Origin of the sequence: Kitasatospora sp. NBC_01539 (assembly GCF_045040525.1) — a bacterium.
Taxonomy (GTDB): Bacteria; Actinomycetota; Actinomycetes; order Streptomycetales; family Streptomycetaceae; genus Kitasatospora.
This window is the reverse complement of sequence record NZ_CP109390.1, coordinates 7,893,280-7,950,950: the sequence shown is the minus strand read 5'-3', so window position 1 is coordinate 7,950,950 and position 57,671 is coordinate 7,893,280. Positions and strand designations below refer to the sequence as shown.

The following is a 57,671-nucleotide window of genomic DNA, read 5'->3' as shown; positions in this document are numbered from 1 at the left end:
GCCGTACGTCGGCCGGGGCTCCTCTCCTCCGTGGACTTCGTCGTGGGCACGGATCGGGACCACACCGGGTTCGGCGAGCGTGGCGTTCCCGCGCAGGTGAACCGGTGCCGGCGACGGCGGGATGTCCCGCACCCCGCCCGACCGTCCCCGGACTCACGGCTTCGTCGGCGAGCGGGTGGGCCGCCCGCGCGGGGGTAGGCGACGCGAAGCCATCCTCCTCCGGCCGGAGCAGCGGTGGACCGTTCGGGAGCGGAGACGTCGATGACCACCGCGCATGCACTTCCTGTCCCTGCTGGCCTGTTCGCAGATCGGTACCGCGTTCAGGGACACCTGGGCAGCGGTGGAGCGGCCGAGGTCGTGCGTGCCGTGGACGAACGACTGCAGCGGCCGGTGGCGCTCAAGGTGTTCCGGACCGGGACCGGAAGGGAGGCCGCCGAGCGGTTCGCCCTGGAAGGCCGGACGTTGGCCCGGCTGCGGCACCCCGGGCTGGTGGAGGTGTACGACTACGGCGAGTGGGACGAGCGTCCCTTCCTCGTACTGGAACTCGTCGAGGGCCCGACGTTGCAGGAGGTGCTGGCGCGCGAGCCGCTGTCCCCGGTGACAGCGGCACGGCTGGGGGCACGGCTGGCGAGGACCTTGTCCTTCGTCCACGGGCGGGGTGTCGTCCACCGGGACGTCAAGCCCTCCAACATCCTCATCGGTGACGGTGGGGCTCCGCGGCTTGCGGATTTCGGCGTCGCCCGGCTTTCCGGCGACGCCGCCGTGACCCGGACGGGGTTCGTCGTCGGCACTCCGGCCTACCTCGCACCGGAGCAGATCCGTGGTCGGCAGGCACAGCCGGCCGCTGACGTGTACGCCTTGGGTCTCGTTCTCGTCGAGTGCCTCACGGGGCGCCGCGAGTACCGCGGCGCGCCCCTCGAAGCCGCCGCCGCTCGACTGCACCGCTCTCCCGTCATCCCCGGACGCCTGCCGGCCTCCCTCTCCCGGATCCTGCGGCAGATGACTCTCAGCGACCCGCGGCAGCGGCCGTCGGCGGCCGAGTGCGCCGAGGCGCTCGCGGAGGTCACGGCGGTGGCCGCTCCGACGCCGACGCGACCTCCGAGCCTGCGGGCACTGCGGGTGCCGGCAGGCCGAAGGCGCGGCGCGCCCCTGGTGGCCGCGGCGGTCCTCGCACTGGCCGCCCTGGTGGGCAGCGCCTCCTTCCTGCAAACCCCTCCCCGGCCGGCACCCGCAGTGCCCGCCCCGGCCGGCCGACAGTCCTCGCCCGGGGCTCTCCCGGTCTCCGGTCCGAGCGGGCCCGCCGCGCGGCCCGCGGGCGGTGCTGCGGCAACCGCGCCGGTGGCCGCGACGACCTCGGACACCGCACCCGCCGCCGAGCAGTCTGCGCCCGGCCCGGCATCGCCCGCCGGTGCGGCTCCCGTCTCCCGCCGGACACCGCCGGCACCGCCCAAGGACAACGGTGGCCCGGGCGGAGCCAGGAAGGCCAAGAAGCACCGTTGAACTCCTTTCGGAGGTCCGACGACCCGCCGGTCCCCGCGGCGCCGGCCTTCACGGGACACCGCAGACCCCTGCCGTTCCGGGCGGCGGCGCCGGGCACGGATTCGTCGCAGGCGCGCGGAACCCGGTGCAGTGGGGTGACGCTTCATCGGGCGGGACCGGCCGAGGCCGGGGATGCTCCGTCCGGGTAGTCGACGGCGCGGCGTCCGACGGCCCCCGCACCCCACCGGGTTACTGTCGCCGGGTTCGTCCGTCCCCACGTCGGGAGAGCGATGCCGAAGGACCGCACGTCCCGCTCCTGGTGGCCGAGTGCCCTCGTGGGCCTCTGCGTGGTCGCGTCCGTCCTGACCGGGTGCGGGAGCAGCGGCCAGGGCGGCCCGGTGACGTTGAACTGGTACAACTTCCCGGACGACTCCGGCGCTCTCCAGCAGGCCGCCGACCGTTGCGGCCGGCAGTCGGGCGGCCGGTACACCGTCAAGTACAACAAGCTGCCGCGCGGCGCCGACGGCCAGCGCCAGCAGCTGGTGCGGCGGATGGCCGCGCACGACGAGGGCGTGGACGTCCTCGGACTGGACGTCACCTGGCCGGCCGAGTTCGCGGAGGCGGGGTGGATCCGGGAGTGGACCGGGGCGATGAAGGAGAAGGCCACCGCGGACACCCTCAAGGCCGCCGTGCAGACCGCGACCTGGCAGGGGCGCCTCTTCGCGGCACCGTACAACTCCAACACGCAGCTGCTCTGGTACCGGGACGACCTGGTGCCGGACCCGCCGAAGACCTGGGCGGACATGCTGGCCCAGGCCGACGCGCTGGCGGAGCAGGGCAAGCCGCACTACGTCGAGATCCAGGGCGCCCAGTACGAGGGTCTGACCGTCTGGTTCAACACCCTCGTCACCAGCGCGGGCGGCACCATCCTCACCCCGGACGCGCAGGCGCCCTCGCTCGGACCGCCCGCCGTCGTCGCGGCCGGGGTGATGCACGACACCGCGGTCTCGGCGGCGGCCGATCCCTCCCTGCCCAACCAGATGGAGGACCAGAACCGGCTGGCGATGGAGTCGGGGACGGCCGCCTTCGAGCTGAACTACCCGTTCGTCTACCCGTCGATGAAGGCCAACCAGCCGGAGCTGTTCAAGCACTTCCGCTGGGCGCCGTACCCCTCGGTGGTTCCGGGCCGGCCGGCTACCGTCACCATCGGCGGGATCGACCTCGCCGTGGGTGCGTACAGCCGTCACCCGGACCTCGCGTTCGAGGCCACGCTCTGCCTGCGGGACAGGGAGAACCAGCTCACCAACGCGCTGGAGGGCGGCCTGCCGCCCTCCCTGCGCAGCCTGTACCAGGCGGCGGAGCTCACCGAGAGCTACCCGTTCGCCGCGGACGTGCTGGCCGCACTCGACAACGCCAGCGTGCGGCCGCAGACCCCCGCCTACCAGAACGTGTCCATCGCCATCTCGCACACCCTCTCGCCGCCTGCCGGCATCCGGCCGGAAAGCACCGTGGCCGACCTCCGCGGGCAGATCGAGGACGCGCTCGGGTCCAAGGGGCTGATCCCGTGACACCGTCCACCGCACCCGGCGACACGGCGGGGCAGAAGACCGTGAAGCCGTCCGAGGGTGCCCGGCAGGAACGCCGGCTGGGCCTGCTGCTCTGCGCGCCCGCCGCGTTCGTGATGCTCGCGGTCACCGCGTACCCGATCGCGTACGCGATCTACCTGTCGTTGCAGCGCTACGACCTGCGGTTCCCGCAGCAGGCGCAGTGGGTCGGACTCTCCAACTACGGCGCCGTGCTGACCTCGCAGTTCTGGTGGCAGGCGCTGTGGGTCACCGTGCTGATCACCGTGGTGTCGGTGGTGATCGAGCTGGTCCTCGGAATGGCGCTCGCGCTGGTCATGCACCGCGCGGTGTTCGGCCGCGGCACCGTCCGTACGGCGGTCCTGGTCCCCTACGGCATCGTGACGGTGGTCGCCGCCTACTCGTGGCAGTACGCCTGGACGCCGGGCATCGGTTACCTCGCCGCACTGCTGCCGGAGGGAAGCGCGCCCCTGACGGACCAGTGGCAGGCGATCGGACTGATCATCCTGGCCGAGGTCTGGAAGACCACGCCGTTCATGGCACTGCTGCTGCTAGCGGGCCTGGCGCTGGTGCCCGAGGAGACCGTCCGGGCGGCGATGGTGGACGGCGCGACCTTCGGGCAGCGCATGCGGCTGGTGATCCTGCCGCTGATGAAGCCGGCGATCCTGGTCGCCCTGCTCTTCCGCACGCTGGACGCCTTCCGCATCTTCGACAACATCTACGTGCTGACCGGAGGCTCCAACGACACCGGTTCGGTCTCGATCCTCGGATACGACAACCTCTTCACCGCCCTCAACCTGGGCATCGGGTCGGCGATCTCGGTGCTGATCTTCATCTGTGTGGCGGTCATCGCCTTCGTCTTCATCAAGGTCTTCGGCGCTGCCGCGCCGGGTGGCGAACCGGAGCGCCGATGAGCAGCCGCACCCGCACACTGACCGGCTGGGGCTTCGCCAACCTGGTGGTCGTCCTCTACGCGCTGTTCCCGGTGTGGTGGATCGTGGCGCTCTCCTTCAAGGACCCGAGCACCCTCACCGACGGTGACTTCGTGCCGCGCGAATGGACCTGGGAGAACTACCGGGGGATCTTCCGGACCTCGGAGTTCACCCGCGCCCTCGTCAACTCGATCGGGATCTCCGTGATCTCCACGACCATCGCGGTCGTGCTCGGAACCATGGCGGCCTACGCGGTGGCCCGGCTGCGGTTCCCCGGCAAGCGGCTGCTGATCGGCGTGTCCCTGCTGATCGCGATGTTCCCGCCGATCTCGCTGGTCTCGCCGCTGTTCAACATCGAGCGGGCGCTCGGCATCTTCGACACCTGGATCGGCCTGATCATCCCCTACATGACGTTCTCGCTGCCGCTGGCGATCTACACCCTGTCGGCGTTCTTCCGGGAGATCCCCTGGGATCTGGAGAAGGCGGCGAAGGTGGACGGCGCCACACCGTGGCAGGCCTTCCGGCTGGTCATCGCCCCGCTGGCCGCGCCCGGTGTGTTCACCACCGGCATCCTCGTCTTCATCTTCTGCTGGAACGACTTCCTGTTCGCCATCTCGCTGACCTCGACCACCTCGGCCAGGACCGTCCCGGCGGCGATCGCCTTCTTCACCGGCAGCTCGCAGTTCCAGCAGCCCACCGGTTCCATCGCGGCGGCCGCCGTGGTCATCACCGTTCCGATCGTGATCTTCGTTCTGCTGTTCCAGCGCCGCATCGTCGCCGGCCTCACCGCCGGCGCAGTCAAGGGATGAGACCGCCCCACCGGGCGGACCAGGAAGGCGAACCGTGGCCGAGATCGTCCTCGACGGCATCACCAAGCGCTACCCGGACGGCGCTCTGGCCGTCCGCGACTTCAACCTCACCATCGCCGACGGCGAGTTCGTGATCCTCGTCGGCCCGTCCGGCTGCGGCAAGTCCACCACGCTCAACATGATCGCCGGGCTGGAGGACATCACCGAGGGCAGCCTGCGCATCGACGGACAGGTCGTCAACGACCGTGCCCCCAAGGACCGCGACATCGCCATGGTGTTCCAGAGCTACGCCCTCTACCCGCACATGAACGTGCGCGACAACATGGGCTTCGCGCTGCGCCTGGCCAAGGTCGACAAGGCGGCCATCGCCACCAAGGTCGAGGAGGCGGCGCGCATCCTCGACCTCACCCGGCACCTGGACCGCAAACCGGCCAACCTCTCCGGAGGCCAGCGCCAGCGGGTCGCCATGGGCCGCGCGATCGTCCGCGATCCCAAGGCCTTCCTGATGGACGAGCCGCTGTCCAACCTCGACGCCAAGCTCCGGGTGCAGATGCGCACCCAGATCGCCGCCCTCCAGCGGCGCCTGGGCACCACCACCGTCTACGTCACCCACGACCAGGTCGAGGCCATGACGCTGGGGGACCGCGTGGTCGTCATGCGCGGTGGCGTCGTCCAGCAGGTCGGCTCGCCTCAGCACCTGTACGACGCGCCCGTGAACCTGTTCGTGGCGGGCTTCATCGGCTCTCCCGGCATGAACTTCCTCGGCGCGACGCTGGAACGGAACACCCTGCGCACCTCGCTCGGCGACCTGCCGGTGGACGACCGGATGCGGCGGGCCCTGGAGGGCGCGGACGCCCCGCGCGACCTCATCGTGGGCATCCGCCCCGAGGACTTCGAGGACGCTTCCCTGGCCGAGGGCCACCGGGACGGCGTCACCTGCAACGCCACCGTCGAGGTCCGGGAGTCCGTGGGCTCCGACGTGTTCGTGCACTTCAACGAGGAAGGCGGCCCCGCACGCAGCGAGGAACTCGCCGAACTCGCCGCGGACTCCGGCCGGGCCGACACGGGCATGCAGGAGCACCGGGTGGTCGCCAGGCTGAACCCCGCCACCCGCGCCGCCGAGGGCAGCGCCCTGGAACTGTGGATCGACACCTCCCGCATCCACGTCTTCGATCCGGCGAGCGGCGCCAACCTGACCCACCCGGACCGGCCGGGCCGCTGAACCACGGGACGGCCCGCCCTCACCCGGCACGGTGGGGCCGGTGGGAGGTGACGCGGAGGGCGGCCCGTCCGGGGCCTGGACGGAGCGCGGGGCCGAATGCTGCGGGAACGCTGCAACCCCCGGGCCGGACCGTCGCCGTGGATGCTCGACAGGGCGGGTCCGGTGCTGCCGCCGGCGAGCGTCGCCGGCGCTGACGTGCCGAAAGCCCGGACCGCGGCCGGACGGGTGATTCGTCGCACGCCGTGCGTGTGGCGTCGTGTTCCGGCACGTGGAGGGCGCGAAGACTGGGAGCCGGGGCAGACCATGGACGACCGATTCCCCAGGATGACGACGGAGACCGACCGGATGCAGGGAACGGGCGTGACGGCTTCGGCCACCCGCGGCGTCGGCACTCGTACGGGCGGGTCGGACTTCACCGGAGCGCTCCGTCGTGTTCTCGCGACTGCGCTGGCGTGCGACTGCGCGGCGCACGGCACGTCGGTCCCCGAAGCGCCCTGCGCATGCCCCGGGGTCGTGCGGGACTTCATGGCGCGGGGCGGCAAACGCACCCGCGCCCAGTTGGTCCGGCACGCCTGGCGGGCGGTCGGCGGGGCGGATGCGGGCCCCGCTCACGCACGCATGGTGCGGCTGGGCGCGTCGCTGGAGCTGATCCAGGCCTGCGCGGTGGTGCACGACGACCTGATCGACGGGGCGGACCGGCGCAGGGACGCCCCCACGCTCCACCGGGCGTGCGCGACGGAGCACCGCGGGCAGCGGTGGAGCGGTGACAGCGACCGGTACGGCGTCGCCCAGGCGGTCCTCGCCGGGGATCTGGCGCTGGCGCGCGCGGACGACCTGGTGCTGGACGTCTGCTGCGAGGACCCCGCGGCCGGCCGACGGATCCGCGGCCTGTGGCGGACCATGCGCGAGGAGATGGTGACAGGTCAGCGGCTCGAACTGCGCCTCCAGGCGGAGCGTTCGGGGTCGGCGGAGGCGGCGCTGTCCGTGGCCCGGCTCAAGAGCGGCGGATACAGCGTGCAGCGGCCGCTGGAGCTGGGGGCGGCGCTGGCCGGTGCCGGGCCGGGGCAGATGTCGGCGCTGGGGGGCTTCGGTGCCCGGATCGGTCTCGCGTTCCAGCTGGTGGACGATTTCCGGGACGTCTTCTGCGACGAGGCCGGGCTGGGCAAGCGGCCCGGCAGCGACCTGGCGGAGGGCAAGCGCACGTACATGGTGCTGCGGGCCATGGAAGCGGCGGAGAGCGGGCACCCGGCCGGACACGGGATGGTCATCCGGGCGGCCTTCGGCGACCCTGACCTCGACGACGGAGGTCTGGGGCGGGTCAGGGAGGCGATGCGGGCGGTCGGCACCGAAGCAGAGATCCTGGGCCTCGTCGCACGGCTGCGCCGGGAGGGCCGCGCGCTCCTGCACGCGGCGGACCTCGACCCGTCGGCGGTGGCGGACCTTGTCGAGCTGACCGACCGGATGACCGACCCCGGATCGGGCGGCACCGCCGTCGCCGGCACGGCCCGGGCCGACAGCGGCCCGCGGACGGGCGGGGAGGCGTAGTGATGCGTACCGTGACCGGCCGGACGGACCACGTCGTCGTCGTGGGGGCAGGGCTGTCGGGTCTGTCCGCGGCGCTGCACCTCCTCGGCGCCGGACGCCGGGTCACGGTCGTCGAACGCGGTGAGGGACCCGGCGGGCGGGCGGGCCTGCTGGAGGTGGACGGCTACCGCATCGACACCGGACCCACCGTGCTGACGATGCCCGGGATCCTGGAGGAGGCGTTGTCGGCGGCGGGCGGGCCTCCCCCGGCCCGGCTCGACCTGGTGCCGCTCAGCCCCGCGTACCGTGCGGCGTTCGCGGACGGCTCCGTGCTCGACGTCCACAGCGAGCCCGAGCTGATGGAGGAACGGATCCGACGGTTCGCGGGGGAGCGGGAGGCGCTGGGCTACCGCCGTCTGCGCCGGTGGATGGAGGAGCTGTACCGGGTGCAGATGCGCAGCTTCATCGACGCCAACTTCGACTCGCCCGTAGGTCTGCTGGGTGCGGACCTGGCCCGGCTGGCCGCCCTGGGCGGCTTCGGCCGGCTGGGTCCGAAGGTCGCCTCCTTCCTGCGCGACGAGCGGCTGCAACGGGTGTTCTCCTTCCAGTCGCTGTACGCGGGTGTGGCACCGGACCGGGCGATGGCGGCGTACGCCGTCATCGCGTACATGGACACGGTGGCGGGGGTGTACTTCCCCCGCGGCGGCATGCACGCGGTGGCGCGGGCCATGGCGGACACCGCGGCCGCAGCCGGTGCTCGGCTGCGCTACCGGGCGGAGGCGGCCTCGCTGGAGCGCGGCCCGTCGGGGCGGGTGACGGCGGTCAGGACGGCGGAGGGCGAGCGGATCGCGTGCGACGCCCTGGTGCTGACCGCGGACCTGCCGGCCGCCCACCGGCTGCTGGGGCGCGGACCCCGGCGGCCGGTGCGGTTGCGGTGGGCGCCGTCGGCGTTCGTCCTGCACGCGGGGACGGACCGGCGGTGGGAGCAGCTGGCCCACCACACGTTGTCGTTCGGCCGGGCCTGGAGAACGACGTTCGCGGAGCTGACCGGGACGGGCCGGCTGATGAGCGATCCCTCGCTGCTGATCACCAATCCGACCGTGACGGATCCGTCGCTCGCGCCGCACGGGCGGCACCTGCACTACGTTCTGGCGCCCTGCCCGAACCTGGAGGTGGGCCCGATGGACTGGCGGCGGATCGCGCCCTGGTACCGGGACTCGATCGTGGCGGAGCTGGAGCGGCGCGGGCTGACGGGTTTCGGGGACGCCGTCGTCCGTGAGCAGCTCGTGACGCCGGCCGACTGGCAGCAGGCGGGGCTGGCCGCCGGAACGCCGTTCTCCGCGGCGCACACCTTCCGGCAGACCGGGCCGTTCCGGCCGCGCAACCTGGTTCCCGGCGAGGTGAACGTGGTGCTGGCGGGGTGCGGGACAACGCCGGGGGTCGGCGTGCCGACGGTGCTGCTCTCCGGCAAGCTGGCCGCCGCCCGCATCACGGGCGGTGCGCGGCACCGGGGCGCCGCGCGGGCGCTGCCCGTGCGGGCGGGGGGTGGCGGGTGAGCGCCCGGGAGCTGGACCGGGCGCGGGTGGCGGAGCCGGCGCTGCGGGCGGCCTACGAGGAGTGCCGTCGTCTGAACGCCCGGCACGGCCGGACCTACTTCCTGGCGACCAGGCTCCTGTCCCCGGCGCAGCGTCCCGCGGTGCACGCCCTCTACGGGTTCGCCCGGTGGGCCGACGAGATCGTCGACGACCTGGCGGCCCGTCCCCTCGCCGCGGAGCGTGCGGGCGCCCTCGACGAGCTGGAGCGCCGGCTGGGGAAGGCGCTGCGGGACGGCCGCGGGGGGCACCCCGTGGTCGATGCGGTGGCCGACACCGCCCGCCGGTACGGCATCGCACACCGGCACTTCACGGACTTCCTCGCTTCGATGCGGATGGACCTGGACGTCGAGGACTACCCGACGTTCGACGCCCTGATGGGGTACGTCCACGGTTCTGCGGCCGTGATCGGCCTGCAGTGCCTGCCCGTCCTGGGCACGGTGGGCCCGCAGGACGAGGCGGCGCCGCACGCCGCGGGCCTGGGGGTGGCCTTCCAGATCACCAACTTCATCCGCGACGTCGGGGAGGACCTCGACCGCGGCCGGGTCTACCTGCCCTGCGACCAGCTGGCCGCGCACGGGGTCGACCGCGAGCTGCTCGGCTGGTGCCGCCGCACCGGCCGCAGCAGTCCGCGGGTGGTCGCCGCGCTGCGCGAGCGGATCGCGCACACCCGCGGGCTGTACCGGTACGCCGCCCTGGGCGTGCCGATGCTGGCGCCACAGTCGCGTCCGTGCGTGGCGGCCGCCCTGGTGCTCTACCGGCGGATCCTGGACGAGGTCGAGCGGCACGGCACGGCGGTCGTCCTGCACCGGAGGGTCTCCGTGTCGCGTTCCCGCCGCGTGCTGGCGGCGGCCCGGGGGGCCGGTGGTGCGGTGGCGGCACGCGTGCGCACCCCGGGCGGAAGGGCGGCGGGCGAACGGCGCGGGGCCTCGCCGCCGGAGAGGGGGACCGATGCGTGAGGGGCGCGGGAGGCGGCTGCCGGTCCGCCGGATGCGCCGGGAGCGGTGGCTGGACCAGGAGCCGACGTGGCGGCAGGCCGGAGCGGCCCTCATCGGGGCGGCGGTCGCACGGGCGGGCAACCGGCCCAGCGGCAACTGGTACGTCGCCGGGGCGAGCGCCGCCGTCCGGCCGGGCCGCGCCGTGGGGCGCCGGATCGCCGGTGTGGAAGTGGTGGTGTGGCGCGGCGACGACGGCGGTCTGCACGCGGGCCCCGGGGCCTGCCCGCACCTGGGCGCCCCGCTCTGCACCGGCCCCGTGCACGGGCAGGAACTGGTCTGCCCCTGGCACGGCATGCGGCTCGGCCCCCGCGGCGGCCCGGGCTGGCGCCCGTTCCCCGCCCACGACGACGGGGTGCTCGTGTGGGTGCGGCTGGACTCGGCGGGCGGCGAGCGGCCCACCGACGGCGTCCCGCACGCCCTGCTGCCCGGCACGGCCGACGCCCTGGTGTCGGTCACGACGGCGGCGGGCGCCTGCGAGCCGCAGGACATCCTCGCGAACCGTCTGGACCCGTGGCACGGCGCGTGGTTCCACCCGTACGCGTTCGGCGGCCTGACCGTGCTGCACGGTCCGCCGACGGACCTGCCGGCCGACGCCGGTGCGGACACCGACCGGTTCGTCGTGGAGGTCTCGTTCCGCCTGGGACGGCGGTTCGCGGTACCGGTCATCGCCGTCTTCACCGCGCCCGGCCCCCGGACCGTCCTCATGCGGATCATCGAGGGCGAGGGCGAGGGCAGCGTCGTGGCGACGCACGCGACACCGATCGGCACCCCCGGCAGGGGGCGGACGGTGGTCACCGAGGCGGTGATCGCCCGCTCCCACCGGCCCGGCTTCGTACTCGCCCGCGCACTCGCCCCGCTCGTACGCCCGGTCGTGCGGCGCACCGCCGGACGGCTCTGGCGCGACGACATCGCCTACGCGGAACGCCGGCGGGCACTGCTCGACGCGAACGGCCACTGACCGGTGGGAGCCGTCGACGTCGCCGTGATCGGCGCGGGCGCGGCCGGGCTGCTGCTCGCCGACGAGCTCACCCGGGCCGGCCGCCGGACACCGCCGTCCGTGGCGCTGGTCGACCTGCCCGACGGAGACCCGCACCGGCCGCCGCCGCGCACCTGGTGCTTCTGGGAACACGACGCCGGGCGCTTCGACGGCCTGCTGGCGGCCAGTTGGGACACCGCGGGGATCGTCTCGCCGGACGGACGGCTCACCCGCCACCCGCTGGCGCCCCTGCACTACAAGATGCTCCGGTCGCCGGACCTCGACGCATGGCTGGACGCGCGGCCCGGCGGCTCCGCGCGCCTCGCACGGGTGACCGGCGCGGCGACCGGCATCACCGAGGGCCCGGCCGGCGCGGTGGTGGCCCTCGACGGCGCCGGCGGACCGGTGGAGGTCCGGGCCCGCTGGGTGTTCGACTCACGCCCCCGGCCGCCCCTCCCCGACGCACGCACCGCCCTGCGCCAGCACTTCCGCGGCTGGTTCGTCGAGACCGCCCTCCCGGCGTTCGACCCCCGGCTGCCCCTGCTGATGGACTTCCGCGTCCCCCAGCCCGCCACCGGTCTCGCCTTCGGGTACGTCCTGCCGACGAGCGCGCACCACGCCCTCGTGGAGTACACCGTCTTCGGCCGCGACCCGTGGCCCGCGCCGGCGTACGACCGTGCACTGCACGGCTACCTGGAGCGCACCCTCCGCGTCGGCGCGTACCGCGTGGAGGACGTCGAGCACGGGGTGGTGCCGATGACGGACGCGACGTTCCCCCGGCAGGAGAGCCGCCACGTGTTCCGCATCGGCACCGCGGGCGGCGCCACCAGGCCCGCCACCGGCTACACCTTCACCACCGCGCTGCGCCAGGCCCGGGCCGTGGCCCGCGCCGTCGACCTCGGAACGCGGCCGGCACCACCACGCCCCCACCGGCGCCGCCACCTCGCCATGGACGCCGTCCTCCTGCGTGCCCTCGACACGGGCCGGATCGGACCCGCGTTCTTCACCGGCCTCTTCCGCCGCAACAGCGCCGCGACGGTCCTGCGCTTCCTCGACGGCACCTCCGGCCCCCTCGACGAACTCGCCATCGGCCTGCGCTGCCCGCTCGGCCCCATGCTCCGCACCTGCCTCGACCTCCCCGCCCGCCGACCGCGCGGTTCCTCGACGAAGGGAACGCCGTGACCCTCCTGCACGGCCGCGAACTCTCCGCGGCCTTCGACCGCTCCAGCGCCGCCTACGACCGCCTCACCTCCCTCTACCCCGGCTACCACCGGCGGCTGCGCCGGGCCGCGGCCCTCGCCGCCCCCGCGGGCACGGGCACCGGCGCCCGCCTGCTCGACCTCGGCTGCGGCACGGGATCCTCCACCCGGGCCCTGCTCCGCGCCGCACCGTCCGCGACGGTGACCGCCCTCGACGCGTCGGCCGGCATGCTGGAACGTGCCCGCGCCAAAACCTGGCCGCCCACGGTCTCCTTCGCCCTCCTGCCCGCCGAGGACGTGGGCCGGGCGCCCGCGCAGGGGCCGTTCGACGCCGTGTTCGCCGCCTACCTCGTCCGCAACACCGCGGATCCCGACGCCGTCCTCCGGGCGGCCCTCCGCGTCCTGCGCCCGGGCGGGCGCCTGGTGCTGCACGACTACACCCTGCGCGGCCGACCCCGCGACCGCGCGCTGTGGACCCTGCTGTGCCGCACCGTGATCATCCCGCTCGGCAGCGCCGGTCCGGGCGGCCCGGCCCTCTACCGGCACCTGCACCGCAGCGTCCTCGACTTCGACACCGCACCGGCCCTCGCGGACCGCGTCCGGCGCGCGGGCTTCACCCGGACACGCGTACACCCCGCCCGCGGCTGGCAGCACGGCGTCCTCCACACCCTCACCGCCGAACGACCCGAGGAGGACAGATGACCCGGACGCCGAAACCGGCGCCGCCCGGCCGCGACCGCAAGGCCGTCCACTGGCCGGCCCGCCACGGTGCACCGTCGGCCGCGGCCCCCGCCCCGCGGACGGCCGTCGTCGGGGCGGGGATCGCCGGCCTGTCCGCGGCGATCGCCCTCGCCGAACGCGGAGTCCACGTCGAACTGTACGAGCGGGCGCCCGTACTCGGCGGCCGCCTCTCCGGCCGGCCCACCCGTCTCGCGGACGGGTCCACCGCCACGATGACCCGCGGCTTCCACGCCTTCTTCCGCCAGTACTACAACCTGAGGGCCCTGCTGCGGCGCATCGATCCGGACCTCGGCATGCTCACCCCGCTGCCCGACTACCCCCTGCGCCGACGCGACGGCGCCACCGACGGGTTCGCCCGCCTCCCCCGCCCCGCACCATGGAACGCCCTGGCGTTCGCCGCCCTCAGCCCCACCTTCCGCCTCGGCGACCTCGCCCGGATCCGGGCCCGCGCCGCGCTGCCCCTGCTGGACGTCCGCGTACCCCGGGTCTACGAGACGCTCGACCACACGAGCGCCTCCGACCTCCTCGCCTCGATCAACTTCCCGCCCGCGGCACGGCACCTGGCCTTCGAGGTCTTCTCCCGCAGCTTCTTCAGCCACCCGGACACCCTCTCGGCCGCCGAACTCGCCCTGATGTTCCACCTGTACTTCCTCGGCTCCAGCGAGGGACTCCTCTTCGACACCACCACCGAGCCGTTCCCCCAGGCACTCTGGGAACCGCTCGCCGCACACCTCCACTCCCTCAAGGCCCGCATCCACACCGGGACGGCCGTCCGCACGGTCACCCCCCGCCCGGACGGCCGCCACGACCTCGGGCTCGACGGCCCCGCCGAAACCTTCGACGCCGTCGTCCTGGCCCTCGACCCCGGCAGCCTCCAGACCCTGGTCCGCCACTCCCCCGCCCTCGGCGACCCGCCCTGGCGGGCAGGCGTCGCCGCGCTCCGGCAGGCACCGCCCTTCCTCGTCAGCCGGCACTGGCTCGACCGCCCCGTCCACGGCAGCCGACCGGGTTTCCTGGGCACTGCCGGATTCGGCCCGCTCGACAACGTCAGCGTGCTCGAACGCTGGGAGGGCGAGGCCGGCCGCTGGGCGCGGGCACGCGGCGGGTCCGTCGTCGAGCTCCACGCCTACGCCCTCGATCCCGCCGCCGACCACGAATCCGTCCAGCAGGAGCTGGTCGACCAACTGCACACCCTCTACCCGGAGACCGCCGGCAGCCGGACCCTCGACAGCCGACACGAATGGCACGCGGACTGCCCCCTCTTCCCCGTGGGCGGCTACGCCCACCGGCCGGCCGCCACCACCTGCCACCCGCGCCTGGTCCTGGCCGGTGACACCGTCAGATGCCCGCTGCCGACCGCCCTCATGGAACGCGCCGCCACCACCGGCTTCATCGCCGCGAACACCCTCCTGGAAAGCTGGGGCGTGCACGGCCACGACCTGTGGTCCGTGCCCGGCCGCGGCCGGAACCGCCTGCTGCGCCGACTGGCCCGCCCGTGACCGGGCCTCCCGGGGGTGTCCGCTGCGGAAAGCCGTCGGGGCGGCTCTGTTCGAAGACGGGGTGGACTCCTTCCTCAGACGGCCGCCGAGAGGCGGTCCGGGCGGCCGACCGGCACCGGACCGCCGGGCAACGTTCACATCGACCGGTGGCCCTGGCCCACGGACTCCCGCCCGTGGGCCAGGGCCACCGTTGCGAAGGGCCCGGGCAGCGCGTCCGACCCGCCGCGCACGGGGAGCGGCTCGGGGTCAGGTGATGGGGGCGGCGATGCGGGTCAGGGTGTCCTGCAGGTGACGGACGGCATCCTCGGCCTCGGTGAACTGACCGGAGGTGGGGACGACGGTGCCGAAGGCACGGCCGCGATCCGCCGGCAGGGCCCGCCAGTGCAGGACGGGGGAGAGAGCGGTGCTCGCGCCCGCGAGGAACCAGGCAAGGCTGCCATGGGTACGGGCAAGCTCGATCGCCAGAACAGCGAGGGCCTCCCGCAGGTGCGCCAGCCGCTCGACAGCCGGCAGGACCTCCTGGGTGTCCCGCGGACCGACGGCCTCCCCCAGGCCCGCCGCAGCCCTCGCCGCACCGGCCAGACTGTCGGAGGTCCGCTCCCAGACCCCCTCCCGGATCTGCTGCTCCGCCTCCTCGGCCAGGCCCACCACAGTCGTTCGCATCTCCATGGAGCCAGAGGCTACCGGCGGCCTGCGCCCTGCCACAGGAGGGCCGGAGGCCTGTGGGACCGGCCGCCCCGCTACGTCGAGGCGCGGTCCCGGCGACAGCGGCCGGCCGAAGTCCGCACGACCCCGGAGGAACCGCTGCGTCGCCCGTGAGGCACTCCTTCCGGAAGGCCCGCACCGCGGTGTCCCCCGTTCGGCGGCACGCACGCCGAACCCCTGTCCCTGCCGTGCGCCGACGCCCGACGAGGAGCTCGTTTGAGGACGAAGCACAGGGGCAGGCGCCGGATGTCCCGCCAGAGAAGCCGGATGTCCCGCCAGAGAAGGGAGAGTCATGGACGACATCCCCCAGGCGGACCGACCGGCCCCACCCCCCGAGGAGGGACGATGAAAGCTCTGACCTGGCACGGCAGACGCGACGTCCGCATCGACGTGGTGCCCGACCCCGTGATCGAGGACCCCACCGACATCGTCGTCGAGGTCACCTCGACCGGCCTGTGCGGTTCGGACCTCCACCTCTACGAAGTACTCGGCCCGTTCCTCGACGAAGGCGACATCCTCGGCCACGAGCCCATGGGCGTGGTCCGTGAGGCCGGTCCCGAGGTCACCGCGGTCCGGCCCGGCGACCGGGTCGTCGTACCGTTCAACGTCTCCTGCGGCACCTGCTTCACCTGCGGACAGGGGCTGCACTCCCAGTGCGAGACCACGCAGGTCCGCGAGTACGGCACCGGCGCGGCCCTGTTCGGCTACACCAAGCTCTACGGGCAGGTCCCCGGCGGCCAGGCCGAGCTGCTGCGGGTGCCGTTCGGCAACACGCTGCCCATCAAGGTGCCCGACGGCCCGCCGGACGACCGGTACGTCTTCCTCTCCGACGTTCTGCCGACCGCCTGGCAGGCGGTCGAGTACGCCACCGTACCCGACGGCGGCAGCCTCGTCGTCCTCGGCCTCGGTCCGATCGGCGACATGTGCACCCGCATCGCCGCACACCACGGCATCGAGCAGGTGATCGGCGTCGACCTCGTGCCCGAGCGTCTGGAGCGCGCCCGCGGACGCGGTACCACCGTGCTGGACACCGGCTCGCACGGCAGGGACCTGGCCGCCACGATCCGTGAGATGACCGACGGCCGCGGACCGCACGCCGTCATCGACGCCGTCGGCATGGAGGCCCACGGCTCGCCCGCCGCCACCCTGGCCCAGAGCGCCACCGCCCTGCTCCCCGACACGATCGCCGCCAGGCTCATGCAGCACGTCGGCATCGACCGCCTCCACGCCCTCCACCTCGCCATCGACATCGTCCGCCGCGGCGGCACCGTCTCGCTCTCCGGCGTCTACGGCGGCATGACCGACCCCCTGCCGCTGCTCACCATGTTCGACAAGCAGATCCAGCTCCGCATGGGCCAGGCCAACGTGCACCGCTGGTCCGACGCCATCCTCCCGCTGCTGACCGACGACGACCCGCTCGGTGTGGACGGCTTCGCCACCCACCACCTCCCCCTCGACGAAGCGCCCGACGCCTACCGCATGTTCCAGAAGAAGCAGGACGGAGCCGTCAAGATCCTCTTCCGGCCCTGAGACCCGAGTCCCGTCACCTCGCCCCACGCACCCCGGGAGCAGCACGATGCCTCAACACCCCGGCCGCTTCGAAGGCCGCACGGCCCTGGTCACCGGATCCTCCCGCGGCCTCGGCCTGCTGATCGCCCGGCGGCTCGCCGAACGAGGCTGCCGCGTCCTGCTCTGCGCCCGCGACTCCTCCGGACTCGCGCGCGCGGAACACCGGCTGCGCGCCACCGGCGCCGAGGTCGCGTCCCTTCCCTGCGACGTCACCGACGACGACGCGCCCCACGACCTGCTGGCCGCCGTGCACGATCACTTCGGCCCGCTGGACATCCTGGTCAACAACGCCGGCATCATCCAGGTCGGCCCGCTGGAGGCCCTCCACGAGGACGACTTCCGCCAGGCGATGGAGACCATGCTCTTCGCACCGCTGCGACTGACGCTGGCCGCCCTGCCGGACCTCCGGACCAGCACGGCGGGAACCCTCGTCACCGTCTCGTCGGTCGGCGGACGGATCGCCGCCCCCCACCTCCTCCCCTACGCCGCCGCGAAGTTCGCCTCCGCCGGTCTCTCCCAGGGCCTGCGGGCCGAACTCGCCGGCACGGGCGTCAGCGTCACCACCGTCCTGCCAGGCCTCATGCGGACCGGCTCCCACACCGCCGCGCGGTTCCACGGCCGGCCCGGCGCGGAGTACGGCTGGTTCGCCGCCGCCGCATCCCTGCCGCTGCTCTCCATGGACGCCGAACGCGCTGCGCGGGCCATCGTCCGTGCAGCCGAGAACCGCCGTCCCGAACTCGTCCTCACCCCGGCGGCCAAACTCGCCGTCCGCCTCCAAGGAGTGGCGCCGGCGACCACTACCCGCATCCTCGGACTCGTCGCACGCACGCTGCCCGGCCCGGGCGCCCGGCCGCAGCACGGCGTGTCCGGGACCGAGGCCGCCGGCCGATCCGCGCTCCCCCCGGTGGTCACCGTCCTCGGCGACCGCGCGGGCAGGCGGTTCGGCGAGCCCCACCCGGGCCACTGACCGGCCTGCCCGGAGGGCCGTGCACGCCGACGTACAGCCGGCTCAGGTGCCGTCGAGGGTGCGCGGGGCGATCCGGTCGGCGATCACCGTCGCGATCCGGGAGGCCTGCTCGTCGTCGAGGCGGGCGGTGGCGACGCGTCGGCCGTCGCAGAGCTGGACCGGAAGCCTGTCCGGGCACCCGGGTGGGCCGAGGATTCCGACCACGCTGCCGGTCAGCACCGCAGCGCCCTCCCGTGACGATCTGCGGGTCCGGGAGAGCGCCGCCCGGGACCCGGGCGGCGACAGACGGAGTGCGGCATCCCTCCACGGTGCCGGTGAGGCTCGAACAGATCAACAGGGTGGCCCCCGGACACGCCCGTTCGGACGGCATTCCTCCCCGCACGGGCCACCGTGTCCACGCCCCGCACAGCTGCGGGCGGCTCGGGCCGCCGGGCCCGGTGAGGGGCCAGGGCGACCAGGGTTCCGTGACCGCCGACGGGCGGCCGGGGCGGACGCACACGCAGCGTGTCCGCCGATTCAACCCGGGTTGCCGGGAACCCTCCGCGGGGGCGCAATCGGAAGCGGCACCGCGTGCCTCCGATCAGCGTGGGCATGCGTTCGCCGACCGACGAATCGACACGGAAGCGAGTGCAGCGATGAGCAAGGTGCAGGAGACGATCGACGTCGACGTCCCGGTCTCCACGGCGTACAACCAGTGGACGCAGTTCGAGGACTTCCCGAAGTTCATGGAGGGCGTGGAGGAGATCACGCAGATCGACGAGCGGCACAACCACTGGCGCACCAAGATCGCCGGAGTGTCCCGGGAGTTCGACACCGAGATCGTCGACCAGGTCCCGGACGACCACGTCGCCTGGCGCACCACCGGCGGTGACGTGAAGCAGACCGGCATGGTGTCCTTCCGGCCGATCGACGCCTCCCACACCCGGGTCATGATGGAGATGGACTTCCAGCCCGGCGGCATGGCCGAGAAGGCCGCTGACATGGTCGGGATGCTCGACCGACAGGTGAAGGGCGACCTCAAGAGGTTCAAGCACTTCATCGAGGAGCGCGGCACGGAGAGCGGCTCCTACCGCGGCAACCTCTGACACAACCCGCCCCCCGGCGATCGGCGGGGGTACGTCCGGCGTGGCCCCCGGTACGACCCGGGGGCCGCGTCGCTGCCCTCATCCCCTCGGCCACCGGCTCCGGATGCCCGCGGCGTCGCAGGCGACGACGGGCCGGCCTTTCGCCTGGCCGAGCCCTGGGACGCGGGCGGACAATGGAAACCCCCAGCGGTCGCACAAACGGCCGGCCCGGTCTCGCGGCCGGACCAGGCGGCCGGAGCACCGGACGGGCAGGTGATCACCGTGGGAACACCCAGCCGGGGTTTGCCGCTGAGCGCGGACCAGGCGAGCATGAGCGACCACGCCGCGGCGCGCGGCTGGACCGTCGTCCGCGAGGCGAATGACGGAGCATCGGGCGAACGCCTACGACTCACCCGCCGTACGTGGTCCCTCGTCGCGGTCTTCTCCCACGACGGCGCCTTCAGTCACGCACGCACCACGGCGCCGGCCACCGCGGACACCGAGCTCGACCTTCCTGCCACCCTCGACGTGATCGACCGCTACGGCTCCCCGCACCAGCCGCACAGCGCGGCACCCCCCGGCCCGGATCCCCGGGGCCTCCCCGCCACGGCTCCACCGGTCGCCGGACACGCCCTTCCCGAGGAGACGCCCGCGGCCGAGTCGAGCACGACGGCGGGCATCTCCGTACCCGAGCCGCCGGAGCTGAGCCGGGCCTGGGGGGCATGGCCGCTGATCGTCATCGCCGTCCTGGTGGTCTGCGTGATCGTCTTCATGATCGCCCGCATCTTCGCCTTCTGACGCGGCAGACCGCACGCCCACCGGAGTCCCAGGGGAACAGCGGTCCTGGTCGACGCGGTGCCCTCGTGGCTCCGTCGTCACGTCCCTGACGTGGCGACCGCCGCAGCGGCTCGACCTCCCGCTCTCGTCGTTCACCCGTTGCCGACAGCGCCGGGTCGCCGGGTCGCCCGCCCCAGCATCCTGCCCATCCGTCAGCCGCTCCCGGTGGCTTGTGCGCCTCCGGCGCTGAATCGGGGCTGCACGCCGGGGCACGGCACGGCTCGGCCCCGCCACCGGACGCCCCCTGGACGCACTCCCCTGCCACCTGGACCACGCCTCACCATGACCAGTGGAGGAAGCCGCAGACTCCGGCTCCCCCACACCGTCGCCGGCCCCTCCCGCCCGCTCCTTCGTCCAGCACCTCCTCCACCATCTCCTCCGGCCCGCCCTCACCACCCGAGGACGAGATGACACGGCTCCGACAGCTGGTCGCCGCAGACGGAAAGCGCATCCGCCCGGCCCTGGCCCTGGTCGGCCGGCACGCCGCCGGTGCGGGTGGCGAGCTCCGCGCCGCCCACCACCTGGCCGCCTCGCCGGAACTGCTGCACACCGGCCGACCCCGCCGTCCACCGCCTGCTCTGACGACGCCTGACGACAGCCCCCGCACCGAACCGAGAGGCATTCCCGTGACCGGTCCCGCCGCCGCCCTCCATCCCGCGATCGACCCGCCCGTGCCGGACCTGCTCCATCCCGGCGCCGAGGGTGTGGACGAGGACCTGCTGTCCTGGGTGGGCACGACAGGACTGGTCACCGACCCCGGCCACCTCCGCCGGTTCCACGCAGCCCGGTTCGGCACCTTCTCGGCCCGGACCTGCCCGCGCACCCCGCTGCTGCAGCTGGCGGCCCGGTGGAACGGCCACATGTGGATCACCGACGACTGGATCGACGACCCTGCCCGCGACCCGGCGGAGATCACCCGGCTGGGAGCGGACCTGCTGGCCGTCCTCACCGCCGACCCGCTCACCCACCGCCCCGCCTGCGCCTCCTCCGCCGGCGCCGCCTCCGCCGGACCGGCAGCCCACGACTCGCTCACGGCGGCCCTCGGCGAACTCTGGGGCCGAACCGCCGGACCCATGTCGGCCGACTGGCGACGGCGCTTCGCCGGCCACTACCGGGACGTGTTCGCGATGACCGCGCTGGCCCGCCGGGACGCCGGGAAGGGCCTGGGACTGCCGACCTATCTGCGGCGACGCCGCAACTACTCCGGCTGTGAGGTGTCCTTCGACCTCTCCGAGGCCGTGAACGGCTGCGAACTTCCCCTTGCGGTGGCCACCGCCGAGCCCTACCGCGACGTCCGCGCCCTGGCCTGCCATGTGGTCGCGGCCACCAACGACGTCTTCTCGGTCCCCAGGCAGCAGGACGGCGACGGCGGCGACCACCTGGTCGCCGTACTGGCCGGGGCGGCACCCGGCGACGCACCCGCGATCGACCGGGCCCTCGCCCTCATCCGCGCGCTGACCGACGACTTCCTCACCGCCGCCGACGACCTGCGGACCATGCGTCCGTTGTTCCTGGGCTCCGGAGCGGCCGACCGCGAGGGTTGGGAGAGGGTGGAGCGGACCCTGGACGACCTGGCCCTCTGGATCGCCGGAAACCTGCGCTGGCACCGCGAGTCCCACCGCTACCTGCCGGGACACGACTGACCGAGGCAACGCCGGTGCCGTGGGGTCCGGCACCACCGCGGCCCGCACCGACAACCCGCGGAGAAGCGGCAGGCCGGCCCTGCGAACGTCGGCGGGCGCCTGCGTCCAGAGCTCCGCGGCGACCGCGGGGCCGGGCACGGCCACCGCCTCCGGTGGCGGCCGGGTGGACGTCGGACGGGCGGGTCGACCCCGCTGCTACCGATCGAGGTTGAAGGTGAGCGCGGGCTTCGCGTTCTCGGCCAGGGTGTGCGCGAAGTCCGGCCACCAGGCGCCGGCCGCCGGGTCCTCGATCCCGTACTCCGGGTCGACGGGGCCCGCCGTGCCGCGGTGGCAGGTGCCGTCCGACTCGCCGATGGTCTTCACGTACAGGTACGCGTCGGCCAGCGGACGGCCGGTGTCGGCCGTGGGCCGGGCACCGATGCCTCGCCCGGGGGCGTTGCACCAGTGCTCGGGGTCGGTGTACTTGCCCGCCGGGGGTGTCCAGGCGCCGAGGCCGTTGCGGCTGTTGTCCAGCACGTAGTGCGACAGGTCCTCGACCGGGGGACGGCCCACGGTCCGGTCGAACCAGGCGTCGACCCACTTCCAGGTGGACGGATCGAAGAAGTCCACCGCGTTGCCGGGCTGCCCGTCGTTGGGTGCGGCCGGCGAGTAGTACTGGCTGGCGCAGGTGTCGGCCTTGCCGCGTGCCTCCGCCGGCCCCTCGGTGGCGTACCAGACGCACGTGGAGACCCAGGTGGCGTACCGGTTGAGCTGGTCGGTGGGCTGGTAGTTGGAGACGTTCAGGGCGAAGCCCTGGGTCCTGGCCACGTCGGCCTCGATCAGCCGTCCGGCCAGCTCGCCGACCGGTTGCCAGTTGCTGCTGCCGCCGTCGAGGTACACGGACGTCCTGGGCCTGGACTCCATGATGTCCACCGCAGCGCGGATGTCGGCGAACCGCTCCTCGGTGCGGGTGCCGTCCGCGTCGCCCTCGGGGCAGTCCTCGGGCAGCAGTGCCAGGCCGTCGGGCTCGACGACGACCACGGCCCGGCCGGTGCCGATGCCGTCGGCCACGCCCCGGACCCAGGCGCGGTACTCCTCGGGGCTGTCCGCTCCGCCCGCCGAGTAGAAGCTGCAGTCGCGGCCGGTGACGTTGTAGAGGACGAAGACCGGGACGGTGCCGGTGCGCCCGGCTGCCAGCATGGTCTTCCGGACGACCTTCCCGATCTCGGCGGGGGTGCCGTAGTCGAGCCAGATCGCCTGCGGCCAGGTGGCCAGCTCGGCCATCCGCAGGGCGTCGCCGACCTTGCCGGCCCTGAGGTCGGCGGCCGCCTGCCGGGCGGCGCCGGCTTCGGGGTCGACGTAGAAGCGGGTGTTCGCGGGCAGGGTGTGGTCGGCCGCCGGGGTGCCGGGCGCGGCAGCGGCCACTCCGCCGCCCAGGCCGCCGGAGGCGAGCGCCGCGCAGGCGAGCGGGACGAGCAACCGTCGCACTCTGCTCATGGGTGAGATCTCCTTCGTCCGGGTTGGTGGGGTGGGCCGGTTCGCCGGACGCGGGTGTGGGCGCGTCAGGCGGGGCTCCGGGGACCGGCGGCGCACGACGCGGGCGGTGCCCCGCGCATGCACGGGCGGCGGCGTGGCCGACGGTGCGGTGGAACGGGAACCGCAGCCCGCCGGAAGCCTGAATTGGAAGCGCTTCCAGCTTCCCGCGCACTCTCGCGCTCTCGCGCCACCGTGGGCACTCATGCTGGGGCACGTGCTGCCAGCGTGTCAATGACCGCATCAATGACGGGATCGCCACCTGCTCCGCCGCTCCCCCTCGGCGCGCCGAGCGCCTTAACCGGAAGCGCTTTCAGTCGCCTCGCCGCCCACCGCGACAGCCGGGCCTCAGAACGGCCCGGCAGCCGGGGTGTCGAAGTCCGGCACGGGCACCGCCCCCGCCGGGCGAGCAGGCCACCCGGCGGCGCGACCGGATCGCCCCGGACCGACCGGGCCACCCCGGGCCCCACCCCGGGCCACCCGTGGACCGGTCACCGATGCTGCGGCCAGGCCCGTCGCACCCGGTCCGGCAGGTCGTTCTCCTGCATGCCGGGGGTGAGCGCCTCGCGCTGCCCACCGGTCAGGCAGTGCGGCAGTGCGGTAGGGTCCTGCGACTGGAAGCGCTTCCATCTCGGCAGGGGGCGCGATACCGTGCAACGACATCGAGATCGGGGTGAACCAGGATGACGGACGAGCCGCCGCGCCGAAGGCCGACCTTGGACGAGGTCGCCGAGCGCGCCGGCGTCTCGCGTACCGCGGCGTCGAGGGTGCTGAACAACGCCCCCAACGTGCGCCGGGACAAACGCGAGGCCGTCCAGCGCGCGATCCGGGAGCTCGGGTACGTACCCAATCCCACGGCTAGGGCTCTGGCGACGCAGCAGGCGGGAGCGGTGGCCCTGATCATCTCGGGGGAAGGCCCGGAGGTGCTGGCCGATCCGTTCTACGGACAGGTCATCGCCGGTGCCACGACCGTGCTGGAGGAGACCGACCTCCACCTGGTGCTGTGCCTGGCGACCTCCACCCGCGGGCAGGTCCGCGTGAAGCAGCTGCTGCACACCCGGGCGGTCGACGGGGTGATGCTGATGTCCCTGCGCGAGCAGGACGATCCGCTGGCGCAGCTGGCCTTGGACGCCGACGTCCCGGCCGTGTTCGGCGGCAAGCCGCCGTGCGGGCGGGCCACGTTCTACGTGGATGTGGACAACGTCCGTGGCGCCAGGGAGGGGACGGAGCACCTGATCGCTTCGGGGCGCACCCGGATCGCGACGATCACCGGACCGCTGGACACCGACGTCGGCCGGGCCCGTCGGCGCGGCTACCGTGAGGCGCTGACCCTGGCCGGCCTCGTTCCCCACGCGGAGGAGAGCGGCGACTTCACCGAGCGCGGAGGCTTGACCGCCATGGAGTCGCTGCTCGCCCGCCGGCCCGACCTGGACGCGGTCTTCGTCGCCAACGACAACATGGCGGTCGGCGCGCTGCGAGTGCTCCACCGTGCCGGCCGGGGCGTCCCGGCTGACGTTGCCGTGGTCGGCTTCGACAACCTGCCGGCGGGGGAGATGTCCGAGCCGCCCCTGACCACCGTCCATCAACCGATACGGGACATCGGCCGGGAGATGACCCGCATGCTCCTGGCGCTGATGGCCGGCGATCAGCCGAGCCCGCTGTTCCTGCCCACCACGCTCGTCCGCCGCGAGTCCACCTGACCCACGGCCGGTCCGCCGTCCGCACCGCACTGCCCGCACCGCGCCGTCCGCACCGCACTGCCCGGGCGCGGTGACCTGCCCTGCGGGCAGGGCCGGTCACCGGACAACGGGGAAACCAGCCTCTTGACGGCCTCCCATGCGAGGGGGCAAGGTCTGATCTCAATTGGAAGCGCTTCCATCTTGTGGGCTTCCAGCCCAGGTGGCCTTCACCGTCCACCGAACCCGGCCGGGCGGGAAGGGCCGACTTCCTGGGGAAACGAGACCTTGACGGCCCCCGTTCGAGGCTGCAAGGCTTGGTCTCGACTGGAAGCGCTTCCATATTCGGCGCTCCGGCCCTCCGGCTCTCCGGCCCAGTCGCCGGCGTCCCAGGACCTTCCGCGATCGCCCGCGGCCCCGCGCCCCGCACCGCAGGCCCGCGATCCACCTCCCGCGCACCGCCCCCACCCACTTCTGGAGAACCCATGCCTCTGCACAGCCGTCCCCGCAGAACCGCCGCCCTCGTGTCGGCCGCCGTCGTCACCGCGGTCCTGGCCACCGGATGCTCCTCCTCCGGCGGGTCGGCCTCGGACGACCCCAACGCGAAGATCACCCTCAGCGTGGGCGACTTCGGAACGTTCGGCTACAAGGAGGCCGGGCTCTTCGACGAGTACATGAAGGCCCACCCGAACATCACGATCGTCGAGAACACCACCACGCAGGAGGGCGACTACTGGACCGCCCTGCAGACCCGCCTGTCGGGCGGCGGGCTCGACGACGTCCAGGCGCTGGAGGTGACCCGGATCGCGCTGGCCACCTCCGACCAGCTCAACGGCGCGTTCAGCGACCTGTCCAAGGCCCCGGGCGTCGACGAGGGCGCCTACCTGCCCTGGAAGTGGAAGCAGGCCACCACCGCCCAGGGCAAGACCATCGGTCTGGGCACGGACGTCGGCCCGATGGCGATCTGCTACCGCCAGGACCTCTTCCAGGCCGCCGGCCTGCCCGCCGACCCCGCCGCCGTCAGCGCCCTGTGGGCCGGCGACTGGGCCAAGTACGTCCAGGTCGGCCGCCAGTTCCAGGCCAAGGCCCCCCGGGGCACCTACTTCATGGACACCGCCACCGGCCTGTACAACGGCGCGGTCTCCTCCAGCCCCGAGCAGTACTACCGGGACGGCAAGGCCGCCTACAAGGACTCCGCCGGTGTCCGGCAGGGCTGGAAGCTGGCCACCGACGCGGTCCAGGCCGGCATCACCCAGGGGCTCAAGGAGTTCGACACCCCCTGGCAGACCGCCTTCTCCAACTCGACGTTCGCCACCACCGTGTGCCCCTCCTGGCAGCAGGCCAACATCGAGAAGTTCTCCGGCCCCGGCAACGCCGGCAAGTGGAACATCGCCCAGGCCCCCGCCGCCGGCAACTGGGGCGGCTCCTTCCTCGCGGTGCCCGCCTCCGGCAAGCACGTCACCCAGGCGCAGGCCCTGGTCGTCTGGCTCACCGCTCCCGAGCAGCAGGCCCGGGTCTTCCAGAAGGTCGGCAACATCCCCGCCAACCAGAAGGCCTACACGCTTCCGGACGTCACGGACTTCACCAACCCCTACATCGGCCCGAAGGCCCCCACCGGGCAGATCTTCTCCGCCGCGGCCAAGGCCATCAAGCCGGCCGAGACCGGCCCGCACCACGGTGACCTGCACGGGGCCTTCAGCAACGGCGTGCTGCTGATGGAGCAGAACCACAAGACCTCCGACGAGGCGTGGGCCGCCACTCTCAAGCAGATCGAGAGCAGCATCCAGTAACCGCACCCGCGCGCCGTACGGGCCGCGGGGCGGCCCCGACCACGCCCGCGGCCCGTACGGCGGCCCTCTCCAAGCAGCCAAGCCCGATCCCGCAACGACGCGACGGCCCGACCGGCCGTCGACACGGCACGGAGGACCTCCTGTGGCCACCTCGACCCGCACCCACCCAGGCGAACCAGCCGCTCCCCCGCCCGCCGGCCCGCCGGCCCGCACCGGAAGACCGACGCGCCCGCGCAGCCGGCTGCACCGCTGGGACCACGCCGGCTCGCCCTACCTCTTCGTCGCGCCCTTCTTCATCGTGTTCGCCGCCTTCGGCCTCTTCCCGCTGCTCTACACCGGCTGGCTCTCCCTCCACCAGGTCAGTCTCTACAACGTGGACCAGACCGACTGGGTCGGCCTGCAGAACTACCGCGACCTGCTGTTCGGGCCGGCGAGCCACTTCTTCTGGAACGCGCTGCGCAACACGGTCGCCCTCGGCGTCCTGTCCACCGTCCCGCAGCTGCTGATCGCGCTGGGCATCGCGCACCTGCTCAACTACCGGCTCCCGGCCCGCGATTTCTTCCGTACGGCCCTGCTCGCGCCGTACGCGACCTCCGTGGCGGCAGCCACCCTCGTCTTCGCGCTGATCTTCAGCCCCGAGAGCGGCATGGCCAACTGGCTGCTCGGCCTCGTGGGCATCGGCCCCGTCCACTGGGAAGCCGGCGCCTGGAGCTCCCAGTTCGCCGTCTCCGTGATCGTCATCTGGCGCTGGACCGGCTACAACGCCCTGATCTACCTCGCCGCGATGCAGGCGATCCCCCGGGAGCTGTACGAGGCCGCCGCCATCGACGGTGCGAGCCGCTGGCAGCAGTTCCGTCACGTCACGATCCCCGAACTCCGCCCCACCATCCTGTTCACCGTCGTCGTCTCCTCCATCGGGGCGACCCAACTCTTTGGCGAGCCCTACCTGTTCGGCGGCCAGAGCGGCCACCAGGGCGGCGCGGACCACCAGTACGAGACCCTCGGCATCCTCATGTACGACCAGGGCTTCCACCACAGCATGCTCGGCCGCGCCTCCGCCATCGCCTGGCTGATGTTCGCCCTGCTCCTGCTGGTCGGCCTGGCCAACACGCTGATCGCCCGCCGCCTGCGCTCCGCCCAGTGAGCGGGAAGGACGACACCACCATGACTCCCGCCCACCGTGCCGACGTCCACGACGCCGACGCCGCCCGTTCCGGCGCCCATCGCGCCGACACCACCCGCGCCGACGCCACCCGGGCCACGAGAACGGCACCCCGCCCGGCGCCCCGGCGCCGCCGCCTGCGCTCCCCGGGCGCGGGCGACCAGCACCACGCCGGCCCGCTCGCCCTGGCGACGCTGATCCTGATCGCCCTCGCCTCACTGTTCCCGCTCTACTGGACCCTCGTCGCGGCATCGACCGACAGCCATCGAGTGGTCTCCACGCCCCCTCCGCTCCTGCCCGGCGGGAACCTGTTCCACAACATCTCCTACGTGTGGGACAACGCCGGGGCACGCGGCATGGGCGTCGCGCTGCTCAACTCGACCCTCGTCGCCGGCACCGTCGCGCTCAGCACCGTCGCGTTCTCCGTCCTGGCCGGATTCGCCTTCGCCAAGCTCCGCTTCCGCGGCCGCGGCCTCATGCTCGCCCTCGTCGTCGCCACCATGGCCGTACCCGCACAGGTCAGCGTCGTCCCGCTCTTCATCCTGATGAAGCACCTGGGGCTCGGCAACCAGCTCGGCGCCCTCATCCTGCCCACCCTGGTGACCGCCTTCGGCGTGTTCTTCATGCGCCAGTACCTCACCCAGGCCCTGCCCACCGAACTGCTCGAAGCGGCCCGGATCGACGGCGCGAACTCCCTGCGCGTCGTCTGGCACGTCGTCGTCCCGATCGCCAGGCCCGCCATGGCCGTCCTGGGGATGCTCGCCTTCGTCCAGTCCTGGAACGACTTCCTGTGGCCGATCATCGCGATGAACGGCGCCAGCAACCCCACCGTCCAGGTCGCGCTCGCCGGCCTCGGTACCGGCTGGTCCACCGACTGGTCCGTCATCACCGCCGGCGCGCTCATCGGCACCCTGCCCCTGCTCCTGATCTTCACGATCTTCGGCCGCCAGATCGTCGGCGGCATCACCCAGGGCGCCCTGAAGGGCTGACCGGCCCGCACGTCACCGCCCCACGTTCACCACATCACCCGGGAGAACACCGCCATGACCACGATCTCACCCGACCTCCGCACCGTGCGCCGCCCCTTCCCGCCGGGATTCGCCTGGGGCGCGGCCACCGCCGCCTACCAGATCGAGGGCGCGCACGCCGAGGACGGGCGCACCCCGTCGATCTGGGACACCTTCAGCCACACCCCGGGCAAGGTCGCGAACGGCGACACCGGCGACACCGCGGTCGACCACTACCACCGCTTCCGCGAGGACGTGCGGATGATGGCCGACCTCGGCCTGACCTCCTACCGCTTCTCGCTGTCCTGGCCGAGGATCCAGCCCACCGGCCGCGGCCCCGCGGTCGAGCGCGGCCTGGACTTCTACCGCGCCCTGACCGACGAACTCCTCGCCAACGGCATCACCCCGGCCGCGACCCTCTACCACTGGGACCTGCCCCAGGAACTGGAGGACGCCGGCGGCTGGCCGCAGCGCGAGACCGCGTACCGCTTCGCCGAGTACGCCGCCATCGCCGCCGAGGCCCTCGGCGACCGGATCGGCACCTGGATCACCCTCAACGAGCCCTGGTGCAGCGCCTACCTCGGCTACGCCTCCGGCGTCCACGCCCCCGGCCGCACCGACCCGGGCGACTCCCTGCGCGCCGCGCACCACCTCAACCTCGGCCACGGCCTCGCCGTCGGCGCCCTGCGCGCCGCCCTGCCCGCCACCGCCCAGGTCGCCGTCTCCCTCAACCTGCACGCCGTGCGCCCGCACAGCTCGCACCCCGACGACCTCGACGCCGCCCGCCGCATCGAGGCGGTCGGCAACCGCGTCTGGACCAGCCCCATCTTCAAGGGCCGCTACGACGACGACCTGATCGCCGACACCGCGCACCTCGTCGACTGGGACACCCTGGTCCAGCCCGGCGACCTCGCCGAGATCTCCCGCCCGCTCGACCTCCTCGGCCTGAACTACTACAACCCCACACTGGTCTCCTCCGCGGAGAACGCCAAGAACCTCCCCCGCCACGACGGACACGGCGACAGCTCGCACTCCCCCTGGCCCGGCGCCGACGACGTCGCCTTCCACCTCGCCCCCGGCGAGGTCACCGCGATGAACTGGCCCATCGACCCCACCGGCCTGTCCGACTCCCTCATCGCCCTGCACCGCGAATTCGGCCTCCCGCTGCTCGTCACCGAGAACGGCGCCGCCTTCGAGGACACCGTCTCCGAGGACGGCACCGTCCACGACCCCGAGCGCACCGCCTACATCAAGGGCCACCTCGGCGCCGTCGCCGACGCCATCACCGCCGGCGCCGACGTCCGCGGCTACTACTGCTGGTCACTCATGGACAACTTCGAGTGGGCCTACGGCTACGAGAAGCGCTTCGGCCTCGTCCACGTCGACTACGACACCCTCGTCCGCACCCCCAAGACCAGCGCCCGCTGGTACTCCGAGGCCATCCGCCGCGGCGGACTGGCCTGACGGATCCCGTCCGCACGACCACCCTGCCCGGCCGCCGAGCTCCCGCCGCCCTGCACCTGCCGGCCACCGGCCGGTCCGCGCAGGCCAGGCCACGCCGGCCGAACCGCACCGGCCGGACCGCTGTACCGCTGTACCGCCTCCGGCCTGTGCCGCGGCTCGGCGGCTCGGGCGACCGGACGCGCTACCGGAGGAACCCTCCGACCTGCACCGAAACTCTGACTCGTCGACCACCGTGGACCACGGCTCGGGCGGCCCGACTCGTGGGATCATCACGGTGTCCGCCGCCACGTGAAGCCGAGGAGCAAGTGTTTCGATGGAGCCGCCGCCCAGGCGCATGCCGACCCTCGACGAAGTGGCCGAACGTGCGGGCGTATCGCGTACCGCCGCCTCGCGCGCGATCAACAACGGTCCGAACGTCAGCCGGGCCAAGCGCGAGGCGGTGGAGCGGGCCGTCAGGGAGCTGGGCTACGTCCCCAACCCGACCGCGCGGGCGCTGGCAACCCGCAAGGTCGGCGCGGTCGTCCTGGCCGCCTCCAGCGACGAGGCCGGACTGTTCGCCGACCCCTTCTTCGCCGAGGTCGTCGTGGGGGTGTGCGCCGCACTGGACCAGTCCGACCTGGAGCTGATCCTGCTGCTGGCCAACACCCCGCGCGGCCGGGAGCGCCTGCTGCACATGGTCCGCTCGCGGAGGGCGGACGGCATCATGCTGATGGCGCTGCACGGCGACGACCCGCTGGGCAAGCTGGGCGAGGCATCCGGCATCCCGGTGGTCTACGGCGGCCTGCCGATGACCGGCGAGCCCCGCTGGTACGTGGACGCCGACAACCGCGGCGGGGCCAGGCTGGCAGCCGAGCACTTCGCGAGAAGCGGCCGTCGGCGGCCGGTGATGATCACCGGCCAGGTGGACCAGCGAGTGTCGGTGGCCCGTGAGCAGGGCTTCGCCGAAGGCTTGATACTGGCCGACATTCCACTGCTGGACGTGGCCTCCGGCGACTTCCGCGAGGAGGGCGGCGCAGAGGCGATGGAGCAACTGCTGGACGCACACCCGCAGTTGGACGCGGTCTTCACCGCCTCCGACGGCATGGCCATCGGCGCGCTGCAGACGCTGCGCCGCCGGGGGCGCAGGGTGCCCGAGGACGTGGCCGTGATCGGCTTCAACGACCTGGCCAGCGCCCGGCTCACCAGCCCGCCGCTGACCACGGTGTACCAGCCGGTGCGGGCGCTGGGCCACGAGATGGCCAGGATGCTGGTCGGCGCGATCGACGGCAAGGACCCGAGCCCGCTGATCCTGCCGACCCGGCTGACCGTCCGCGAGTCCGCCCCGGCCCCGACACTCCCGGCGGCGACCGCGACCCACGGATCCCGCTGAGGGCCGGCCCGCGGGCCGGCCCTCCGGGCTCCCCACCAGAGCGGCCACGGCGTCCCGCCGGAGGCGACCGACGACCGGGCCGAGCTGTGCTCGCCGCTTCGCGGACGGCCGGCCGAGAGGCCGGCGCAGGGCACCACGCCCCGCGCCGGCCTGCCCGGTTCACCGGAGTCAGTACTTGGTGTACTTCATCCAGTCGTAGCGGGCGGTCAGCGGAGTGCCGGGGTAGCTGAAGGCGCCGAGCCAGCCGTCGACCCCGGTACCCGGCCAGAGGTTGGCCATGATGCGCATCGGGTGGGTAGGGAGTGCGCCGCGCGAGCCGTTCTCCTGGTGGACGAGCTTGCCGTCCACCAGCCAGTTGACGGTGCCCTGGTTCCACCACTCGATGACGTAGTCGTGGTAGCCGGTGGAGGCGTCGAACCCGAGGTTGATGACGGTCTCGTGTCCTCCGGCGCCGTTGGTGAAGTAGTTGGTCTGCATCTGCGTAGTGTTCTTGCCGAGGATCTCGACGTCGAGTTCGTCCCAGGGCTGGTTGTCGCTCGGCCCGGTGTAGGTGAAGAACCCGGTGACGGTGCCCTGGCGCTTGACCGCCTGGAGCCGCGCCTCGAAGCGGCCGTAGGTGAACAGGTCGTTCGAGCGGTACTCGCCGGACGCGTAGGGCTTGCCCGAGCAGCCGGCGAAGCAGGTCGCGGTGTCGAGGTTCTCGCCCATGACGCCGCCGTTGAACCAGACGTGGTCGGCACGCCAGCCGACGTTGAACATGCCTCCGTTGGTCCAGCCGTCAGCCTTGTGCCAGCGGCCGGTGTCGAAGGAGTCGAAGTTGTCGACGAAGCTGCCGCCGATGGCGGCGTGCGCGGCGGGGCTGACCATCGGGTTGAAGACCAGCGTGAGGGCGGCGAGCGGGGCGAGCAGCCAGCGATGGCCGCGGAACCGGCGACGTGTCGTAGAGGATCGCATTTCGGCCTCCTTGGGGCGCGAATGCGGCAGGCCGCATCCGGGGCGCACCACGCACCGAGGCGTGCGGAGGCATCGATCGACCGGATCGATCGACACGTCACGCGTCGGTGGCCGTGACCCGAAGCTTGTGCCGTGAAACCCGGGCGGGGGGACAGGCTCGACGTCCGCTGACGGCACAGATGCGCGGGGCGGACGCCCGTGGTGCCGGGAAGTGCACCGCTCGGGCCCGGTGACCGGTGCACCACCGGTGAGGCCGGCCGACGGATGAGGCGCCGGTGCGGCACACGCGGGCGGTGAAGGGGTTCAGCGAGACACGAGCGGAACTGCGGAGATGGGGGACTCGGCGCATGGGTGGCGCGCCGCGAGCGGGGTACACATGGAACCGCTTCCAAAAAAGTAACAGAGCCTCAACCGACCTACAAGAGCTCGTACTGACGAGGCGACAGGAGGTGGAAACCTGCCGCTCACACCGGACCGCCGGTGGAGAAATGAACGAATCTGCAGGTCATATGCCCTCGGTGATAGGTCCGGGCGGGATCATGTCGAGTCGATCGCGCGACGCCGCAGCGGGTCTGCATGCGCCTCGCTCGCGCCGCGACGCCACTGGTGGAAGCGGTTCCAGGCCGGTCAATCTGGAAGCGCTACCAGTCATGGACCTCATTGGAGCAGAGGAAGCCGCGTCCTCGCCACTCGTTGATGCCGGGTTAAAGGCCGAGACCGTCGAGCTGCGCCGACGGGGGAATCTCACCGTCGGCCGGTGCCGGGGGCTTCGAGCTGTCGTCCGGCAGGTGCAGGACCGGCTCCGGCCAACGACCCGGCCCGCTGGGGAGTCGGCGAACGAGCCGGCGGCCAGCAGCCGCACCGACTCTCGGCGCTGCCGACCTCTCGCCGCCAGCCCGCCCCGTCCGCACAGCGCATACCGGCAAGGCGCAGGCCGCGCGGGCGATCAGCGCCTTGCCGCATGGTCGCCAGGTGCGCAGGCCCGGCGCCTGCGTCTCTGCCGCCCGGTTCAGGCGGAGGTGGGTACCGCGCGGGTGGGGCAGTACTCGGGGTTCGGCGCGCTGAACCAGGCGTCACCGCTGAACGCGTTGTAACGGCAGGTCAGCGGCGCGACCGGGGTACCGCCGTAGTTGCAGACCAGCCAGCCCTGACCGTAGGCCCAGCCATAGAGGCCGTGCGCACCGTCGGTGAGGAAGGACGGGCACATGTACGGGGTGGGCGGCGTGGTGGCCGAGGCCTGGGTGGCGGACACACCCATGAGCCCGGCGACGGTCAGCACGACGGCCGCTACGGCGGGGATGATGCGAGCGCGTGGCAACGGTGCTCCTCTCTTGGTCGGCGGGGTGACGGTCTCGCCCCGATCCACCCGCAGTGAAATTCAGGTCGATGGGGCCGTATCAAGGAATGCAGCTTGCGCAAATAGGCGATATTGAACTGAAATTGATGGATTTTCAGCTCGGCCCGGCCAGGAGGCAAGGCCGCCGCAGCCGGACTCGGCCGTCACGGATCCCCCATCGGGTGGGGACGGCACGGCCGTCGCGGGGTGGGTCCCGCGGCGGCCGTGCCGTGCCGACCAGGGGCCCGGCGGATGCACCGGTCGGGCCGGGCACCGTCCCCCGCCGGCGGGGGACGGTCGTCAGGTCAGGGCGAACCTCTGGGCCGGCGAGCCGTTGCAGTCTCAGAGGCGCAGGGCCGCTCCGTTGTCGGTGGAGCCGTTCGGGGAGTCCAGGCAGCGTCCGGACTGCGGGTTGCGCAGCGAGCCGTCGTCCTGCTGGAGCCACTGCTGACCCCAGGTGCCGTTGCAGTCCCAGAGCTGGACGGGGGTGCCGAGGGCGGGGTCGGCACCGGTGACGTCCAGGCAGTGTCCGAGCGTGCGCAGGGCGCCGCCGACCGCGGTGTAGTGCTGGTCGCGGGCGCCGCTCTGGCAGTCCCACAGCTGCACCTTCGCACCGTTGCCCCCGGTGTCGTCGGCGGCGACGTCCACGCATTTGCCGCCCGGACCGCTGATCGTGGCCCCGATCGGCGGGAAGGTTCCCACGCCGGTGACGATCTTGTCGTTGGCGGCCTTCATGCGGGCGGTGTCGACCTTCGCCACCCGGCGGTTGTAGGTGTAGAGCCCGTTGAGTTCCATCTCGACGTCGGTGGGCTGGGTGTAGATCGCGGCGGACAGGCCGTAGTCGTCCTTCCGCTGCTTGACCAGCGCGGCGATCCTCTCGTACTCGGCGGTCACGTCGTTGGTGTCCGACGCCGCGACCGGCTGCCAGGTGTGGTCCCGGACCCGCTTGCCGATGCCGCCGTACTCGCCGAGGACGGCGGCACGGGTGGCGGGCGGCGGCAGTGTGTCGCCGGGGCCTTCGTAGATGTGGTTGTCGCTGACGTCGCCGTTGCCGCCGTCGGTGCCGCAGCACTGGCCGTTGCCGCCGGAGTTGTTGCCGACCAGCCGGCTCGGGTCGAGGCTCGCCTGTCCGGCCGAGTCGTACTGGCCCCAGCCCTCGTTGAAGACCACCCACATGACGATCGAGGGGGCGCTGCGCAGCTGGTCGATCATGGCTCGCAGCCCGGCCTCGTGCAGCTGGCGCCCGGTGCTGTCGGAGTCACCGGACGGCATGTCCTGCCACACCAGCATGCCGAGCCGGTCCGCCCAGTAGTACCAGCGCATGGGTTCGACCTTGATGTGCTTGCGCACGGTGTTGAAGCCCATGGCCTTCTCGGTCTGCAGGCCCCAGCGCAGCGCCTCGTCGGTGGGGGCGGTCATGTTGCCGTCCGGCCAGTACCCCTGGTCCAGCGTGCCGTTCATGAAGACGGGCTTGCCGTTGAGCAGGGTGCGCACGGTGCCGTTGACCGTGCCGATGGAGATCGACCGCATGCCCGCGTAGGACCCGACCGAGTCCACCACGGCACCGCCGTCCAGCAGGTCGACCCTGACGTCGTAGAGGAAGGGGTCGTCGGGGGTCCACAGGCGGGCACCGGGCACCGGGACGGCGATCGTCGATCCCACCGCGCCGGTGGCGGTGCCGGCGACCGTGCCGCCGGTCGAGACGGTGACCCTGACCGACCGGCCGGCCGCGTTGACCGCCCGCGGGACGATCCGCAGGGTGCCGGACGGCAGGTCGGGGGTCGTGTCGAGCCGGGTGAGGTGGGCGGTGGGGGTGGGCTCCAGCCACACCGTCTGCCAGATGCCGCTGGTCGCGGTGTACTCGATGCCGCCCGGGTCGTGGGTCTGCTTGCCGCGCGGCTGGGGGACGTCGGTCGCGTCGTAGACTCCGGCCACGACGGTGTTCGTGCCGCCGGCGACGAGGGCCGGGGTGATGTCGAAGCCGAAGGCGTCGTAACCGCCGGTGTGGGTCCCGACCTGGATCCCGTTGACCCACACGGTGCTGGAGAAGTCCACCGCGCCGAAGTTCAGCTGGACGCCGCGACCGGCCCAGTCCGCCGGGATCGTGAAGGTCCGGCGGTACCAGATCCGGTCGTTGGCGGTGGGGTGCCGCATGATGCCCGACAGCGCCGACTCCACCGGGTAGGGGACGCGAACGGCCTCGCCGTAACTGCCGGGCTGCCCGGCGCCGGCGGCCGTCTGCTGGAAATCCCACACGCCGTTGAGGTTCCGCCAGTCCGGGCGGGTCAGCAGCGGCAGCGGGTTGTCGACGGGCACCTGGCCCGTCCACGGCGTCGTCAGCGGTGGTGTCTTCGGCACGAAGGCGGCGGCGTGGGCCGCTGGGCCTGGCCCGTGACGAACAGGGAGGTCAGCAGGGTGAAGGCGGCCGCCGCGCAGCCCCTCCTGAACGCTCCCGAACGCGCCCGTTGCAGCACTGGAAACACGTGGTTCTCCTCAGGCAGGAATGAGTGCCGGACGAAGTCGCCGTCGGCGGCGTGCACCGGTCCGCGCCGGCGCCGACCGGTATCGGCCGGCCGACCGGCCGGCAGACCGATCGGCGCCGGTGTACAGGGCTCAGCCGGTGGTGGCGAGGGTGGGTGGTGCCGGCCGTTGATCACCGGGGCGTCGGCCCGCGGCGCGCGTCACACGGGCGTCACACGGGCGTCCGGGTGGTCCGCCTCTGTGCGTTCGGGTCACGTGACGGGCGGCCCGACAGGGTGGGCATCAGGCGATCGGGCACGAGAGGCCTCCCCGACATCGTTGTCAATCACCCCCGCACGAGTCCTTGTTGACGCGGCATCAGCGGATTCCGCCCTTCAGAGAGCGCTCTCCCACGGTAGTGAGGAGTCCCGGACACGTCAAGAGTGGCGACGACGGCCACCCGGCAACGCCGCCCGGGGCCCGAACGACCACGCCCTTGGGGTCGGACCTGCGCGCGCCGCACGGGAGAGCGCTCTCGCGACAGCCGGGCGTCTCAGCTGCGCCGATGCCCCGGACGGCCACCGGCCTTGCCCGGCAGGCTTCCTAGCAACCGCCCTCCGCAGACGCGGCGACCACGACGGCAGGATTGACAAGCATCCGTCATCAGCCCTTTGCTAGCCGACACCCCGTCAACCCGGCGACGACTCACCCGTCCACCGACGACCCACCCGTCCGATTCTGGAGCCGCAACGATGACACGATGGCGCCTGCCGCTCGCGCTCGGCCTCGCACTCCTGGGGTTCGCCGCGCCACCCACCGCCCACGCCTCCCCGCCCGCGGCCGCCGTGGCCGTCGCCGACCCCGCCGGCCTGGTCAATCCCCTGCTCGGCACCTCCCACGAGGGCAACGTCTTCCCGGGAGCCGACGCGCCCTTCGGCATGGTGCAGTGGAGCCCGGACACGCCGTCGAAGCCGCCCGGGGGTGGCTATGCCTATTCGGACAACGTTGTCACCGGCTTCAGCCTCAACCACCTCTCCGGGCCGGGCTGCGGCGCCACCAACGACATCCCCGTCCTGCCCACCGTCGGCGCCGTCGACGGCGCCGCCACCGTGCCGTTCGCCCACGCCGACGAGTCCGCGAGTGCCGGTGCCTACCAGGTCCGCCTCGGCAACGGCGTCACGACCGAGCTCACCGCCACGACCCGCTCCGGCATGGCGCGCTTCACCTTCCCCGCCACCGACCGGGCGAACCTGCTCTTCAAGCTGGGCGCGGGCAACGCGACCGACCTGCGCTTCACCCGGGTGAGCGGCACCGAGGTCAGCGGCTCGGTGACGACCGGCCACTTCTGCGCGTCCCACCCGACCTACACCGTCTACTTCGACATGGTCTTCGACCGACCGTTCGCTTCGACCGGTGTCTTCGGTGGCGGCAACGCGGTCACCTTCGACACCACCGGGAACCGCGTCGTGCAGGCCAAGGTCGGCCTCTCGTACGTGTCGGAGGCCGGGGCCGTCTCCAACCGCGCGGCGGAGAACCCGAACTGGGACTTCGCCGCGACCCGGCAGGCCGCCCGCACGGCGTGGAACTCCCTGCTCGGCCGGATCGCCGTGACCGGCGGCACCTCCGACCAGCAGCGCGTCTTCTACACCTCGCTGTACCGGTCGCTGCTGCATCCCAACGTCGTCAGCGACACCGACGGCCGGTACCGCGGCTTCGACCACCGGGTGCACACCGTCGCCGGCGGCCAGCAGGCCCAGTACGCCACGTACTCGGGCTGGGACATCTACCGCACGCAGGCGCAGCTGGAGGCGCTCGTCGCGCCGCAACAGGCCGGTGACAGCGCGCAGTCGCTCGTCAATGACTACGCGCAGGGCGGCTTCCTGCCCAAGTGGTCGCTGAACGAGTACGAGACGGACGTCATGAACGGCGACCCGGCCGTGGCGATCATCGCGGCCTACCACGCCTTCGGCGCACGGAACTTCGACACCGCGGCGGCCAAGTCGGCGATGGTGGCGCAGTCCACGACCCGCAACGGCATCCGGCTGGGCCTGGACTACCTGTCGAACTACGGCTACCTGCCGTCGGACGGCGCCTACCCGCCCAACTTCTACGGCTCCGTGGCGACCCTGCTGGAGTACAGCGCACAGGACTTCGCGGTCTCCGCGTTCGCCGGGGCGCTCGGCGACTCCGCCAACCGCGACCGGTTCGCCAACCGCGCGCAGAACTGGCGCAACGCCTTCAACCCGGCGACGGGCTTCATGCAGCCCCGGCTCGCCGACGGATCGTGGCGCCCCGGTTTCGACCCGGCGAGCAGCGACCAGTTCGTCGAAGGCACGTCCTGGCAGTACACCGGGGCGGTGCCGCACAACGTGCGCGGCCTGGCCGACGCGATGGGCGGCAACGCGAAGATGGCCGCCTACCTCGACAGCGTCCTCGCCGACCTGCACGGGGCTGGCGGGACGCACGCCGACCTCGGCAACGAGCCCTCCGTCGAACTCCCCTGGGAGTACGACTACATCGGCCAGCCGTGGAAGACCCAGAAGGTCGTCCGGCAGGTGCAGGACCAGCTCTGGCCCAACGACCCGGCCCGATGGGGCGTCGGCAACGACGACCTCGGCACGATGAGCGCCTGGTACGTCTGGTCGGCCCTCGGCATGTACCCGGAGACCCCGGGCACCGCCGATCTCGCCCTCGGCAGCCCGCTGTTCACGGAGGTCTCGATCGCGCTCGGCTCGGGCGGCACGATCAGGATCACCGCCCCGCAGGCGGCGGGCAACGCGCCGTACGTGCAGAGCGCCACCCTCGACGGGAAGGCGTGGAACAACGCCTACCTCCCGCCCTCGTTCGTGACCGGCGGCGGAACGCTCTCGTTCGTCCTCGGCACCGCGCCCAACACCGCCTGGGCGAGCGGTCCGTCCTCCGCACCGCCCTCCTACCCGGGCAACGGCGGCGCGCAGCCGCCCGTCACCCAGACCGGGCCGACCGGCGCCGTCGCCTCCGGCATCGCCGGACGCTGCCTGGACGTCGACAACAGCCGCACCGATTCCGGCGCGAAGGTGCAGGCCTGGGAGTGCAACGGCAGCGGTGCCCAGCGCTGGCGGCTCGCCGGGGACGGCACGATCACGGTGTTCGGCAAGTGCCTGGACGTCAGCGGCGGCGGGCCCGCCGCCGGCACCCGGGTCCAACTGTGGGACTGCAACCGGGGCAACGCGCAGCAGTGGGTGTCCGACCCCGGCGGCGGACTGCGGAATCCCGCCTCCGGGCGATGCCTGGCCAGCCCCGACCAGGGCGACCCGTTCGCGCAGTTGGTCATCCAGGACTGCAGCGGCGCGGCGGCCCAGAGGTGGACGCTGCCGCAGGTGTCCACCGGTCCGGTCGCGTCCGGCGCCGCGGGGAAGTGCCTCGACGACAACTCCTCCGGCACGGCGAACGGCACCCGTATCCAGCTCTGGTCGTGCAACGGCAGTGGGGCCCAGCAGGTGACCGTGCCCGGGGACGGCACGCTGCGCGTCTTCGGCCGGTGCGTCGACGCGGCGGCCGGCGGCACCGCGAACGGCACACCGGTGCAGCTCTACACCTGCAACGCCTCCGGTGCCCAGCAGTGGGTCCCCACCGGTGGAGGCCGGACACTGGTGAACCCGCAGTCCGGCCGGTGCCTGACGGTACCGGGCGGGGCCACCGGGGACGGTACGCAGCTGGTGCTCCAGGACTGCGGCGGCACCGGACAGCAGTGGACGCTGCCGGGCTCCTGACCGGGGCTCCCGGCATCAGGCGGCGGGGGCCGGGGCGGAGCGGCACGGTCGGCGCAGCAGCGCGGCAACGCGGCGGGGGCCGGGATCAAGGTCGGCCCCGGCCCCGTTCGGCCCGGTACAGCACTGCCTGGGGCAGGAGCAGCCAGGAGGCGGTGAACCAGGCGAGGACCACGGCGGTCAGAGCCCCCGAGAGCGCCGGGTCTCCGGTGGCGGTCCGCAGCAGGAGGAGGAGGGCGCAGCCGATGGTGGCGGCGAGGAGGGTCAGGCCGAGGCTCACCATCCGGGAGGCGATACGGATGAGGGCGGGCTTGAGGCCGTGACCGGCGAGGAAGCGGTGGAACGAGACGGGTGCGATGAGGGTGCCGGTGGCGCAGGCGCCCAGGACGACCGTGGCGACGTAGAGATGGGCGTCGAAGTCGTCGAGGCTCGCGAACCGGGGTGTGAACGCGACGCTGAGCAGGAAGCCGAAGAGGACCTGTGCGCCCGTCTGGGCCACGCGTACTTCCTGGAGCATCTCGTTCCAGCGCCGGTCCGCCTGTTCCTGGGCCGTTTCGTCACGTCCCGGGCCGCCGCGGCGGTCCGGGTCGGGGGTGGGTATGTCCGAATCAGGCGTGTCCGGAGTGGGGGTGCTGTTCAAGGGGCTCGCCTTCGGGTGCGGTCGGTTGCGGGTCCGCGCCGGGGGTGGCCGGCTGCGCGGTACGTCGTCGACTGCCCCGATGCCGACCGGCCACACCCCGCCCGGCTGCGGTGCGCCGGCCCGGACGGTCAGAAGTCCTCGGTGTTCAGGAGCAGATCGAAGGGGTCCGGCAGGTGCACCGGGGTGCCGAAGCGGTGCGGGCCCTCCACGACGGTGTACGCGGGGCCGCGGGGCTCGGAGAACACGGTGCACTCACGGCTGTGGCGGTCCGCGAGCAGGTACACCGGAGCGCCGTACTCGGCGTAGCGGTCGCGTTTGGTGACGCGGTCGGTGTGCCTGGTGGACTCGCAGGTGATCTCGACGATCAGGAGGGTCCGCTCGGGGGTGGGGGTCGCGTCGGCGGGGCGGGACCGTGGGGTGACGGCGAGGTCGGGCAGGTACCAGTTCGGGGAGCCCGGCAGGTCGAGGCCGCGTGGGGCGGTCGTGCAGCCGAGTTCCCCGGCCCTGGCGTCGACCTGGTTGCGGATCCGGGCCGCGACCCTGTCGTGGCCCCACAGCGGTGACACCACGACGATCCGTCCCTCGATGACCTGGGCACGATGGTGGTCGACGAACTGCACGGCGTACTTCAGCGCGGCCTCGTGGTCCGTGCCGCTGTGTGCGGTGGATTGCGTGCTCACGTTCCCCCCGCGGACCGCGGGACCCTCACCGGGCCCTGTGGTTCCTACGGTAGCGCCTCGGCCGCGCCGCAGAGGCTGCTCGGCGACAGTGGTCCGGCCGGACGGTCCGGTTCCTCCGTCTCAGTGCAGTTGTTCGGCGAGTCCGACGATGATGCCCTCCGGACCGCGGAGGTAGCAGAGCAGGTAGCTGTCCTCGAACCGGGCAATCTCGCCGACGAGTTCGGCGCCGTGCGGGCGCAGGCGGGCGACGGTGTCCTCGATGTCGTCGACGGCGAACATGACGCGGTGCGTGCCCGGAATGTTGTGCGGCCGGTTGCGCGGCCCGGCAGCGATCACCGCGGGGCTGCGGTACTTCGCCAGTTCGAGCCGACTGTGACCGTCCGGGGTCCGGATCATCGCGATGTCACAGCGCACGCCGTCGAGTCCGGTGCACCGGTCGGCGAAGAGTCCCTCGACCTCCCCCCTGCCCTCCAGTTCCATTCCGAGTTCCACGAAGAACGCGATGGCGGCGTCCATGTCCTCCACGACGATGCCGACGTTGTCCATCCGCTGAATCGCCATGCCGATTTCTCCTTCTTCCCGTGCTGCCGGTGGTGAGCGTCGGTGTCCCTGGGACGGAGCCGGTGGCACGTGCTCGACGTGCGCGGACCGCCGGACTCCGAAAGCTGCGGGCCGGCGGAACCGGCGCCCCCAAGTGTGGGTCAGTGTCCGGCGACATCAAAGGGCCCGTGCCTCCGTGTCGCGGGCAGAGTCGGCGGGAGGGGTTCGGCGGCCGACGGGCGCGCACCGCGGTGATCCGCGGCGCAGCAGGGGTCGGCGCAGCAGGGGGGTGGTGCGACCTCAGCCGCCGTCGGCACTCATCGTGAGGCGGACGACGGTGCCGCTCTTCGCGTCGGTACGGATCTGCACGAGGTCGCACATCTGCTGGACGAGCCAGAGGCCCCGGCCGCCGACCTGGTCCATCGTTGGCCTGATCCGACCGGCCAGCGGGTCCTCGATGTACCCGCCGTCACGGAACTCGCAGACCATCCGGCCGTCCTCCGCCCAGGTGCGCAGGGCCCCGCCGCCCGCGTACTTGATGCTGTTGCCGGCGACCTCGGTGGCGGCGAGCAGCAGGTCCCGCAGTCGGTCGCCCGTGAATCCGTGACGTGTCGCGCAGGCGGTGACCCGCTCGCGAACGGAGGCGAGCGCCCCGGCCGCGAAGACCAGTTCCTCGTCCGGGTCGCAGGGGTCACCCAGGACCTCGAAGGCGTAGGGCCCCTCGACGTAGTCGGCGGCCGGTACCGGACCGTCCGACCCGAGGACCAGAGGGTGGCAGCGCCCCAGCGCCTCCAGGGTGCCGTCCGGTACGGAAGCGGTGTCGAAGGGGCAGAGCAGCCACCAGACCGGGGATTCGGCGAACGCCCGGTTGAGCAGGTACTCGTGGTAGCGCAGTTCGGCGGTCTCCGCCGTGGTGCGGTCGGCCCACCGGTTCTCACTGATGGCGCGGACCGGCCGGCCCGCTTGGGCGACCTTTCCGATCCATGCCTGCCATGCGGGGATCAGACGGCCCGGGTTGCTGCCCAACTCGCCGGTGTCCAGGAAGGACACGCGGTCCGAGGTGCCCTTGCCGGCCAGCGCGTCGCGCATCAGCTGTTCCCTCTGGGCCGAGACGGCGACCACGACCGCCTCGCCCGCACCCAGGGCGTGCTCCACGAACGAGAGCGACCCGCTCACGAAGTGTTCCTCGTCCGAGTAGGGGAACAGGACGTGGCGCAGTCCCGTCTCCGCGGAAGGGGCGGGGGCGGAGACGGACCCGTTGTCGGAGCGGTTCACTGCTTCAGCTCCACGGGGATCTCGGGGCTCTCGAACCCGAGCAGCGACCAGCTGCGGCGGAGCGTCGCATTGGCGTGATGGAGCTCGATCCTGCGGTTCGGCAGGCCTCTGGCGGCCCGCGCCAGGACGGTCAGCCCGGCACTGTCCATGAATTCCAGATCCCCGCATTCCAGGTGCAGCACCGGAGCCAGCGTCAGGAGCTCGCCGAGTGCGGTACGGAAGGACTCGGCGCCCTCGCTGTCGACAACACCGCTGACGCTCCAGCGGTCCTGCGACGCGTTGAAGAGCCTGAACGCCGGAGCGATCGGTCCCCTGCCCAGATGGTGCGGATGTATTCCGGCCGCCTGGTCGACGAGGTCGGATGTCAGCGCCGCGCGGGCGTACAAGCACACGAGGATCGCGCCGCGGTCGGCAGCCAGGGCATCCAGCCTGAGCTCGTGCCGGGCCAGTGTCTCGGGGCGGACGTCGGCGGCGGCCAGACGGGTGAGGTCCGCCAGCACGCGCAGGGCACGGAAACCCTCACGGTCGGCACGTTCGGTGCCCCGGCTGACCTCGCTGAGGAGTGACTCCCAGGACGCCGGGCCGCGTTGGGCCTCCTCCGCGTCACCGAGCACCAGCACCATGTCACCGAACAGCTCGGCGTCGGCCACGAACGACCGCGCCGGGCCGCTCGTGTCCTCACCCGGCTCGACTATCCAGCAGACGTGGTCCCCGAGATCGACCGGATCGAGTGTCGCCACACCGTGTGCTGTCCTCACCCCAGCTCCTTCGCCCCGCCGTCGACCCGGCATTCTATCCCGGCTGCGTCCCCACGACCCACCGTGACAGGTCGGCGCGGCGCGAACCGGATGCGGGGTCTGCCGCCTGTCCACGCTTCCCTCACGCCTCCCTCACGCCCATCCTCACCCCGCTGCCTGCGCCCGACCGACTCCGCCACCTGCCCGCGCGCACTCCCCCGCACGCCGCGCTCCCCCGCTCCCGGCGGCGTCGCCAGGCCAGGTCGGCCGGCCCGGGTCCCGTCGGTGCGGTGGCTACGGTGCGGTGGCTTCGGTGAGCCGCCCCGGGCCGGGCTCAGTCGGTCGGCTCCTGCACGAACTCCTCCGATCCGCTGGGGACGGGCTCCGGCTCGTCCAGCTCGTCCGGCTCGCCCCGTCTGACCTCGGGCGGGTCGGCCGTCTCCTCACGGGTCTCCTGTCGGCCGTGGCCCGGACGCCGACGGTCCTGCCCGGTCTCCGGCCCGTTCTCGTCGTCGAGCGGGACGCCTCCGGCCCCGCCCTGCGGGATGTCGTCCATGCCTGCCTCCGTTCCGAGGTCGTCGGTCGCCGGCCTTCCGGGGTGGCCCGTACACCAGTGCGCGGCCCACGACCGGCGGGTGACACGACCGGCGGGTGAAGGGCACCGCCGCCGCCGACCGGCGGCGGTACGGCGAGCGCCCGTCGTCACGCGTCTGACCGGCAGGGAGAGCGGTGAAACCTCCGCCGGTCGACCCGCGGCGACCGGCGGCACAGGCCCCGCACACCCGGCCGACGACGCGCAGACCGGAGCGCGCCGGGTCCGGGATCGGTACTCCTGTGCGGCCACCGCTCGGGCGTCCGGTTTGCCGGAAGCGCTCACCTGCTGTGCGCTGGAGGCCAACGGACCGAGTCGAGGAGGGCCTGTGGAGGACAAGAAGATCATCACCGTGGTCGGGGCGACCGGACAGCAGGGCGGTGCTCTGGCCCGGGCGATTCTCACCGACGGGAGCAGCCGGTTCGCCGTCCGCGCCGTCACCCGCCACCCCGAGTCCGACCGTGCCCGCGAACTCCAGCGGCTCGGCGCGCAGGTAGTCCGAGCCGACATCGACGACGCCGCCGGTCTCCGAGCCGCCTTCGACGGCGCGTACGGCGCCTTCCTGGTCACCAACTTCTGGGAGCACATGTCGGCCGAACGCGAGAAGGCCCAGGCCCGCTCGCTGGCGGACGCCGCGGGCCATGCGGGCGTGCAGCACGCCGTCTGGTCCACGCTGGAGGACACCCGCACGTGCATCCCGCTCGACGACCCCCGGATGCCCACCCTGCAGGGCTCCTACAAGGTGCCGCACTTCGACGCGAAGGCCGAGGCCGACCACTACTTCGCCGACGCCGGCGTCCCCACCACCTGCCTCCGGGCCACCTTCTACTGGGAGAACCTGCTCGGGGCCTTCGGCCCCCAGCGCGGCGAGGACGGCGCCCTCCAGCTCAGCTTCCCGATGGGGAACAGCCGCCTGGCCGGCATCGCGGTGGACGACATCGGCAGGACGGCCCTGGCCGTCCTGGAACGCGGTACCGATCTCATCGGCGCCACCGTCAGCATCGCGGGCGAGCACCTGCGGCTCGGCGACATGGCCACGGCGCTCTCCGAGGCCGTCGGCGTCCCCGTCCACTACCGCCCCCTGACCCCGGACGCCTTCCGAGCGCTCGGCTTCCCCGGCGCGGACGAGGCCGGAAACATGTTCCAGTACTACGCGGACTGCGAGGAGGGGTTCACCGCGGCCCGGGACATCGACGCCGTACGCGAACTCGACCCGGCCCTGCAGTCCTTCGCGACCTGGCTCGCCGCCCACCGAGAGCAGCTGCGGGCCGCTTGGGCGTAGCCGCCGCCGTCACCTGCACCCCGCCGCCGACCCGCGTCGCCCTCCGCGGTGGGGCCAGGGCCCCGCCCGGGGTGAGGCCGCACGGTCACCGGCCCGGGGCGGGGTCGGCACCGCGACCGGAGGCCGCACCGGCCGGCGTGAACACCTCGGCGCTGACCGCACGGTGCCAGCCGGTCAGCGTGCGCGCCTGTCCGTCGGCACGCCGGGCCAGCCGGTCCAGCTCGGCCGTGTCCAGGCGCGGGTCCCGGTCGGCGACGGCGCGCAGCGCCCTCCACAGCGCGGCCTTGCCCTCGACGCCGGTGCGCATCGCCTCCAGCTCGACCAGGTCGGACAGGGGTGAGCGGTGGACGAGCGTCCCGTTGGGCTTGAGCCGCCCGATCCGCTCGGCGGCCAGGCCGATCCAGGTGCGGTAGCGGTGCACGGGCACCCCGAGACGCCTCATGATCCGCACCAGCGTGTCGCGGTCCTCCTCCACCTCCCGGGCCAGGGTGCGGAGCTCGGCCGCGCGGCTGTCCTCGCCGTGGGTGTCCGCCATGCGGCGGGCGAGGGCGGCACCGCCGAACGCGCCGGTGAGGTGGTCGTTGAGGTAGACGTTCAGGGGCCGGGCCGGGGTGGGAGAAGTCATCACGCGTCCTTCGTGGGCTGGGCTTGCCGCAGTCGGTCGTGGTCACGCGGCCGGCAGGCCGGGGTGCGAGCGCCCGACGGCACGCGCCTACCCGGGAAGGCCGGCGGTCACGCGTGGTGGAACGGCGACCACGAGGTCCGGCACGTGCGGGGTACGCCGGGGTAGTTCCCTCCACCGGCCCCGAGCGCCGGTCGGCGGCCCCGGCCGACTTCAGCGCCTCAGAGCGAGGACCAGAAGCCTATTTCTTGCGTACTTCAGTTCATTTTTTGCATTTGATTGCCCCACATGATTGCCGAGCCGACATGCCGACCGGCGCCGGCCCGCGGGGCCCGTTGACGCGCCATCCCCTTGCGAACCGAACGAAGCCGCTGGTGGGGGCCGCGCGCCCGATCCCATCACCGCCCGCCAAGGGTCGTTATATTGCAGATATCTGTAGATATATTGCTCAAGTCTTGTTGCCCTGCTTGACTGGCTCCCTCCCACCCAGGCGCCTCGCCGGCAGCCCGCGCGGGACCCACCCATCCGAGTAATGACGATGCGAACCGGGACACATGACGATGAGATGGACAGGCAGGCGCGCGCCCGTTGCCGTGCTGATGGCCGTCGCCCTGACGGGCCTCGCGCAACCGGCCGGTGCGCTGAGTCCGCGGACCTCTGCGCCCCACGGGGCCTCCGCACAGGAGCAGTCCGGCGCGGGACCCGGCGGCGGAACGGGCGCCCGCACGCCCTTCGTCGAGTACCAGGCGGAGGACGCGCGGACCAACGGCACCGTCCTCGGCCCCGACTGGGCGTACGGGACACTCGCGGCCGAGGCCGTGGGCCGCCGTGCGGTCCAGCTCGACAAGCCGGGCCAGTACGTGGAGTTCACGCTGAAGAAGGCGGCCAACGCGGTCAACGTCCGCTACAGCGTGCCGGACTCGGCCGACGGCAAGGGGATCGACGCGACCCTCGGCGCCTACGTCGACGGCCACTTCACCAAGTCCCTTGCCGTCACCTCGCGTTACAGCTGGTACTACGGCCAGTACCCGTGGACGAACAACCCGGCCGACGGAGGCCGGCGCCAGCTCTACGACGACGCGCGGCTGATGTTCGACCGCACCCTGCCGGCCGGCAGCACCGTCCGCCTCCAGGTCGGCAAGGGCGACACGGCCCCGTGGTACGTGATCGACACCGCCGACTTCGAACGCGTCGACGCCCCCGCGTCCGCTCCCCGCGACGCCCTCCCGGTCACCTCCTTCGGTGCGGACCCGTCGGGCAGGGCGGACTCCAGCGACGCCTTCCAGCGCGCGATCGACGCCGCCCGCGGCACCGGCCGGACCGTCTGGATACCGCCGGGCACGTTCACGGTGACCCGCCACCTCCTGGTCGACCGCGTCACGCTGCGCGGCAGCGGCCCCTGGCACAGCGTCCTGCACGGCGCCGACGTCGGCGTCTACGGCAACTACGCGCCCGATGCCAGCTCCGACGTCCATCTGGCCGACTTCGCGATCTTCGGCGAGGTGGCGGAGCGCAACGACTCCGACCAGGTCAACGGCATCGGCGGCGCGCTGGCGCGCTCGACCGTGGACAACATCTGGATCCAGCACACCAAGGTCGGCGCCTGGCTGGACGGCCCCTTCGACGGTCTGAGCCTCTCGCGCCTGCGGATCCTGGACGTGACCGCCGACGGCGTCAACTTCCACGACGGCATCACCCACTCCTCCGTCACCGACACCTACGTCCGCGGCACCGGCGACGACGGCCTGGCGATGTGGTCCGACCGGCACCCGAACTCCGGCGACGTGTTCGCCCGCAACACCGTCAAGTCGCCCGCGCTCGCCAACAACATCGCCCTCTACGGCGGCAGCGACAACACGGTGACCGGCAACCTGGTCACCGACACCCTCGTTCAGGGCGGCGGCATCCACGTCGGCAACCGCTTCGGCTCCGTGCCCCTGGCCGGCACCACGACCATCGCGCGCAACACCCTGCAGCGAACCGGCACGCTCGACCTCTTCTCGCACATCGGCGAGGGCGCGCTGTGGTTCTGGGCCGCCGACGCCCCGCTGACCGGAGACGTCACCGTCCGGGACAACCTGATCCAGGACAGCGCCTACGAGGCCGTGCAGTTCCTCGGATCGTCGGTCGACGGCGTCCACTTCGACCACAACACCGTCGACCGGGCCGGGACGTTCGCCTTCCAGCTCAACGCACCGGGCTCCGCCTCGGCCCGTCTCCTGACCGCCACCGGCCTCGGTGCCGGCGGCCGCTACGACTGCGGCTCCGGCTTCGAGTTCACCGAAGGCCCCGGCAACCGCGGCTGGTCCGACGCCCACTGCGCCTACCCGGCTCCCGGCCCGCTCCAGGTGAGCGGCCTCGGAGGGACGCTGTCCTTCGAGACCGACGAGGTCGGCAGGAGCAGCGACCCGCAGACCGTCGTCATCACCAACCCGGGACCGCGGCCCGCGCGGATCGCCTCCGTCGGCATCACCGGCGTCTACACCCTCGCGAACACCTGCGCCGCCGTGCTCGCCCCGGGCGCGAGCTGCACCGTCGACATCCGCTTCGCGCCCACCGCGCGCGGCGACCGCAACGGCTCGCTGACCGTCTCCGACGGCACCTCCGCCGGCCGCTACCAGGTCCACGTCACCGGCCGGGTCGTCACCAGCACCGTCGGCAACCTCGCCGCCGGCCGCCCGGTCACCGCCAGCGGCTCCCACGACGGCTTCCCCGCCGCCAACGCGGTCGACTCCGACACCAACACCTACTGGGAGAGCTCGGCGCTCGCCTCCCCGCAGTCCCTCACCGTCGACCTCGGCGCCCCGGTGACCGCGGCGCGCGTGTCGCTCAAGATCAACGGCGGCTGGGGCGGCCGCACCCAGCACCTGGAGATCCTGGCCGGCGACGAGGACGGGACCTTCACCACCGTCGCCCTCCCCGCCGACTACCTGTTCGACCCGGCGACCAACAACAACACGGTCGACATCGCCATCCCGTCCGCCTCCTACCGCTACCTCCGCGTCCAGGGCACCACCAACTCCGGCGCTCCCGGCCTGCAGCTCGCCGAATTCGAGGTGTACGCACACTAGTCGCCCCGCCCCGCTCCATCTGCCGCCCGGCAGGGCGGGCGGTGTTCCGTCGCCCCCTGTCCGTCCCGACCCGAAGCCCCGTGGCGTGCGCCACGGGGCTTCGTCGCGGGTTGACGAGGCGCGGCACGCGCCCGGCGGACCGCGCACGCCGGTGGCAGTGGGCCGGCTCCACGCGGGGCTGATCCTGAGCATGCTCGGCACCGACCACGCCACTGCCCGACCGGTGCCAGCGCATCAAGACATGGAAGGAGTCCACCGAGCCCGACCGCGACGCCAAGATCGGCCGGATCGAGGATGTCCTGGAACGCTTCCCCGACCGGACGTTCGCGTTCGACGAGTTCGGCCCGCCCGGCATCCGTCCCACCGCCGGATCCTGTTGGGCCGAACGAAGCCGCCCCGACCGCCTGCCGGCCACCTACGAGCGCACCCACGGCGTTACCTACTTCCACGGCTGCCACTCAATGGGTGACGACACCCTGTGGGGCGTCAACCGCCGCTGCAAGGGCGCCGCGAACGTGCCCGCATCCGCAGCGGGAAGGGCATCCGCTGGGGCGGACGCTTCGGCGTCGCTGCAGCCTGACCGCCCCGCCCGTCCCCGGATTCCGGCATGGGCATCACTTCTCGGGTGCGCTACTCGCAGTGATCGTGGCCTCCTTGGGCTTCGGTGCGGAGCTGACTGCGGGTGCGCATCAGGATCCGGCCGAGCATGTTCTTGCCGGTCCCGGTCCTGCCGCGGCCCCAGTAGTGGTCGGTGCCGGTGTCCTCGACGATCTCCTCGTCGGCGGTGGACAACAGGATGCCGCGGATGTCCGCATGCGCCCGGAACTTGGCCGCCACAGCACGACGCATCACGTCGTCCTTGACGCGCTCCCAGTCCCGCCGCAACGGTCCGGACGGGTCACGACCCAACTCGGCCGCACGCAGCGGCGTGCGAGCTCGACGGACGAGATCGGCATGGCGGGTGCCGATGAACTTCTGGGCCTGGAAGTAGTGCTCCGAGGTCGGCCACACGTGCCCGTCGAGTTCCAGGTCGTGGGCGGAGAAGTTGGAGAAGCAGCCGTAAGGGACTTCGTCCGCGCCGTAGAAGTAGATCGTCATCCAAGCCTCGTCGCAGTTGCGGGAGCCCGCACGGTCTCAGGCCCCGGGCCGCACCCGCAACCGGTTTCGCTCGCCCCTCACGGCCTTCGACTCATCCCACCGCTTCGGGTGCCGGCATCGCCAACCCGGTGGACGTTGTCGGTCACAGCAGTAGCCGCAGGAGCCGGCGAGGATCCACCCACGGATCCCCAGGGCGGTCAGCCGGTCGAGCAGTGGCCGGATGCCGGGCGGAGTGCGGGCAGGGCCGAACCCGCACCCGCACCCGGGGGGCCAGGCTCTCCCGGACGGGGTGGCGGCCGCGGGCCGGCCGGGTGACCACCCGCAACACCCCCTGCAGCGGTGACCCGGGCCGCCGGCCTGCCGATCGGACCCACCACCCCATCGACCCGCGAGCGGTCCTGACGGTTCATCAGTCGGTGATGACCCGGTCCCCGCGCCGTACGGCAGCGGGCGGGGCACCCGACGTCGGGTGCCCCGGCCGCTGCGTGGTCAGGTGCCGGTACGTCAGGCCCCGGGCAGGTGGTCGGCGACCCGCTGGGCGAAGTCCGCGGGGGTGAGGATCTCGATGCCGAGCTCCTCGGCCTTGGCGCGCTTGGACCCTGCCTTCTCGCCGGCCACGAGCAGGGTGGTCCGCTTGGAGACCGAGGACGACGCCTTGCCGCCGGCGCGCTCGATCAGTTCGTTCATCTCGTTGCGGGAGAGATCCGCGAGCGGGCCGGTCATGGCGCCGGTGACGACCACGGACTGCCCGGCGAGCGGTCCGGCCCGCTCGCCCGTGTCGGCGGCCGGCCGGACCGGGGCGGTCTCCTCGACGCCGACACCGCGCGCCGCGAGCTTGTCCAGGACGGGGCCGAGCTCGGCCAGCTCGGCGACGATGACCCGGGCCTTCTCGATGCCGATGCCGGCGACCTCGGCGAAGGCCTCCGCGTCCGCGGCACGGATCGCGGCCAGCGACCCGAAGTGGGCGGCGACCCTGCGGGACATGGTCCGGCCGGTGCCGCGCACGCCGAGCGCGCAGAACACCCGGCCGAGCGGCCGGCTGCGCGCAGCCTCGATCGCGGCGAGGAGGTTGTCGGTGCTGGTGGCGCCCATCCGGTCCAGGGCGAGAAGCTGCTCGCGAGTCAGCACGAAGAGGTCGGCGACGTCGGCGACGAGGCCCGCGTCGACGAGTTGGACGGCACGGCTGCCGCCGAGGCCCTCGATGTCGAGCTGGTCGCGGCCGACGGCGTAGCGGATGGAGGCGACGGCCTGGCAGCCGCGGCCGCGCACGCACCGCCAGCGCTGCTGCGAGGTGTCGATGGTGTCGCCGCAGCGGGGGCACACCTCCGGGAAGACGATCGGCTGCTCGTCGCCGGTGCGTTCGTCGACGAGGGGTGCCTCGACGCGGGGGATGACGTCGCCGGCGCGGTAGACGAAGACCTGGTCGCCGAGCATCAGACCGCGGCGGGTGATGTCGGCCGGGTTGTGGAGGGTGGCGTAGGTGACGGTCACGCCGTCGATGAGGACCGGGTCCAGGACGGCGCGCGGGGCGATGACGCCGGTGCGGCCGACGTTCCACTCGACACCGAGGAGGCGGGTGACCTTGTGGACGGCGGCCAGCTTGCGCGCCACCGCCCAGCGCGGTGCACGCGAGCCCGAGCCGACCTGGTCCTGGTCGACCGCGGTGTCGGCCTTGACGACCACGCCGTCGATGCCGAAGGGAAGGGCGGCGCGCAGCGCGGCGATCTCCTCGACGCGCTGCTGCACGTCCTCGACCGTGGCGCAGCGGGCCGGGTGGGCCGCGGTGGTGGCGGCGGTGTTGGCGCCGAGGCCGGCGATGCGCTCCAGGAGGGCGCTGTGGTCCAGTGCCGGGTCCAGGCCGATGGCGTCGTAGGCGAAGAAGGTGAGCTCGACCCGGTAGGCGCGATCGCGGGCGCGGAGGGTGCCGGCGGCGCCGCTGCGGGGGTGGGCGAAGGGGACGGCACCGTGCGCGGTGCGCAGCGTGTTGGCCGTCTCGAACTGGTCCTGCGTCAGGAGCACCTCGCCGCGCAGCTCGACGTCGATCGGCTCGGCGAGGGTGTGCGGCAGGCCGAGGACGGATCCGGTGGCGTGGGTGATGTCCTCGCCGGCGAGCCCGTCACCGCGGGTGATGAGCTGGGCGAGGCGGCCCGCCCGGTAGCGGGCGGCAACCGCGAGGCCGTCGAGCTTCGGCTCCACGCACCACGCGGCGACGGGCCGGCCCAGACGCCGCTCCAGGCCGGCCGCCCAGTCGGCGAGCTCCTCCGGGGAGAAGACGTTGTCGAGGGAGAGCATCGGCACGGTGTGCGGGACGTCGCCGACCGCGGCGCCACCGGCGACCTTCCCCGTCGGGGAGTCGGGCAGGACCTGGTCGGGGTGCTCCTGCTCGTAGGCCTCGATGTCGCGCACCAGCGCGTCGTACTCGTCGTCGCCGAGGTGGGTGCTGCCGTCGGCGTAGTACGCGGCGGCCGCCCGAACGGCAGTGGCGACGGCGTCGGCGTAGGAAGTGGAGGAGTCGAGTGCCATGCGCACCATCATGTCGGCCGGCACCGACAGCCTCGCGGGCCACGCCCGAAGGACGACCTGCACGGCGCCGTGGAGCAGCGCGGACACGCCGTGCTTCCCGATCGGTCCGTCGACCGCACAGGCGAGGTGCGGGCCCCTGCCCTGCCGTGACCGGCCCGGACGCCGGACGGCGCCGCGACCGTCCGACGCCTCGGCACACTCAGCCGGGCAGGACGATCGGCCCGCCGGACGAGTGCGCCAGCGCTGCGAGCTCGTCCAGACCCCGCCCCATCTCGGCGACCGCACCGGCCATCGCGCTCGCCTCCCCACCCTCCGCCGCGTCGGTGCAGTGCTGCGCGCCCTGCCCGAGGAGGGCCAGCGCCTTCGACCAGTGCTGCTGCTCCTGGGTGCCCGGGACCGGCGCCGCCGCCTGGTCCTGGGTGATGTGGAACGTCAGTGCCCGGCACTTCTGCGCGATCGTCTCGCCGTCACCCCCGGGAAGGGCCTGGGTGATGGCAGCGGTGTCGATCTGTATGTCCTTCAGCGCCATGAGGCCGCTGTCCTCCCACCACGTCCTGAGCTGTTCCCCGGTCGTGGCCGACGGCGCCGCCGGGACGGGTGTTGCACCGCTCCTGGGCTGCACCGCGGCGCCGGAGCAGCCCGACACGACCACCACCGCAAGGACGGCAGCCGCTGCGAGGACAGCCGGGACGGGGGTTCGGCGACGGACCATCAGGACTCCGATCATGGACGGTGGGCGCACACGCTGGCGCAACGTCGCACACCAACCGCCGTCGGCCCGGCCCGTACCCGGTACGGCGGCCGGAGCGGTCAGCCGTCAGCCGGCACCGGGCCCGGTCACGGTCACCTGACGGAGGAACTCGGTGTTGCTCGCGGTCCTCCTCAGCCGGTCCAGGAGCAGTTCCATCGCCTGCCGGGTGTCCAGGCCGTTGAGCACGCGGCGCAGCTTCCAGGTCGCGGAGGTGCGGGCGGGGCCGAGGAGGATCTCCTCGCGTCGGGTGCCGGAGGCCTGGACGTCGACAGCGGGGAAGATGCGCTTGTCCGCGAGCCTGCGGTCCAGGCGCAGCTCCATGTTGCCGGTGCTCTTGAACTCTTCGAAGATCAGGTCGTCCATGCGGGAGCCGGTGTCGACCAGGGCGGTGGCCACGATGGTCAGGGAGCCGCCGTTCTCGATGTTGCGGGCTGCGCCGAAGAACTTCTTCGGCTGGTAGATCGCCGCGGAGTCGAGGCCGCCGGTGAGGATGCGGCCGGAGGCGGGGGCTGCGGTGTTGTAGGCGCGGGCGAGCCGGGTGATCGAGTCGAGCAGCACGACCACGTCGTGTCCGAGTTCCACCAGGCGTTTGGCGCGCTCGACGGCGAGTTCGGCGACGGTGATGTGGTCGCGGGCGGGCCGGTCGAAGGTCGAGGCGATGACCTCGCCCTTGACCGAGCGCTGCATGTCGGTGACCTCCTCGGGGCGTTCGTCGACGAGGACGACCATCAGGTGGACCTCGGGGTGGTTGCGGGTGACCGCGTCCGCAATGGCCTGCATGATCATCGTCTTGCCGGTCTTCGGCGGCGCGACGATCAGACCGCGCTGGCCCTTGCCGATCGGGGCGACCAGGTCGATGACGCGGCCGTTCAGCTGCCGCGGGTCGGTCTCCAGGCGCAGCCGTTCCTGCGGGTGGATCGGCGTCAGTCCGGTGAACTCGGGCCGGTCGTGGGCCTGGTCGGCGGCTCGGCCGTTGACGGTGTCGACGTGGGCCAGGGCCGGGCGGCGGTCGCCGTCGCGGTGGGCGCCGGTGGCTCCGGTCAGTACGTCGCCGGGGCGCAGGCCGAAGGCGCGCACCTGGGCCATGGACACGTACAGGTCGTCCGGCCCGGATTGGTAGCCGGAGGTGCGCAGGAAGGCGTGGTCGTTCCGGATGTCCAGGACGCCGGAGGCCGGAACGAGATCGCTCGTCGGGGTCGACGCGGCCTGGCGCGATCGGTGGCCGGCCGGTGTCCGCCGCGGCGGGGCTTCAGGTGCGGTGCGGGGACGGGCGGCGCCGGAGGGTCGGGGGTTCGTGGCCGGACGGGCGGTGGCGCGTCGGGCGGTGATCGCATCGACGAGCTCGCCCTTGCGAAGCCGTGCGGTGCCCGGGATGCCGGGGGTGGAGGCGAGTTGGTGGAGTTCTGCCCGCGGCGGGCCGTCGAGCGCGGGGCGGTCGGCGGCCGGTTCGCGCAGGACGGTTCGGGATGCGGTTGACGGTTCGGTCGTGGTGCTCACGAGAGGGTCCTCCCCTGGAGGTGATGTCGAAGGGCGGCAGTACCAGGTGCGCCGTGCAGCTCCAGGCGCGCCGGAACGGGTGGTGTCCGGTGTCCGAGCAGGGCCGGCCGTGGCTGGCTGGCTGGCTGGCTGGCTGGCTGGCTGGCTGCGGCATGGTCGGCGCGGTGTCTGCATGCGACCTGGGCCTGCGTATGGCGCGACGTCGGAAAACGTGTCGCCGTGATCTGTGGTGCGGTCTCCCGTGGCAGGAAGTACCTCTGCCGGTTTTCTCGACCGCGATCAGCTCGCGGGAGGGGGTGGAGCGGTCCCTTGCCGACCATGGTAGCAGGCCCGCCGACCGACTCCTCGGGATTTCGGCGGGCCTGGGCCGCGGAGACGACGACCGCGGCGCTGGACGGAACCGGTCCGAGTGCTGCACCACCCCGTACGGGGAGGTGGGGCGGATGCCGTCCGGCCCGAACCGGGCGCGGGCCCGGTCCGGTCCGGTCCGGCGGAGGCTTCGGTGTGGCACGCCGGGTCGTGGAACGGGCCGTAGCCAGCCGACCCGGCGGGGCCTCGGCCGCGCCGCGGATGCCGTCCGCCGCGCGGGTGGGTGTGCGGACCCGGGTGCGCCGGAGGCCGGGGCCGGCGTAGGGGCCGGCGCCGGTCGCACGGCGGAGGACGAGCCGGTGACGGGGGGCGGCCCCCGTCTCGGCGGGCAGCGGTCGGCCGCCGCGCCGGATCGCCTCCGCCGGAGCGCGGTCGCGAAGAGGTCAGATGGTGCCGCGCAGCTTGGCCAGTGCCTCGTTGAGCAGGATCTCGCCGTCTTCCTGGCTTCGGCGCTGCCGGACGTAGCCCAGGTGCGTCATGTAGGGGGCGTTGCCCGCGGCGACGGGGGCCTGGTCGGGGTCAGGGCCGGCGGGCAGGCCGCACTTGGGACAGTCCCACGTCTCCGGGACCACGGCCTCGATCGCGAAGCTGGGCTGGGTGTGGTGGCCGTTGCCGCACCAGAACGACACCGACTTGCGGGGGGCGAGGTCGCCCCGCTCGGACTCCCCCATCGGCCCCGCCCCGATGCGGGAACCCCTGATGCCACTACGTCCTTGTGCCACGATCGCTCTCCTCGGCCATGATGTCCACGCGTCGGATGTGCATGGGGAGGCCCAGCCTAACGGCCAGCCTCCCCCAACGCTGTCACGGCCTCCGTGGCTCGCTCCAACGCCTCACCCCGGCCCGGACGTTGTCGCCCCGCCCCGATGCTTCCACCGCTGGTCACGAACGCCGTCGGCTCGCGCCGCTGCCGGTCCTCCCCGGCGAGAGCCTCGGCCGCTGCGGATGAAGCTGAAGTGAACCACGTGCGGTGCCGTCCCCAGGGTGCCGCGCGGCCGCAGCCTGCACCCGACCCACTCAGCGGGCCGGCATGCCGCCGTGGGGGGTGTTGACCACCAACGGCAGAGATCCTTCAGCAAGGTAGAAGTGCCCGGGGAAGTAGTCGACGTGGAGGTGGCCCCCGTCCTCGGCGGAAGCCATGGCGTGCAGATTGTCCGCGAGCACCGCCCTGCCGGCGGGGTCACCGCTGATCACGAGGATCTGCCGCTCAGGGTCGAGTCGGACAAGGACCCCGGGGCTGGAAGTCCCCTTGACCTCGACCCCCGCCAGGGCGTTGCCACCCGGCGAAGCCGTGGAGCCGAGCCGGCCCTCGCCGGTGGCAACCGCGACCGCCAGGCGAGTCAACTCCTCTGCCGAGGCGGTGAGATCCACGTCGCCGTGGACGGGGTCGCAGACGAGCCTCACGCGATCAGCGCTCCTTCCAGGTCGGCCCCCCATGATGCCTCGCCGCCGGCCCGCGCCACGTGTTCACTGCAACGCGGCGCGAGACGCAGAGCCCCGACCCGGTCGACAACGGAGGTGAAGGGCTGGAGACGACCCCGACAGGATCCTGCCGGACGCGGCACGCGCGGCCGCCCTGGCGGTCCGCCAGCGGGAAGCCTGACCGCGTGCTCCGTCACCTGGTGGCCGAGCCCGCTGGGCCGGACGAATTCACCGCCCATCCGTTCGGCGCTGCCGTTGGACTTCTTGCAGATGCGGCACCGGGACACGCCCATGAACCGTCACCGGCCGAGGGCGACCGCGAACAGGGCGAAGGCGAGCACGATCACGCCCTCCCGCACATAGTGGTAGCGGTCCCAGCGACCCGCCTGCTGCCTCCAGTCGGCGGGCCTGCCCTCCGAGGTCCAGGTCTTGGCCCGGTTGTTGATCGGCACCAGCAGCAGCAACGACATCGCCACGCTCACCGCCAGCAGCGCGGTGGCCGCCGCGACCAGCGAGGCACCCGCACCTCCCCAGGCCACGGCGGCCCAGACCGCGCCGAGCAGCATGGAGCCGATGTACCAGAAAGGCATGACCCGGCCGAGCACCCGGGCCCCGTCGCTGCGGGCGGCGATGCAGCTGTCGTCGGGGAGCCGGTCCAGGATCGGGTTGACGAACACCGCCACCGCGAACTCCACGCCCACCATCACTCCGACCACGACGACCGTGATGACTGCCAGTGCGTTCTGCACGACCC

At 72.9% G+C, this 57,671-nt stretch carries 45 protein-coding genes and 2 pseudogenes; 27 read left to right on the top strand and 20 right to left on the bottom strand.

All coding sequences use genetic code 11. The features are described from left to right. Positions 1 to 366: 366 nt before the first annotated feature. From OG335_RS34495 to OG335_RS34440, 12 genes are all read left to right on the top strand, one after another. On the top strand, positions 367 to 1,500 hold the full coding sequence (locus OG335_RS34495) for a serine/threonine-protein kinase (RefSeq protein ID WP_405015083.1): 1,134 nt from the start codon (positions 367 to 369) through the stop codon (positions 1,498 to 1,500). Between the two features lie 269 nt (positions 1,501 to 1,769). Further along, positions 1,770 to 3,047 carry an ABC transporter substrate-binding protein gene (locus OG335_RS34490; protein WP_405015082.1) on the top strand — a complete coding sequence of 426 codons (1,278 nt, stop codon included), beginning with the start codon at positions 1,770 to 1,772 and terminating at the stop codon, positions 3,045 to 3,047. Continuing rightward, positions 3,044 to 3,976 (top strand): carbohydrate ABC transporter permease, encoded by a 933-nt coding sequence (locus tag OG335_RS34485; protein ID WP_405015081.1) that lies wholly within the window; start codon positions 3,044 to 3,046, stop codon positions 3,974 to 3,976. Before OG335_RS34490 ends, OG335_RS34485 begins: the two co-directional genes overlap by 4 nt. Next, positions 3,973 to 4,803 carry a carbohydrate ABC transporter permease gene (locus OG335_RS34480; protein ID WP_405015080.1) on the top strand — a complete coding sequence of 277 codons (831 nt, stop codon included), beginning with the start codon at positions 3,973 to 3,975 and terminating at the stop codon, positions 4,801 to 4,803. Before OG335_RS34485 ends, OG335_RS34480 begins: the two co-directional genes overlap by 4 nt. A 34-nt stretch (positions 4,804 to 4,837) precedes the next feature. Beyond that, positions 4,838 to 6,025, top strand: a complete 1,188-nt coding sequence (locus OG335_RS34475; protein WP_405015079.1) for an ABC transporter ATP-binding protein — start codon at positions 4,838 to 4,840, stop codon at positions 6,023 to 6,025. A gap of 513 nt (positions 6,026 to 6,538) precedes the next feature. Then, the gene (locus tag OG335_RS34470) at positions 6,539 to 7,570 is read left to right on the top strand and encodes a polyprenyl synthetase family protein (protein WP_405015078.1); all 1,032 of its coding nucleotides are present in this window, start codon (positions 6,539 to 6,541) and stop codon (positions 7,568 to 7,570) included. Positions 7,571 to 7,572: 2 nt separating this feature from the next. Then, entirely contained in the window at positions 7,573 to 9,105 is a 1,533-nt protein-coding gene (gene crtI / locus OG335_RS34465) for a phytoene desaturase family protein (RefSeq protein WP_405015077.1), read from the top strand. Beyond that, positions 9,102 to 10,100 (top strand): phytoene/squalene synthase family protein, encoded by a 999-nt coding sequence (locus OG335_RS34460; protein WP_405015076.1) that lies wholly within the window; start codon positions 9,102 to 9,104, stop codon positions 10,098 to 10,100. Before crtI ends, OG335_RS34460 begins: the two co-directional genes overlap by 4 nt. Beyond that, on the top strand, positions 10,093 to 11,097 hold the full coding sequence (locus OG335_RS34455; RefSeq protein ID WP_405015075.1) for a DUF5914 domain-containing protein: 1,005 nt from the start codon (positions 10,093 to 10,095) through the stop codon (positions 11,095 to 11,097). Before OG335_RS34460 ends, OG335_RS34455 begins: the two co-directional genes overlap by 8 nt. Positions 11,098 to 11,100: 3 nt before the next feature. Next, positions 11,101 to 12,297 carry a lycopene cyclase family protein gene (locus tag OG335_RS34450; protein ID WP_405015074.1) on the top strand — a complete coding sequence of 399 codons (1,197 nt, stop codon included), beginning with the start codon at positions 11,101 to 11,103 and terminating at the stop codon, positions 12,295 to 12,297. Then, positions 12,294 to 13,016, top strand: a complete 723-nt coding sequence (locus OG335_RS34445) for a methyltransferase domain-containing protein (RefSeq protein WP_405015073.1) — start codon at positions 12,294 to 12,296, stop codon at positions 13,014 to 13,016. The genes OG335_RS34450 and OG335_RS34445 overlap by 4 nt, the downstream gene beginning before the upstream one ends. Continuing rightward, positions 13,013 to 14,554, top strand: a complete 1,542-nt coding sequence (locus OG335_RS34440; RefSeq protein ID WP_405015072.1) for an FAD-dependent oxidoreductase — start codon at positions 13,013 to 13,015, stop codon at positions 14,552 to 14,554. The genes OG335_RS34445 and OG335_RS34440 overlap by 4 nt, the downstream gene beginning before the upstream one ends. Before the next feature lie 246 nt (positions 14,555 to 14,800). On the opposite strand, the gene OG335_RS34435 is transcribed toward OG335_RS34440, so the two are convergent. After that, on the bottom strand, positions 14,801 to 15,223 hold the full coding sequence (locus tag OG335_RS34435; RefSeq protein ID WP_405015071.1) for a hypothetical protein: 423 nt from the start codon (positions 15,221 to 15,223) through the stop codon (positions 14,801 to 14,803). A 381-nt stretch (positions 15,224 to 15,604) separates the two neighbouring features. On the opposite strand from OG335_RS34435, the gene OG335_RS34430 reads away from it, so the two are divergent. Next, the gene (locus OG335_RS34430; protein ID WP_405015070.1) at positions 15,605 to 16,789 is read left to right on the top strand and encodes an alcohol dehydrogenase catalytic domain-containing protein; all 1,185 of its coding nucleotides are present in this window, start codon (positions 15,605 to 15,607) and stop codon (positions 16,787 to 16,789) included. Between the two features lie 46 nt (positions 16,790 to 16,835). Continuing rightward, complete coding sequence (locus OG335_RS34425) at positions 16,836 to 17,795, top strand: SDR family NAD(P)-dependent oxidoreductase (RefSeq protein WP_405015069.1); 960 nt, start codon at positions 16,836 to 16,838, stop codon at positions 17,793 to 17,795. A gap of 42 nt (positions 17,796 to 17,837) precedes the next feature. Here OG335_RS34425 and OG335_RS34420 read toward each other — a convergent pair whose 3' ends face one another. Further along, complete coding sequence (locus tag OG335_RS34420; protein WP_405015068.1) at positions 17,838 to 18,014, bottom strand: hypothetical protein; 177 nt, start codon at positions 18,012 to 18,014, stop codon at positions 17,838 to 17,840. Between the two features lie 416 nt (positions 18,015 to 18,430). Between OG335_RS34420 and OG335_RS34415 the strand changes: the two genes are divergently transcribed. The 3 genes from OG335_RS34415 (at position 18,431) to OG335_RS34405 (ending at position 21,339) form a co-directional block, all read left to right on the top strand. Then, entirely contained in the window at positions 18,431 to 18,880 is a 450-nt protein-coding gene (locus OG335_RS34415) for an SRPBCC family protein (RefSeq protein WP_405015067.1), read from the top strand. 309 nt (positions 18,881 to 19,189) lie between these two features. Continuing rightward, on the top strand, positions 19,190 to 19,657 hold the full coding sequence (locus OG335_RS34410; RefSeq protein WP_405015066.1) for a DUF6480 family protein: 468 nt from the start codon (positions 19,190 to 19,192) through the stop codon (positions 19,655 to 19,657). Between the two features lie 446 nt (positions 19,658 to 20,103). After that, positions 20,104 to 21,339: a hypothetical protein gene (locus OG335_RS34405; protein ID WP_405015065.1), complete on the top strand. Its 1,236-nt coding sequence runs from the start codon at positions 20,104 to 20,106 to the stop codon at positions 21,337 to 21,339. Between the two features lie 195 nt (positions 21,340 to 21,534). On the opposite strand, the gene OG335_RS34400 is transcribed toward OG335_RS34405, so the two are convergent. Next, positions 21,535 to 22,815, bottom strand: a complete 1,281-nt coding sequence (locus tag OG335_RS34400; protein WP_405015064.1) for a glycoside hydrolase family 6 protein — start codon at positions 22,813 to 22,815, stop codon at positions 21,535 to 21,537. Positions 22,816 to 23,534: 719 nt separating this feature from the next. Here OG335_RS34400 and OG335_RS34395 point away from each other — a divergent pair. The 6 genes from OG335_RS34395 (at position 23,535) to OG335_RS34370 (ending at position 31,319) form a co-directional block, all read left to right on the top strand. Beyond that, a complete protein-coding gene (locus tag OG335_RS34395) occupies positions 23,535 to 24,551 on the top strand; it encodes a LacI family DNA-binding transcriptional regulator (RefSeq protein ID WP_405015063.1) in 1,017 nt (338 codons plus the stop codon). Positions 24,552 to 25,012: 461 nt separating this feature from the next. Continuing rightward, positions 25,013 to 26,317, top strand: a complete 1,305-nt coding sequence (locus OG335_RS34390; protein ID WP_405015062.1) for an extracellular solute-binding protein — start codon at positions 25,013 to 25,015, stop codon at positions 26,315 to 26,317. 142 nt (positions 26,318 to 26,459) lie between these two features. Next, positions 26,460 to 27,461, top strand: coding sequence for a carbohydrate ABC transporter permease (locus OG335_RS34385; protein WP_405015061.1), 1,002 nt, complete (start codon positions 26,460 to 26,462; stop codon positions 27,459 to 27,461). After that, positions 27,458 to 28,468: a carbohydrate ABC transporter permease gene (locus OG335_RS34380; RefSeq protein WP_405015060.1), complete on the top strand. Its 1,011-nt coding sequence runs from the start codon at positions 27,458 to 27,460 to the stop codon at positions 28,466 to 28,468. The genes OG335_RS34385 and OG335_RS34380 overlap by 4 nt, the downstream gene beginning before the upstream one ends. A 54-nt stretch (positions 28,469 to 28,522) precedes the next feature. Beyond that, the gene (locus OG335_RS34375) at positions 28,523 to 29,950 is read left to right on the top strand and encodes a GH1 family beta-glucosidase (RefSeq protein ID WP_405015059.1); all 1,428 of its coding nucleotides are present in this window, start codon (positions 28,523 to 28,525) and stop codon (positions 29,948 to 29,950) included. 313 nt (positions 29,951 to 30,263) lie between these two features. Further along, positions 30,264 to 31,319, top strand: coding sequence for a LacI family DNA-binding transcriptional regulator (locus tag OG335_RS34370; protein WP_405015058.1), 1,056 nt, complete (start codon positions 30,264 to 30,266; stop codon positions 31,317 to 31,319). Between the two features lie 168 nt (positions 31,320 to 31,487). Here the strand turns inward: OG335_RS34370 and OG335_RS34365 are convergent, their stop codons facing one another. From OG335_RS34365 to OG335_RS34355, 3 genes are all read right to left on the bottom strand, one after another. Further along, positions 31,488 to 32,273, bottom strand: a complete 786-nt coding sequence (locus OG335_RS34365; RefSeq protein WP_405015057.1) for a glycoside hydrolase family 16 protein — start codon at positions 32,271 to 32,273, stop codon at positions 31,488 to 31,490. A 1,009-nt stretch (positions 32,274 to 33,282) separates the two neighbouring features. Further along, positions 33,283 to 33,591, bottom strand: a complete 309-nt coding sequence (locus OG335_RS34360) for a hypothetical protein (protein ID WP_405015056.1) — start codon at positions 33,589 to 33,591, stop codon at positions 33,283 to 33,285. Positions 33,592 to 33,951: 360 nt separating this feature from the next. Beyond that, the gene (locus tag OG335_RS34355; RefSeq protein ID WP_405015055.1) at positions 33,952 to 35,967 is read right to left on the bottom strand and encodes a ricin-type beta-trefoil lectin domain protein; all 2,016 of its coding nucleotides are present in this window, start codon (positions 35,965 to 35,967) and stop codon (positions 33,952 to 33,954) included. Positions 35,968 to 36,821: 854 nt separating this feature from the next. On the opposite strand from OG335_RS34355, the gene OG335_RS34350 reads away from it, so the two are divergent. Continuing rightward, positions 36,822 to 39,821 (top strand): lectin, encoded by a 3,000-nt coding sequence (locus OG335_RS34350; protein ID WP_405015054.1) that lies wholly within the window; start codon positions 36,822 to 36,824, stop codon positions 39,819 to 39,821. An 85-nt stretch (positions 39,822 to 39,906) separates the two neighbouring features. Here the strand turns inward: OG335_RS34350 and OG335_RS34345 are convergent, their stop codons facing one another. From OG335_RS34345 to OG335_RS34320, 6 genes are all read right to left on the bottom strand, one after another. Beyond that, a complete protein-coding gene (locus OG335_RS34345) occupies positions 39,907 to 40,458 on the bottom strand; it encodes a DUF6328 family protein (RefSeq protein ID WP_405015053.1) in 552 nt (183 codons plus the stop codon). A gap of 128 nt (positions 40,459 to 40,586) precedes the next feature. Further along, positions 40,587 to 41,138 carry a Uma2 family endonuclease gene (locus OG335_RS34340; RefSeq protein ID WP_405015052.1) on the bottom strand — a complete coding sequence of 184 codons (552 nt, stop codon included), beginning with the start codon at positions 41,136 to 41,138 and terminating at the stop codon, positions 40,587 to 40,589. Between the two features lie 120 nt (positions 41,139 to 41,258). Further along, positions 41,259 to 41,699, bottom strand: coding sequence for a VOC family protein (locus OG335_RS34335; RefSeq protein ID WP_405015051.1), 441 nt, complete (start codon positions 41,697 to 41,699; stop codon positions 41,259 to 41,261). Positions 41,700 to 41,978: 279 nt separating this feature from the next. After that, on the bottom strand, positions 41,979 to 42,953 hold the full coding sequence (locus tag OG335_RS34330) for an anti-sigma factor RsbA family regulatory protein (protein WP_405015050.1): 975 nt from the start codon (positions 42,951 to 42,953) through the stop codon (positions 41,979 to 41,981). Then, a complete protein-coding gene (locus tag OG335_RS34325) occupies positions 42,950 to 43,693 on the bottom strand; it encodes an MEDS domain-containing protein (protein ID WP_405015049.1) in 744 nt (247 codons plus the stop codon). Before OG335_RS34325 ends, OG335_RS34330 begins: the two co-directional genes overlap by 4 nt. Positions 43,694 to 44,024: 331 nt before the next feature. Next, a complete protein-coding gene (locus tag OG335_RS34320; RefSeq protein ID WP_405015048.1) occupies positions 44,025 to 44,246 on the bottom strand; it encodes a hypothetical protein in 222 nt (73 codons plus the stop codon). A 364-nt stretch (positions 44,247 to 44,610) separates the two neighbouring features. On the opposite strand from OG335_RS34320, the gene OG335_RS34315 reads away from it, so the two are divergent. After that, on the top strand, positions 44,611 to 45,564 hold the full coding sequence (locus OG335_RS34315) for an NmrA/HSCARG family protein (protein WP_405015047.1): 954 nt from the start codon (positions 44,611 to 44,613) through the stop codon (positions 45,562 to 45,564). An 85-nt stretch (positions 45,565 to 45,649) separates the two neighbouring features. Here OG335_RS34315 and OG335_RS34310 read toward each other — a convergent pair whose 3' ends face one another. Next, on the bottom strand, positions 45,650 to 46,189 hold the full coding sequence (locus OG335_RS34310; protein WP_405015046.1) for a hypothetical protein: 540 nt from the start codon (positions 46,187 to 46,189) through the stop codon (positions 45,650 to 45,652). Positions 46,190 to 46,740: 551 nt separating this feature from the next. Between OG335_RS34310 and OG335_RS34305 the strand changes: the two genes are divergently transcribed. After that, positions 46,741 to 49,257, top strand: a complete 2,517-nt coding sequence (locus OG335_RS34305; protein WP_405015045.1) for a discoidin domain-containing protein — start codon at positions 46,741 to 46,743, stop codon at positions 49,255 to 49,257. 227 nt (positions 49,258 to 49,484) lie between these two features. After that, a pseudogene (locus OG335_RS34300) lies at positions 49,485 to 49,763 on the top strand (IS630 family transposase); the annotation flags it as partial. Positions 49,764 to 49,887: 124 nt separating this feature from the next. Here the strand turns inward: OG335_RS34300 and OG335_RS34295 are convergent. From OG335_RS34295 to OG335_RS34265, 7 genes and pseudogenes are all read right to left on the bottom strand, one after another. Continuing rightward, a complete protein-coding gene (locus OG335_RS34295) occupies positions 49,888 to 50,355 on the bottom strand; it encodes an NADAR family protein (protein ID WP_405015044.1) in 468 nt (155 codons plus the stop codon). Between the two features lie 504 nt (positions 50,356 to 50,859). Then, entirely contained in the window at positions 50,860 to 52,890 is a 2,031-nt protein-coding gene (gene ligA / locus OG335_RS34290; protein ID WP_405015621.1) for an NAD-dependent DNA ligase LigA, read from the bottom strand. Between the two features lie 187 nt (positions 52,891 to 53,077). Continuing rightward, positions 53,078 to 53,407: a hypothetical protein gene (locus tag OG335_RS34285; RefSeq protein ID WP_405015043.1), complete on the bottom strand. Its 330-nt coding sequence runs from the start codon at positions 53,405 to 53,407 to the stop codon at positions 53,078 to 53,080. Between the two features lie 288 nt (positions 53,408 to 53,695). Next, positions 53,696 to 55,258 (bottom strand): annotated as a pseudogene (gene rho / locus OG335_RS34280) (transcription termination factor Rho); the annotation flags it as partial. Positions 55,259 to 55,878: 620 nt separating this feature from the next. After that, positions 55,879 to 56,217, bottom strand: a complete 339-nt coding sequence (locus tag OG335_RS34275; protein WP_405015042.1) for an RNA polymerase-binding protein RbpA — start codon at positions 56,215 to 56,217, stop codon at positions 55,879 to 55,881. Positions 56,218 to 56,512: 295 nt separating this feature from the next. After that, positions 56,513 to 56,899 (bottom strand): hypothetical protein, encoded by a 387-nt coding sequence (locus OG335_RS34270; protein ID WP_405015041.1) that lies wholly within the window; start codon positions 56,897 to 56,899, stop codon positions 56,513 to 56,515. 317 nt (positions 56,900 to 57,216) lie between these two features. After that, a complete protein-coding gene (locus OG335_RS34265) occupies positions 57,217 to 57,666 on the bottom strand; it encodes an anthrone oxygenase family protein (RefSeq protein ID WP_405015040.1) in 450 nt (149 codons plus the stop codon). Positions 57,667 to 57,671 lie beyond the last annotated feature (5 nt).

Coding starts and splice junctions, on each gene's coding strand:
- crtI (WP_405015077.1), top strand. CDS start 7,573: ATGCGTACCGTGACCGGCCGGACGGACCACGTCGTCGTCGTGGGGGCA.
- OG335_RS34320 (WP_405015048.1), bottom strand. CDS start 44,246: ATGGACGACATCCCGCAGGGCGGGGCCGGAGGCGTCCCGCTCGACGAC.
- OG335_RS34335 (WP_405015051.1), bottom strand. CDS start 41,699: ATGGCGATTCAGCGGATGGACAACGTCGGCATCGTCGTGGAGGACATG.
- OG335_RS34310 (WP_405015046.1), bottom strand. CDS start 46,189: ATGACTTCTCCCACCCCGGCCCGGCCCCTGAACGTCTACCTCAACGAC.
- OG335_RS34480 (WP_405015080.1), top strand. CDS start 3,973: ATGAGCAGCCGCACCCGCACACTGACCGGCTGGGGCTTCGCCAACCTG.
- OG335_RS34490 (WP_405015082.1), top strand. CDS start 1,770: ATGCCGAAGGACCGCACGTCCCGCTCCTGGTGGCCGAGTGCCCTCGTG.
- OG335_RS34405 (WP_405015065.1), top strand. CDS start 20,104: ATGACACGGCTCCGACAGCTGGTCGCCGCAGACGGAAAGCGCATCCGC.
- OG335_RS34395 (WP_405015063.1), top strand. CDS start 23,535: ATGACGGACGAGCCGCCGCGCCGAAGGCCGACCTTGGACGAGGTCGCC.
- OG335_RS34375 (WP_405015059.1), top strand. CDS start 28,523: ATGACCACGATCTCACCCGACCTCCGCACCGTGCGCCGCCCCTTCCCG.
- OG335_RS34305 (WP_405015045.1), top strand. CDS start 46,741: ATGACGATGAGATGGACAGGCAGGCGCGCGCCCGTTGCCGTGCTGATG.
- OG335_RS34390 (WP_405015062.1), top strand. CDS start 25,013: ATGCCTCTGCACAGCCGTCCCCGCAGAACCGCCGCCCTCGTGTCGGCC.
- OG335_RS34295 (WP_405015044.1), bottom strand. CDS start 50,355: ATGACGATCTACTTCTACGGCGCGGACGAAGTCCCTTACGGCTGCTTC.
- OG335_RS34370 (WP_405015058.1), top strand. CDS start 30,264: ATGGAGCCGCCGCCCAGGCGCATGCCGACCCTCGACGAAGTGGCCGAA.
- OG335_RS34430 (WP_405015070.1), top strand. CDS start 15,605: ATGAAAGCTCTGACCTGGCACGGCAGACGCGACGTCCGCATCGACGTG.
- OG335_RS34415 (WP_405015067.1), top strand. CDS start 18,431: ATGAGCAAGGTGCAGGAGACGATCGACGTCGACGTCCCGGTCTCCACG.
- OG335_RS34440 (WP_405015072.1), top strand. CDS start 13,013: ATGACCCGGACGCCGAAACCGGCGCCGCCCGGCCGCGACCGCAAGGCC.
- OG335_RS34285 (WP_405015043.1), bottom strand. CDS start 53,407: ATGGCGCTGAAGGACATACAGATCGACACCGCTGCCATCACCCAGGCC.
- OG335_RS34400 (WP_405015064.1), bottom strand. CDS start 22,815: ATGAGCAGAGTGCGACGGTTGCTCGTCCCGCTCGCCTGCGCGGCGCTC.
- ligA (WP_405015621.1), bottom strand. CDS start 52,890: ATGATGGTGCGCATGGCACTCGACTCCTCCACTTCCTACGCCGACGCC.
- OG335_RS34365 (WP_405015057.1), bottom strand. CDS start 32,273: ATGCGATCCTCTACGACACGTCGCCGGTTCCGCGGCCATCGCTGGCTG.
- OG335_RS34455 (WP_405015075.1), top strand. CDS start 10,093: ATGCGTGAGGGGCGCGGGAGGCGGCTGCCGGTCCGCCGGATGCGCCGG.
- OG335_RS34435 (WP_405015071.1), bottom strand. CDS start 15,223: ATGGAGATGCGAACGACTGTGGTGGGCCTGGCCGAGGAGGCGGAGCAG.
- OG335_RS34350 (WP_405015054.1), top strand. CDS start 36,822: ATGACACGATGGCGCCTGCCGCTCGCGCTCGGCCTCGCACTCCTGGGG.
- OG335_RS34425 (WP_405015069.1), top strand. CDS start 16,836: ATGCCTCAACACCCCGGCCGCTTCGAAGGCCGCACGGCCCTGGTCACC.
- OG335_RS34410 (WP_405015066.1), top strand. CDS start 19,190: ATGAGCGACCACGCCGCGGCGCGCGGCTGGACCGTCGTCCGCGAGGCG.